This window comes from Luteococcus sp. H101, from assembly GCF_038433155.1.
In the GTDB taxonomy this organism is placed as follows: Bacteria; Actinomycetota; Actinomycetes; order Propionibacteriales; family Propionibacteriaceae; genus Luteococcus.
On sequence record NZ_JBCDMW010000026.1, the window covers coordinates 1 to 53,485 of the forward strand.

Consider the following 53,485-nt stretch of genomic DNA (forward strand, 5'->3'; position numbering starts at 1 on the left):
CCCCCCCCCCCCCCCCCCCCCCCCCCCCCTCCCCCCCCCCCCCCCCCCCCCCCCCCCCCCCCCCCCCCCCCCCCCCCCCCCCCCCCCCCTGTCAGTCGGGCAGCAGGCTGTACTTCGGGTTGTAGATGGTGGGGCGGCCCTCGAACAGGGTGATCACGCCCTCCACCTGGAGTTTGCGGCCGGCGTCGATCCCGCGCACCACCCGTCGTCCCATCCAGATCAGGGTGACCTCACCGCTGCCATCGCTGAGCACGCCCTCCAGCCACCTGTTGACCCCGCGCGGGTTGAGGGTCACGACGCTGATGCTGCCCCGCAGCTTGACTGGCCGACGCAGCGGCGCCTCCCCAATCGGCAGGCAGCCGGCGGCGGTGGACTCGGTGCGCAGGGTCTCGTCGCGCAGCTCCGCCTCGGAGGTGGTGAAGCGACGCAGCACACGGCCGAACAGCCCCCGCGGGGGGCGTCCGGCCGTGTGTGGGGTGGTGGGCGTCATCATTCGGCGACGGGCGGCTGGCCCTGGGCCTCCGCCTGCGCCTGCTGCAGCTCATCGGGAGCCTGTGCCAGCAACTCGGCGGGGATGGTCATCGGGATCAGGTCGCCGGGCACGCGCGGGCTGTCGTCGCGGCGCACCACCAGGTTGCAGAAGAACTCGTACAGCACGGCCGAGGGGCCGTCGACGCCCTCGGTCATGCCGGCCTCACCCATCAGCACGCCGCGCAGCAGCCAGCGCGGGCCCTGCGCGAACCAGGTGCGGGAGACGTGGTACATGGTCTCCCCCTCCTCGTTCTGCAGCGGGATCACGCGGCGGATCTCGGTGCCGAAGGGGCCCTCGGCCAGCTGCACGTCGCCGCCCTGCTGGGTGGTGACCTCCACCATGTCCCGCCGGATGTCGGCGGCCATCGAGGTGCTGGCGGGGGCACCGAAGACGGCAACCTCCAGCGCGGACTCGCCGTGCATCACCAGCGCCGCCTGCACCTGCTGGGTGTCCTCGTCCACCTGGAGCTGCAGGTTCATCTCGTCGAAGGGGGTCATGATCAGGGTGCCGAAGTCAAGCCGGTCCACCTCGTCGGCGTCCAGGTCCACCTCGTCGAAGTCGAAGGGCCCGTCCTCGCGCCAGTCCTGCTTCTCGTCCAGCTCCGCCCAGCGCGGGTCGTCGGGGTTGACGGTCTCCATCTGGACCTGCTCCTCGACCTGTTCGTTCTGGTCAACCGCGTCGTTCTCGCTCACGTGGAAAATCCCTCCAGCAGGCCACGACGGCTCTCGTCGCGGCAACCTGTTCGATCCTATCCTGCCCGCCAGTCGGCGACACCGCCGCTGGACCCGTGGCCACTGGCGCCCCGGGCGGTCTGGTCCAGGGCGTCGGCCTCCACCACGACGGGCAGTTCGACGGCCTGCACCACCAGCTGGGCGATCCGGTCCCCCCGGACCAGCCGCACGGGCCGGCTGGCATCGGTGTTCAGCAGGCAGACCTTCACCTCACCGCGGTAGCCGGCGTCCACCGTCCCGGGGGCGTTGACGATGGTCAGGCCGCTGCGGGCGGCCAGTCCAGAGCGGGGGTGGACGAAACCGGCATAGCCGGTGGGGATGGCGACGGCGATCCCCGTGCCCACCAGCGTCCGCTCCCCCGGTTCCAGCACCACGTCACTGCTGGCCATCAGGTCGATCCCCGCGTCGTCGGGGTGGGCGCGGGAGGGCAGCGGCAGCCCCGGGTCAAGGCGCTGCACCCGCAGCTCGGCCAGGCCGGTCACCGTCCCGGCTCCCCGGCCTCGGTCATCAGGTGCTGGCGGGCCACGGCTGCCAGCCGTTCCGGGTGCCGGGCGCTGACCAGCCAGAAGGGATGGGGATCGGCCGGGTCGTCCAGCGTGACCCGCACCGCGCCCTTCACATAGGGGCGGGTGAGGAACCAGCCGGAGGCCAGCGAGCCCGGGCCCATCGACTGGCGCACCTGCGCGGCATCCAGCACCTCGACGTCGGCAACCCAGGGCCACTCGATCCGGGAGCTGCCGGCCCGTAGCCCGGAGGCGTCGGCGGCCACCACCACGTGGCCATAGCTCCAGAAGGCGATCCCGATCACCAGCAGGCACAGGACGGCGACGGCCGCACCGAACTGCAGGTTGAGGTAGGCGCCCACGGCCACCACCAGGGTGCTGGCGAAGCCCAGGGTGAGCAACCACCAGCTGATCGGGATGGTCAGGCGTTCGTGGTAGCTGGTCTGGCTGGGGCCCTTGGACATGCCGCCCAACCTACCCGGGCGCTGCGCCAAGGGCGAAAGTGGTGCCGGACCGGGGCAATTGACCGGGCCGGCTGCCTACCATGGACGGCGTAGCCACCCACCGTGAGGAGAACCGATGGCCAGCACGAGCCAGAACATTGGTTTCAAGATCTATGCCGGCGTCCTGGGCGCGGTCACCACCGTCGTCACCCAGAAGCTGATCAGCGCCGCCTGGAAGGTCGCCACCGGCGACACCCCGCCCGACCCCAATGACCCCGACGTGCCGCCCACCCAGGCCGCGATCTGGGCGCTGGCCAGCGGGCTCGGCCTGGGCGTCTCCCAGCTGGCGCTGAACCGTTTCGTCGGCCGCCGGTTCGAGGAGGTCACCGGGGAGCACCTGGACAAGACCGGGAACCTCAAGATCAAGCTCTGAGGTCCCCCGGCCCCGGCCGGCACACCCAGACAGCACGAAGGGGCTGCATCCACGGATGGATGCAGCCCCTTCGACGTGCCGTGGGGTTCCGCTGGACTCAAACGCAGTCGACGCAGTAGTCGATGCCCTTGCGGGTCTCGGCACGCTGACTGGCGGCCTTCACCAGGAAGCAGGAGCCGCAAGTGAACTCGTCGGCCTGCCGGGGCAGGACGCGGACCGTGAGTTCCTCGTGGGAGAGATCGGCGCCGGGCAGCTCGAAGGCCTCCGCGGCCTCCACCTCGTCCTCGTCGACCTTGCCCGAGTTCTTGTCATTGCGACGAGTCTTGAGCTCCTCAATGGAGTCTTCGCTCATCTCCTCGTCGGTCTTGCGAGGGGCATCGTAATCGGTCGCCATGTCTTCCTTCCCTGAATGACCCTCGCGGGCCCTGCCATGTCTGCGATGTGCATCCCACAACGCCTCGAAAGGGCGACTTTGTTCCCGCGGGTGGGGTTGGGGCTGCTCAACGGCAGGCACATGTGTATCACACCGTCCGGTCCCGTGGGCGATGCGGGGGCCCTCAATCCTTCCCAGTGGTCAGAATCAGCCCGTCGGGGTGGTGTTGGCCGGCCGTCACAGCCGGTCCGGACGCTGCCAGTCGACGCCGTCCAGGTGGGTGGCGAGGAAGGCCTGCACGGTCTGGTACCAGACCACGGCGTGCTGTGGGGTGAGGATCCAGTGGTTCTCGTCGGGGAAGTAGAGGAATTTGTGCGGCAGGGTCTCGGGCGGGCCGGCGTGCCCGCTGACCAGCGCCCACCACAGCGCCAGGCCCTCCCCGATCGGCACCCGGTAGTCCTTGTCCCCATGGATCACCAGCATCGGCGTGGTGATCCGATCGGCGAACTGGTGCGGCGAATTGGCGGCCATCATCGCCGGGCTCATCTCCTGCTCCCAGAACCAGGGGGCGTCGGTGGTGGGGCCGAAGCTGGCCAGGTTCCACAGGCTGGCGTGGCTGACGATGCACCGGAAGCGGTTGGTGTGCCCGGCGATCCAGTTGGCCATGTAGCCGCCGAAGGAGCCGCCCATCATGGCGGTGCGGTCCTGGCGGATGTCCGGACGGGCCTCGACGGCATCGGTGATCGCCTCGACGTCGGTCAGGGTCGCCGGCCCCCAGTTGCCCCAGCCGCGCTGCACCATCTGGCGGCCGTAGCCGGTGCTCAACGCCGGGTCGGGCAGCAGCACGGCCCGGCCGGTGCTCACCAGCAACCACGGGCACCAGCGCCAGCTCCAGGCATTCCACGAGCTCACCGGCCCGCCGTGCACCCACAGCACCAGCGGCACCGGGCTGGCGGCGCTGGCCTCGTGCGGCAGGGCCAGCCAGGCACGGATCCGGGTGCCGTCGGGGGCGGTGGTCTCCACCCGCTCCAGCCGCCCGGGCAGCGCCAGCTCCGGCTGGGTGGTGTGCACGACGGTGCTGTCGCCGGTGGCCGGGTCGATCCGCACGATCACCGGCGGCTCGTCCCAGGCGGACCGCAGGGCGTACAAGGCGGACCCGTCGGGCGCCAACCGCACCTGGCTGTGGGCGCCGTGACCGGTCAGCCGCCGCACCTCACCCGTGGCCACCGCCACGGCGAAGACCGGGCACTCGCCGTCCTCGTCGGCGGTGACATAAAGGGTGGCGGCGTCCGGGCTGAAGGCCACCGGGCTTGCCCAGCGTGGCCAGTCCGCCGCCAGGTCCCGGTGGCTCCCGTCGGCCAGGTCAACCAGGTGCAGGACGTGGTGGAAGGTCTCCTCCGGGGTGCCGGGCACCCGCCGGATGCAGGCCAGCCAGCGTTCGTCGTCGCTGAGCACCGGGCTGTGGTGGTCCTCCTCCGGGCTGGTGACCAGCTCGGTCAGTTCCCCCGTCTCGACGTCGATCCGGGCCAGGTCTGCGCGACGCTGGCCGTGCGGCAGCCGTCGGTCCCGCTGCACCACCAGGAAGCCGCCGCCGGGCGCCAGCACGGACTGGCTGGTGAGCTCCGGCCCCAGATCGGCGGTGACCGGCCGCAGGTCGGCGTCGGTGAGGCTGGGCTCCTGGCCGGCGGGCAGCTCGGCGGCCAGGAAGCGGACGGTGTCGCTGGTCAGGTCATGGTCCCAGTGGCGCACGCCGCCGCCCTCGTGCAGGATCGCCGCCACCTTCGTCCTGCTGCGTCGGGTGCGCAGCTCCCGGTCCTGCGCGGCGTCCAGCCCCGCCCGCATCCCGACGGTGCACACCAGCCGGTCGGCGCGTCGGGCGGCCTGCACGGCCAGCCAGCCGCCCTCGCGACGGGCCAGCACATGCGCCTCGCCGCCCCGCGCCGGCAGGCACCACAGCGCCTTGTCCCGCTTGCCCGGGTCCTCCCGCTCGGCGTCGGCCCGGGGCAGGGTGCGGTCCGAGGTGAAGATCACCGAGCCGTCCCGCAGGATCGCCGCCGCGGTCTCCCCCTCCACCCCACGGGTCAACCGGTGCGGCGCTGCCAGCCCTGCCGGATCGATCCGCCACAGGGCCGTCACGAACGCGGTCCGGTCCTGGTTCAGGCTCTGGATTCCGGCCAACAGCCAGTCCCCGTCGGGACTGAGCTCCAAGCTCACCAGCCTGGGCTGGGCGATGTAGGCATCCAGGTCCTGCCAGGGCGATGCGGCGGCCTGCGACTTCTTGGTGCTCATCGTTGGGGGCTCCTTGTGGTCGGTCAGGCGATCGCGGGGGTGTCCGGGTCCTTGGCATTGGGGCAGCAGCCCTCGCCACCGCACCCCCGGTCACAGCCCAGCCTGCCACCATCGCTCCCGCGTCGGGCCTGAGCGGCACGCTCCAGCAGCCGGTCGGCCAGGGCGGCGACGAAGGCCGGGGCCACCCCGGCGGTGGCGGAGCGCACCAGCTGGATCCCGAGCTCCCGGCAGGTCTCCCGCGCCTGGGTGTCCAGGTCATAGACCACCTCCATGTGGTCGGAGATGAAGCCGATCGGGGCCAGCACCACCCGGTCGATCCCCCGGGCCCGCAGTTCCGCCAGGTGGTCGTTGACGTCGGGCTCCACCCAGGGCTGACCCGGCCGCCCCGAGCGGGAGCAGTAGACCAGGTCGAAGTCCTGGTCTCCCAGCTGCTGGGCGTCGAAGACGCGCTGCGCCACCTCCCGGTGCCAGCTGGTGTAGGCGCCCCGGCCCAGCACGTCATTGCCCGATTCCTGGTCCATCGCGGTGGGGATGGAGTGAGTCACGAAGACCACCCGGGCTCCGGGCAGCTCGGTCAGCGCGGCCCGCAGGGCCTGGGCATTGGCCGCGACGAAACCCTCGTCCAGCCCGTAGTTTCCGATCCGGTCCACCTGCAGCCCGTCGCCCTGCTCGGCCAGCGCCCCGGCCACGGCTTCCCGGTAGGAACGGCAGCCGGCGTAGGAGGGGTAGGCGCTGGTGGTGAGCATCAGCACCCGGCGGTGTTCCGCGGCCTTCAGCTCCTGCACCGCCTCGGTGATGAAGGGATGCCAGTTGCGGTTGCCCCAGTAGATCGGCACCCGCACGCCGCGGGCGGTCAGCTCGTCCGTCAGCGCCGCCATCAGCGCCTTGTTCTGGTCATTGATCGGGCTCTTGCCGCCAAAAAGGAAGTAGTGCTCCCCCACGGTCGCCAGCCGGGAACGCGGGATCCCGGAACCGGCGGTCACCACTTCCAGGAAGTCGACCACCTCGTCGGGCTTCTCCGGCCCACCGAAGGAGACCAGCAGGATGGCGTCATAGGGTTCGAGACTGGGGACGTCGACGATGTTGGAGGTCATGACGGCGATCCTTGCAGACCTGATCCATTGGCCCAAGTGGGCTCGCAGCTGCCAAGGGGTGCGGCATCAAGCCTTGCGGCACGGTAGATTGAAGAGTGCAGCATAGTTGCCATCAGCCCCTGGAGAAGACATGACAAGCGCCCTCACCCCTCGTGACATCCAGACCCGGATCCGGTCGGGAGCGTCGCTGGAGGACGTGGTGCGGGAGAGCGGCATGCCCGCCGAGCGGGTGGAGGCCTTCGCCGCGCCGGTCCTGGCCGAACGGGAACACGTCGCCGGCAGCGCATTGCAGTGCCCGGTGCGCCGCCGGGGTGAGACCGGATCGGTGCGCGCCATGCGGGCCGTCGTGGCGGAGAAGCTGGCCGCCGCCCACACCGACGTCGACGACGTGGAGTGGGACGCCTGGCGCAATGAGGACCGCAAGTGGACCGTGGTGGGCCGGTGGCAGGCCGACGGCCAGGGCCGAGAGGCCCGGTTCATCTTTGACCAGCGCGCCCGGTTCAGCGTCGCCGCGAATGACGCCGCGCGCGAGCTGATCGGCGAGGTCACCGCGGCCCCCGCGCCGCGGCCCGTCACCGCCCCCAGTGTCCGGATGGATCCGGCCGACGCCGAGCCGACCATCGACCTGCAGGACGAGCTCGCGGTGCTCCGCGCCGCGCAGGGCGAGGCGGCGGTCACCGCCCCCACCGTCACCGAGCCTGCATCCACCGTCACCGAGCCCACCCCCGAGCAGGGCCAACCCACACCGGCCGAGCCGGTCGCGATGCCTGAGCCCGTCGAGGACGACGACGAGGAGCCGCAGGACTACTCCCCGGCCGAGCTGGAGGAGGTGGATGGCGTCTATGACCTGGTGCCCCAGAACAGCAGCGAGATGGACGTGCTCTACGAGATGCTGAGCTCCTTCGCCGAGGACTCGGTCAACATCTACGCCGGGCTGGCCAATCCGGTGATTCCCGAGCCCACCGAGGACCTGACCAAGGACGTGACCCCGGCGGCCGAGCCCACCGACGAGCCCGAAGCCCCTGAGGAATCCCTGGACGTGCTCGGGAATGCCGACCGGCCCGAGGAAGCGACGGCAGCCGAGCCTGTCGGCGACGAAGCGACCACGGAGGCCGAGCCTGTCGAGGCCTCTGCCAGCATGGCGACCGAGCCCGTCGAGGCCTCGGAACCGGGAGAGGCGGAGGATGAGCAGGCCGAGCACTCGGCCTTGATCGCGCTGCCCGACCAGGCCCCGGTGGCGGTCCCCGCCGCCCCCGTGGTGGTGGAGGTGGCCCAGCCAGAGCCCGACGAGAACACCGTCGAGGTGCAGCTGCCGGCCGACGAGGCCCCCGCGGAGCCCGACGATTCCGTGGCCCCGGAAGAGCCCCTCGACAAGCTCGGGGACCGAGGCGTGCCTGCCGACGAGGACGCCGACCCGGCGGCGGAGCCGGTCGAGGCCCCCGCGGAACCCGAGCAGGACGCCCTGGTGGAGGCCCCGGAGCAGAGCGAGCCGGCCCCCAAGCCCAGGCCCAAGCCGCGCCCCCGCAAGAAGCGGGCCTCCATTCCCAGCTGGGACGAGATCATGTTCGGCGGGCCGGTGCCCCCGAAGAAGGATTGACGGGCTCTCCTACCGCGCCGCGAAGGCCAGTAGTTCGTCCACCGGCCAGGTGGTGATGATCCGTTCGGGGGAGATCCCCGCCGCTTCGGCGCGGGCACAACCCAGCGCCAGGAAGTCCAGCTGGCCGGGCGCATGCGCGTCGGTGTCGATGCTGAACCGGCACCCGATGTCCCGGGCCAGGGCCAGCAGGGGGTCCGGCGGATCCTGCCGCTCGGGCCGGGAATTGATCTCCACGGCGACGTCGAACTGGCGGCAGGCCTCGAAGACCACCTCCGCGTCGAAGTCCGACGGCGGACGGGTGCCCCGGGACCCCTCCACCAGCCGGCCGGTGCAGTGGCCCAGCACGGTGGTGTGTGGGTTGGCGACGGCGGCCACCAACCGTCGGGTCATGAAGTCCCGGTCCCCGCGCAGTTTGGAGTGCACGGAGGCAACCACGACGTCCAGCCCCGCCAGCATCTGCTCCGACTGGTCCAAGGAGCCGTCGTCCAAGATGTCCACCTCGATCCCCTTCAACAGCCGCAGGCGGCTGCCCCGCTCCGCCAGGGCGGCCTGAACCCGATCGATCTCCCGCCACTGGGCGGCCAGCCGCTCGGCGTCCAACCCGTGCGCCACCCTGAGCCGGGGCGAGTGGTCGGTGATCGCCAGATAGTCGTGCCCCAGCCGCTCGGCGGTGACGGCCATCTCGGCCAAAGGCGAACCGCCGTCGGACCAGGTGGTGTGGCAGTGCAGGTCTCCCCGGACCAGGTGGCGCAGGCCGGAGTCGGCCAGCGGGCGGGCCCCCGCGCGGCGCAGCTCCGCCAACCGCTGCGGCAGCCGGCCGGCCAGGGACTCCCGGATCACGGCGACGGTGCTGCGGCCCAGGCCCGGCACGTCCGCCCAGGCGTCAGCCTCCTGCAGGGCGGCCAGGTCCTCCGTGGGCAGGGCGTCCAGCGCGTCGGCCGCGCCGCGGTAGGCCTTGACCCGGTAGCTGTCGGCTCGTTCTCGTTCCAGCCAGAAGCCGATCTCGCGCAGCGCCTGGGCGGGGGCGGGTACGGTCGGGTCCACGGGATCGACGGGAGGGCTGGCCACGGGGCCACCCTAGCGGCCCCGGCCCGCGGTCCCGGGCCAGTAGGCTCTCCTGCACGGAAAGGACGACGATGCCACCTCGCAAGGCCACAGCCAGCCCAGACCCGGAGTCCGCGCCGAGCGCCGCCCCGGCGGCTCCCGCCCCGGGCACCGGCCGCGCCCTGGTGCCGTCGGACCGGGCACGCAAGGCGCTGGTCACCCGGCTGGCCGCCACGACGGGCAAGATGACCACGGCCACCCTGACCGCGATGGATGAGCGACATCCCTGGTTCGGGGAGCTGGACGCGGAACACCGCTCCTGGATCAGCGTGGTGGCCCGGGGCGGCATCGACGGCTTCGTGCAGTGGGTGGCCGATGATCCCGACGTCGCCTTCGACCCGGCCAATGTCTTCGCCGCCGCCCCGCGCGCCCTGACCCGCAACATCACCCTGCACCAGACGGTGGACCTGATGCGCACCACCATCACCGTCGTCGAGGAGCAGGTGCAGCACCTGGCCCCGCGCGGGGACCGGGCCATCCTGCAGACCGCAATCGTGCACTACTCCCGCGAGGTGGCCTTCGCCGCGGCCGAGGTCTACGCCCGGGCCGCGGAGGTGCGGGGCGCCTGGGATGCCCGGATGGAGGCCCTGGTGGTGGATGCCATCATCCGCGCCGAGGCCGACGAGGCAATGGTCTCCCGCGCCTCCACGCTGGGCTGGCACTCCGGCAACAAGGTCTTCGTGGCCGTCGGGCATGTGCACGAGCAGGGCGACGACGCCACCGCGGGCCTTCGTCGGCAGGCCATCAAGATGAAGCTCGACGTCCTCACCGCGGTGCAGGGCGACCGGCTGGTGATGGTGGCCAGCGGGGAGTCGATCACCGACGAGGCCAGTGCGATCGCCGTGGTGGAGGCCATGGGTGAGTTCTTCGGTGAGGGGCACGTGGTGATCGGTCCACTGGTGGATGACCTGGTGGACGCCCCCCGCTCTGCCCGGGCCGCGGTCAGCGGCCTGCGCGCCTCCGACGCCTGGCCGGAGGGAGCGCGTGCCCTGCCGTCGTCGGAGCTGCTGCCGGAAAGGGTGCTGGCGGGCGACGGCCACGCCCGTCGGGCCCTGGCCAAAGAGGTCTTCGAACCACTTGGCGCGGCCGGCGGGGACCTGCTGGAGACCTGCGTCAGCTTCCTGGACCATGCCTGCTCCGTGGAGGCCACCGCCCGGGACCTGTTCGTGCACGCCAACACCGTGCGTTACCGGATCAAGCGGATCCAGGACGTCACCGGCTACTCCCCCAACGACGCCCGCGACGCCTATGTGCTGCGGCTGGCCATCACGTTGGGACGACTGCAGGCCACCGCCCGCTGAGCCCATCTCAGCGGTGTGATTCAGCATCTTCCACAAGTCCGCGCGTCGGCAGTCGCGGGGATTCCCGCGGGGATTGTCGGAACCCCACAACGCCTCCCGGGGTGATTTCGTGGTGTCACCAGCCGCGCCGGGCCGTCGGACACGACACAGTGGAGACGTGCTTGCAATCGTCGCGCCGGGACAAGGCGCCCAGACCCCCGGATTCCTCGCCCCCTGGCTGGAGCTCGACAGTTTCGCGCAGCGCCTGGCCCATCTGGGCCAGGTGAGCGAACTCGACCTGGCCGGCCTCGGCACCACCGCCGACGCCGAGACCATCAAGGACACCGCCGTCGCGCAGCCCCTGCTGGTCGCCTCGGCAATCGCGACGGCCGCCGAACTGCTCGGCGATCAGGGCGAGGAAGCCCGCGTCGGTCTGGTGGCCGGGCACAGCGTCGGTGAGTTGGCGGCCGCAGCCATCGCCCGCGTGCTCTCCGAGGGCGATGCCATGCTGCTGGTGCGCGAGCGCGGCCGCGCCATGGCGAAGGCCTCTGCGGTCCGCCCCACGTCGATGACCGCCGTGCTCGGCGGCAAGGCCGACGAGGTGCTGGCCGCCATCGAGACCACCGGGCTCACCCCGGCCAACAACAACGGCTCCGGCCAGATCGTCGCCGCCGGCACCGTCGAGCAGCTGGCGGCCTTCGCCGAGAACCCGCCGGCCCGGGCCCGGCTCTTCCCGTTGAGCGTCGCGGGTGCCTTCCACACCGTGCACATGGAGCCCGCCGTCGAGACGCTGCGTGCCGTGGCCGCCGGCCTCCAGCCGAAGGACGCCGCCGTCGCCCTGCTCAGCAACCGTGACGGCCAGGCCGTCACCTCCGGCCGGGACTACCTGGACCGGCTGGTGGCCCAGGTGGCCAACCCGGTGCGCTGGGACCTGTGCCTGGAGACCATGGCCGCCCAGGGTGTGACCGGGCTGCTGGAGCTGACCCCGGCCGGCACGCTGACCGGGATCGCCAAGCGCAACCTCAAGGGCGTCGAGTTGTTCAACCTGAACACCCCGGACCAGCTGGACGAGGCCCGCGCCTTCGTCGACACCCATGCCCGCGCCGCGGCCAGTGAGCAGGGCAGCTGAGATGGCCACCATCCAGGTCTCCCACGGCGCGCACTACGCCCGCCTGATGAGCACCGGCGCCTTCCGCGGCTCCCGCGTGGTGGACAACGCCGAGATGTGCACCATGATCGACTCCTCCGACGAGTGGATCCAGCAGCGCACTGGGATCGCCCAGCGGCACTGGGCCACCGACGAGGAGACGCCGCGCTCGATGGCCGTCGCCGCCTGCCGGCAGGCGGTGGAGCGCAGCGGATTGGACATCACCCAGATCGACGCGCTGATCCTGGCGACGGTGAGCAATTCCCAGCAGATGCCCTCCCTGGCCTCCTATGTCGCCGCCGACCTGGGGTGCGCGTCCCCCGCCATCTTCGACATCTCCGCGGCCTGCGCCGGCTTCTGCTACGGCCTCACCCTGGCCGACTCGCTGATCCGCACCGGATCGGCCACCCACGTGCTGGTGGTGGGCGTGGAGAAGCTCAGCGAGACCCTGGACCACGCCGACCGCGGCACCGCCTTCCTGTTCAGCGACGGTGCCGGCGCTGTGGTGGTCGGCCCCTCCGACGAGCCGGCGATCGGCCCGACGGTGTGGGGCTCGGACCCGCAGCAGGCCGACGTGCTGACCATCGACAGCTGGCGCAGCCTGCCGGCCGACCAGCAACACCCCTTCATCCGGATGGACGGCACCAAGGTCTTCCGCTGGGCCACCACCTTCATTGCGGACAAGACCCGGGAGACCCTGCGGGCCGCGGGGCTGCAGGCCGAGGACCTGGAGGTCTTCATCCCGCACCAGGCCAACAACCGGATCACCGATTCCATGCTGCGCCACCTCAAGCTGCCGAAGGACATTGTCGTTGCGCGCGACATTGCCCAGATGGGCAACTCGTCGGCGGCCTCCGTGCCCCTGGCTCTGGACGCCGTCCTGCAGTCCGGCGAGGCCCACCGCGGCCAGACCGCGCTGCTGATCGGCTTCGGCGCGGGACTGACCTTTGCCGGCCAGGTTGTCCGCCTGCCCTGACCTGCCGGCCGGGACCACCCACAATCTCGGCGGCCGCCGCCCGGTGACCGTCGTACAGCACCGCAACACCCACACAGAAAAGGAGGCCATCATGGCCAGCACCGAAGAGATCCGCACCGACCTTGCCGAGATCGTCAACGACGTCGCCGGCGTCGGCGTCGAGGACGTCCAGCTCGACAAGTCCTTCACCGAGGACCTCGACGTCGACTCCCTGAGCATGGTGGAGATCATCTACGCCTGCGAGGAGAAGTTCGGCGTGTCCATCCCCGACGAGGACGCCAAGAACCTGAAGACCGTCGGCGACGCCGTGGCCTTCATCGAGCGCGCCCAGGCCTGAGCCCCAGTTCCTGAACTGAGTCTGAGCACGACGTGGAGGGCGCGGGCCGGCCAGCCGCCGGCCCGCCCCGTCCACCCTCACCCTGTCACCAGCACAATCCTTGGAGAATCCCATGACCACCGTTGTCGTCACCGGTTTCGGCGCCTACACCCCGCTCGGCGAGACCGCCCCCGCCACCTGGCAGGCGATGCTCGACGGGGTCAGCGGAGCCCACACCCTCACCCAGCCCTGGGCGGCCGAGCTGCCCGTCACCTTTGCCGCCGAGGCCGCCGGTGACCCGGCCAGCCACCTGGACCGGGTGCAGGCCCGTCGCCTGGACCGCTCCACCCAGATGGCGCTGGTCAGCGGCCGGGAGGCCTGGGAGGATGCCGGCTTCGTCTTCGGGGGCAAGAACGAGGGCCTGGACGAGGACCGGATCGGCGTCAGCGTCGCCTCCGGAATCGGCGGCCTGAACTCCCTGCTGGACCAGTGGGACATCCAGAAGGAGAAGGGGCTGCGTCGGGTCAGCCCGTTCACCATCCCGATGCTGATCAGCAATGCCCCGGCGGCCAACCTGGGCCTGAACGTGAATGCCCGCGCGGGTATCCACACCCCGGTCAGCGCCTGCGCTTCCTCCAATGAGGCGATCAGCCTGGCCATCGACATGATCCGCCTGGGCCGCGCCGACGTGGTGCTGGCCGGCGGCACCGAGGCCGTGATCCACCCGCTGCCGATCAACGCCTTCGCGCAGATGCAGGCGTTGAGCCGGCGCAATGACTCCCCGGAGACTGCTTCCCGCCCGTGGGACACCGGCCGCAATGGTTTCGTGATGGGCGAGGGTTCGGTCTGCATGGTGCTGGAGAGGCTGGAGCACGCCCAGGCCCGTGGCGCCACGATCTACGGCACCCTGGCCGGTGCCGGCATCAGCGCCGACAACCACGACATCGTGGAGCCCGACCCCGACGGCCGCGGCCAGGCCGCCGCCATGGTCCGCGCGCTCAAGGAGTCCGGCCTGCAGCCCAGCGACATCAAGCACGTCAATGCCCACGGCACGTCCACCCCCAAGGGTGACGTCACCGAGGCCAATTCCATCCGCACCGCCCTGGGCGAGGCCGCCGACGACGTGATCGTGACCTCCACCAAGTCGATGACCGGGCACCTGTTGGGTGGCGCCGGCGCCATCGAGACCTTCGCGACGGTGATGGCGCTCAACACCCGCACCGTCCCGGGCACCATCAACATCGAGAACCTGGAGCCGGGCCTGCCGGTGGAGATCGCCACCAGCACCCGCGAGCTGCCCGACGGTGACCTGGCCGCCCTGAACAATTCCTTCGGCTTCGGCGGCCACAATGTCGCCATCGCGGTGACCAACCAGAACCAGAGCCGCTGAGGGCCTCTACCCACCCCTGCCCAGGCCGCGTCCGGAGACTCTCCGGGCGCGGCCTGGGTGCGTTCAGCCAGGGGACGGCCTCGACAGGCTCGGCCATCGTGGTTACCTCCGCGCCCACGTCACCACGATCCCCGAGCATGTCGAGGGGTGTTCCGAGCGCTGACCGACAGTGACTGTGGCAGGTTGGTGGAATGAGCATTCCGCAGACCCAGCCGGATCGGATTCCCGACGACGTGCTAGTGCGCTCCTGGAACGGTCCGGCCCACGCCGTGTGGGTGAACGGGATCGGCGGTATCACCTGGGAGATCGGCGAGGGGGCAGACCGCGAGTTCGTGAAGCACGGCCCCACCCACCCGGACTTCGACGTGGTGGCCGAGGCCGCTCGGCTGGAGTGGGCGAAGCGCTGGCTGCCGGTGCCGACCGTCCTTGCCTACACCAGCACCGACGAGGAGTCGCTGCTGGCCACTGCCGCCCTGCCGGGCGAAACGGCGGTCAGCCCGCGCAATGTGGCCCGTCCCGAGGTGGTGGTGCCGGCGCTGGGGCGGGCGCTGCGCCGTTTCCACGATGCTCTTCCGGTGACCGAATGCCCCTTCAACTGGTCGGTGGCGCAGCGGCTCGCTGCCCTCGGGGATCGACGACTGGTGCAGATCCCCGCGGCAGACCGGGTGGTCTGCCACGGCGACGCCTGCAACCCGAACTTCCTGCTGGACGAGGCCGGGGAATGCTGCGGCTACGTGGATCTGGGGCAATTGGGAGTCGCTGACCGGCATGCCGATCTGGCACCAGCCATCCTCAGCCTGGGCTGGAACTTCGGCGAGGGCTGGGCCGAGGCCTTCCTCTCCGGCTACGGACTACCCGTCGACGAGGAGCGATTGGCCTTCTACACCTGGCTCTGGGAAGCCGAGCCACTGAGCGACAGCTGACTCGGGCCTCGACCAGCGCGGCCATCGTGGTGACGTCGGGCAGGAACCCAACCCCGATCCCCGAGCCTGTCGACGGGCCTCAACCGGCGCGGTGCAACCAGCGGACCGGGGCGTCCTCGCTGGCATGCCGGAAGACCTCCAGCTCGTCGTCCCACGGGGTGCCCAGCAGGTCGTCGAGCGCAATGCGCAACGGCTTGGCGCCGGTGGCGTCCTCGGCGATGGCCAGCTTGATCCGCTCCTCCGGCACGGTGATGTCACCGCTGACGGTGGTGGCGGCGTGGAAGATCCCCAGCGACGGGGTGTAGCTCCACCGGCTGCCCTCACCCGTCGGGCCGGCATCCTCGGTGACCTCGAAGCGGATCCGCTGCCAGGCCAGGAAGGCGCTGGCCAACCGGGCTCCGGTGCCGGCGGGGCCGCCCCAGGCGAGCTCGGCCCGCAGCGTGCCGGGCTGGGCGGGCTGGCGGGTCCAGTCGAAGTGCGCGGGCGCGCCAAGAACGCCCTCGACGGCCCATTCAATGTGCGGGCACAGCGCCGACGGCGTCGAGTGGACGAAGAGCAGCCCACGGGTGTTGCCGAGCATCACAGTCCTCCTGCCAAGGCCCCAGTCGTGCCTTCCCCTGCAGACTCGGAAACTGGCGGGTGGTGAATGCCTGCCCCGATTCTGCCCCACCGGCTCCCGCAAGCCAAGTGCTGCGCCCGGGTTGGCTAGGCTCGACCCATGACTTCGACGACGAATGCACCCTGCGGCAGCTGGCCCTCCCCCGTCACGATCGAGGCAATGCTGGCCTCCGGGTTGGGGCTCTCGGCGGTCGGCGTCGACGGGCAGGACGTCTACTGGCTGGAGTCGCGGCCCGAGGAGGACGGCCGCAGCACCCTGGTCCGCCACCGCGCGGCCGAGGATGGCGAGGCCGAGCGCACCGAGATCACCCCCGCACCGGGCAATGTGCGTGGCCGGGTGCAGGAGTACGGCGGCGGCACCTGGCAGGCGCGGGACGGAATCGTCGCCTGGACCAATGACGCGGACCGCGCGGTGCACGTCGTCGAGCATGGCACTGACCGGGCGATCACCCCGGCCGACCCCCGGGTCTGCTTCGGGGACCTGCGGGTGGCTCCCCAGCTGCGACGGGTGATTGCCGTGCGGGAGGACCACCGGGAGGAGACCCTGGACACCGAGGGTGAGCCGGAGACCACCATCGTCGCGCTGGACCTGGACTCCGGCAATGAGGACTTCGGCACCGTGCTGGTGCGCGGCGCCAACTTCTACGTCCATCCCGCGCTCGGCGCCGACGACCGGCTGGCCTGGGTGGAATGGGACCACCCCAACATGCCGTGGGACGGCTCCCGGCTGATGGTGGGCCAGTTGCAGGGCGACGCGGTGATGGAGGCCCAGCAGGTGGCCGGCGACGACGCCGTCAGCGCCGTCCACCCGGTCTGGTGCGGCGACGGCTGCCTGTACTTCCTCAGCGACCAGAGCGGCTTCTGGAATCCGTGGGCCTGGAATGGCGACAGCATCCGCCAGTTGCTGATCCGCGAGACCGACTTCTGCCGCCCGGTGTGGGTGCTGGGCAGCGACGAGTACGCCCTGCTGGACGGCCACACCCTGCTGCTGCGCGCCTACGTCGATGGCGCGGCCCAGCTGGGCGTGCTGGATGCCCGCACCGGCGACTACCGGGAATTGGGGGAACGGCTGGCCGACGTGGACGCCATCGCCGCCGGGCCAGCGGGGGCCTTCGCCGTCGTCCGGCATGCCGAACGGGAGTCGGAGGTGGTGCGGATCGATGTCGCCTCCGGAGCCCTGGAGACCGTCAAGCCCGCCGCGGACCGGGCGCCGGACCCGGCCTGGGTCTCGGTGCCACAGCCCCTCTGGTTCGACGGGAAGCACGGCCGCGCCCACACCTGGTACTACCCGCCCACCAACCCGGGACACCGGCCGATGGACGGCGAACTGCCCCCGGTGATCGTCAACACCCACGGCGGCCCGACGGCGATGGCGCCCGGCAACTACCGCACCGACTTCCAGTTCTGGACCTCCCGCGGTTTCGCCGTGCTGGACGTGAACTACTCCGGCTCGGCCGGCTTCGGCCGGGACTACCGCAACCGGCTGTACGGCAACTGGGGCGTGGCCGACGTCGACGACTGCGTCGACGCGGTGCGGGCCGTGGTGGCGCGTGGCCTGGCCGACCCGAAGCGGGTGATCATCCAGGGCGGATCGGCCGGCGGCTACACCACCCTGCAGGCCCTGGTCAGCTCCGACGTGTTCGCGGCCGGGGTCAGCCGCTATGGCATCGGTGACCTGGAGACCCTGGTGACCGACACCCACAAGTTCGAGTCCCGCTACCCCTTCCGGATCGTCGGCCCCTACCCGGAGGCCCGGGAGCTCTATCTGGAGCGCTCCCCCATCCACCACGTCGACCGGCTCTCCAGCCCGATGCTGATCCTGCAGGGTCTGGAGGACAAGGTGGTGCCGCCCAACCAGGCCGAGGCGATGGCGGATGCGGTCCGGGACAAGCAGCTGCCGGTGGCGCTGATCATGTTCGAGGGTGAGGGGCATGGCTTCCGCAAGCAGGCCACCCGACGCGCGGTGGTCCAGGCCCAGCTCAGCTTCTTCAGCCAGCTCTTCGGCTTCACCCCGGCCGACGAGGTGCCGAGGTTGGAGATCGAGAACCTCTGAGGTCCTCACCCGACCACGGCGCCCGAGCCTGTCGAGGGCTTGTCAGCTGACCGCATAATCCCGGGCGCCGAAGATGGCGGTGCCCACCCGCACGCAGGTGGAGCCGTGCTTGATGGCCAGGTCCAGGTCCTGGGACATGCCCATGCTGAGTTCGGCCCAGTCGGAGCCCAGCACCTCGTCGGAACGCAGCCGGTCCTGCAGCCGGACCAGCTCGTCGAAGCAGGCGGTGACCTGGTCCGGCGCCCCGTTCACCGCGACGGTCATCAGGCCGCGCAGCTCCAGCCGGGGGCACTGCTCCAGGGCGCGGGCCAGCTCGGGCACCTGCTCGGGCAGCACCCCATTCTTCTGCGGCTCGCGGGAGGTGTTCACCTGCAGCAGTACCGGCAGCCGTCGGTTCACCGCGGCCAGCCGCTTGTCCAGCTCCCGCGCCAGCCTCAGCGAGTCCAGCGCCTGGAACTCGTCGGCCAGCTCGGCCACCAGCTTGGCCTTGTTGGTCTGCAGGTGTCCGATCACGGAGAAGCCGAAGTCATCGGCCGGCTCCAGCTGGGCGGCCTTGGCCACCAGCTCCTGCACCTTGTTCTCCCCGAACAGCGGGTAGCCGCAGGCCGCGGCCTGGCGGATCAGCGGCATCGGATGGGTCTTGCTGACCGGCAGCAGCCGCACCGACGAGACGTCGCGGCCGGAGGCGGAACAGGCCTGGGCGATCCGGGACTCGACGGCGGCGATGTTCTCGGCGATCATTCCCATGCTTCGACCCTAACCAGTTGCCGATCCTGCAAACCCGTCGGGGTCACGGCCACCGGGCGCCCAGCGAGATGACCCCCAGGGCGGAGAGCACCGCGAACAACAGCGCCAGCCCGGCATACCTGTCGGTGACCTCGGTGTAGACCTTCTCATAACCGACGCTCTGGGCGATGGTCTTGTAGACCGCCTCCAGCTCGTCCTTGCTGGCCGCGGAGAACTTCTTGCCGCCCGACGCGCGGGCGACGGCCGCCAGCTCGGCATGGTTGACCGGCACCGGCTGGCGCTGGCCGCCCTCCATCACGTAGCCCGTGGCGGTGCCGTAGGCGATGGTGTAGACCGGCACATTCTGCTTCTTGGACTGCTCGGCCGCGGTCAGCGACGAGCGGCCGATGTTGGTGGCACCGTCGGAGAGCAGCACGATGGCGGCCGGGGCCACCTCCTTGGGGTGCTGCGGATCCGGTGGCACCAGCTTCAGGGCGTCCAGGGAGGCGTAGATCCCGTCGCCGATGGCCGTCGACGGGGCCACCTCCAGGTTCTGGATGGCCCGGTCCACCGCGCCCCGATCCGTGGTGGGCGGCACCACCATCTGGGTGGTGGCGGCAAAGGTGACCAGCGCCACGTTGAAGCGTTCCGGCAGCTGGCGGGTGAAGGCCTGGGCAGCGCTCTGGGCGGCGGCCAGCCGGTTGGGCTCGACGTCGGTGGCCACCATGGACCGCGAGACGTCGATGGTGATGATGATGGTGGCCCGGTCCCGGGGGACGTTGGTGTAGGCCTTCGGCATGGCCCAGGCCACGACGAGCGCCGCCAGGGAGGCCAGCGCCAGCGCCACTGCCCCGTGCCGCTTCCACGCGGCGTCCTTGGGGATCACCAGGTCAAGCCGGCTGTGACGACGCGCCGGGCTGGGCCGAAAGCGCCCGTTCAGCAGCAGGTATAGCAGGGCGATGGCCGGCACCAACAGCAGGAACCACAGCCGGTGCGGGCGCATGAACTGGGTCATCAGGAGCACGTCGTGCATCACGGCCACCTCGCAGCCATCGAGACCGCGCCCAGCGCGGCGATCGTCGCGAAGGCCAGGGCGTAGAGGGCGTACTGGGCGGTGCGCTCCTTGCGCACCTCCTCATAGCCCACCTGGCTCTTCACGTCCTTGTAGACGTCCTTCAGGTCATCGGCGCTGCCGGCGCTCCAGGACTTGCCGCCGGTGGCGCTGGAGATCTGCCTCAGCAGGGTGGGGTCCGGGGGGACCCGCTCCCGCTTGCCGTCCAGGTCCACATAGCCGGTGGCAGTGCCGTAGGCGATGGTGTGCACCGGCACCTTGGCGGAGCGGGCCTGGGCGGCGGCCCCGGCCACGTCCCCGCCAGTGGTGTTGGTGCCGTCGGACAGCAGCACCACCAGCCCGGGCGCGGGCTTCTTGTCCGGGCCGGGCGGGGCCTGCTTGATGGCGTTCAGGCTGGTGGTGAGGGAATCGCCGATGGCGGTGCCGTCCTGCAGCTGGATGCCGTCGATGGCCCGTTCGGTGGCGGAGCGGTCCACGCTGGGCGGCATCCGCACCGACGGGCTGCCGCTCAGCGCCACCACGGAGACGTTGAAGCCGTCGGGCAGCGTGGTGATGAAGGCCTTGGCCTCCTTCTTGGCCGCATCCAGCCGGTTGGGCTTCACGTCGGTGGCCATCATCGACTGTGACGCATCGATCACCACCACGACGGTGGCCCGCTCCCGCGGCACCCGCTCCAGACCCATCGGACGCGCCCAGGCCAGGCTCAGCGCAACAAGCGAGCACAGGCTCATCGCGACGGCCAGGTGGCGTCGCCACTGGGACTGCTTGGGCAGGATCGCGCCCAACACGCCGGTGTTGGTGTAGCGGATACCGGTGCGGCCCTTGAGCCGCAGCGCCAGCAGATAGGCGATCACCAGCAGCGGCAGGATCGCCAGGCTCCACAGCCGGCCCGGGTTCTTGAACTCCGGCCAGCTGAGCAGCAGGATCAGCACGGTGGGGCTCACTTGCTCACCCCCTGCGGTGGCTGGTGCAGCATCGACGCGGTGCGCCGGTAGGCCAGCACGAAGCGGGCGATGTCCTCCACCCAGTCCCGGTCCGTGCGCAGCTGGATGTGCCCGACGCCAGCCCGGCGCATGGCGATCTTGATCCGCTCCCGTTGCGCGGCTGAGGCGGCATTCATCCGTTCTCGCGCCGCCGGGTCGGAGGTGTTCACGTAGCGGGCGAAGTCGGTCTCCGGGTCCTTGATCAGCATCTCCCCCACGTCGGGGAAGTCGATCTCGTGGCTGTCCACCACCTCGATGCACAGCACCTGGTTGCGCACGGCCAGCCGCCGCAGCGCGCGCTCCCACTCGGGCTCCACATTGGGGTCCAGTTCGGCGTCGCCGGGGGTGAGGAAGTCGCTGACCACCACGCGCATGCCGCGGCGGCGCTGCGCGCGGGCCAGCTGCTCGATCCCCTTCGCCAGGGTCATGGAGCCCGGCGCGTGGTCGGGCACGATCGGCTCGTCCAACATCATGCGCAGCAGCCCGTACAGCGCGGTGCGGCCGGAGCTGGGCGGCAGCCGCTTCAGGCTGTCCTGGCGCATGATCATCCCGCCGAAACGGTCGCCCATCCGCTGGCTGAGGAAACCGATGGTGGCGATCGCCGCGATCCCCAGGTCACGCTTGGTGACCCCCTCGGTGCCCCAGTTCATCGACGGCGTGACATCCAGCAGGGACCACACCTCCAGTTCCCGGTCAGCCATGGTGTCGCGGACGTGCGGCACGGTGGTGCGGGCAGTCACCGCCCAGTCCATGGCGCGCACGTCGTCCTGACCGGGCTGGTAGACCCGGGCGTCGTTCACGTCGGAACCGGGCCCGGGCAACAGGCCCAGGTGGTCACCGTGCAGGAAACCCTCCAGCCGTCGCACGATGGTCAGTTCCAGCCGACGAAGCGCCGCCTCGGGGGCCAGCTTGCTCAGCGGCAGGGTGGCACCCGTCGGCGCCGCCAGCACGCTGCGGGCGGCCCCGACGTCGAGTTCCCCCCGGGACTGCGGGGGCGGCGCGAAGTGCGGAACAGAGGTCATGGATCAGTTCTGCGGGTTGAACGGGTTGGCGGGCGTCTGGGGCGTCTGGGGCGCATGGGGCGCGCCGGGCCGCGAGGCGCTGGCCTGGGAGGCAGCCTCGGGCGGGAGCTCCGGGCGCACCGAGTGCTGCTGGTGCTGCTGCTTGCGGGTCTGCTCATTCCACACCGGGGTGGGCGGCGGCACCATGGCCAGGATCCGCTCCACCACCTGGCCGGGCGCGATGTTGTCCGCGACGGCGTCGAAGCCGAGCACCAGGCGGTGGGCCATCACGTCGGGGGCGACGGCCTGCACGTCGGTGGGAAGAACGTAGTCCCGGCCGTGGATCAGCGCCAGCGCGCGGGCGGCGGCCACCAGGCCGAGCGTGGCGCGCGGGGAGCAACCGATCTGGATCACGCTGGTCAGGTCGGGCATGCCGAAGTCCGCCGGCGTGCGGGTGGCCAGCACCAGGCGCACGATGTATTCGGCGACGAGGTTGTGCACGAAGACATTGCTGGCCATGTCCTGCAGCTGCAGCACCGTGTCCGGGTTCAGCACATTGGTGGGCTCGGGCGGGGTGACCGACATCCGCCGCAGGATCTCGAACTCCTCATTGCCGCGCGGGTAGGGCACGTCCACCTTCAGCAGGAAGCGGTCGCGCTGGGCCTCGGGCAGCGGGTAGACACCCTCCGACTCGACGGGGTTCTGGGTGGCGATCACGATGAAGGGCTTCTTCGCCGGGTAGGTGTGGCCGGCGATGGAGACCTGCTTCTCCGCCATCAGCTCCAACATCGCGGACTGGACCTTGGCGGGGGCGCGGTTGATCTCGTCGGCCAGCACGAAGTTCACGAAGACCGGCCCCAGCTCGATGTCGAAGGACTCCTTGGAGGCGGAGTAGATCCGGGTGCCGACGATGTCGGAGGGCACCAGGTCCGGGGTGAACTGGACGCGGGCGAACTCGCCGCCGACGACGGTGGCGAAGCTGCGCACCGCCAGGGTCTTGGCGACGCCGGGCACGCCCTCCAGCAGGATGTGGCCCTTGGCCAGCAGCCCCACCATCAGCTGCTCCACCATGTGTTCCTGACCGACGATCACCCGCTGCACCTGGGCGATGGCCTCGCCCAGCAGCTCGGCGGCCTGCTTGTTGGTCATGCCGCCCGGGGTGGGCTGGTTGGTCGGGCCGCCGGGGGCGGCGTCGGGGGTGCTGCTCACGCGATGTCTCCTGGATGGGTGCGGCTTCGGGCACGTACCGGCCACGATACCTTGCGTCCAGAAGCGCAGGCGCGCCGTGACTTGGCCGGATGTGGTGAGATGGACCCGATGTCCGACGACCTGCCCCAGCCCGGCCCCGAGCAGCGGCCCGGCCCAGACCAGCAGCAGCCCCCGTCCGCACCGCCGGTGGCGGGCGCACCGGGGCCCTTCGCCGCGCCCCTGCTGCCGTCGGATCCGCCCAAGGTGGGCCCCTTCTGGCTGGATGCCCGGCTGGTGGCCGGTCCACCCGGCGTCGGGTACCTCGCCCACGGGGTGGATGCCAAGGGGGTGCACCGCCAGGTGATGCTCCTGATGCTGGCGCACGGCGCCGCCGAGGACGACGCCAGCCGGGAGCGGCTGGCGGGCGAGGTGAACAAGCTGCACATCGACACGGTGGTGGCCCGCGGCGGACGGGGCCAGGACGAGGGCCGGCTGGGTCACCGCTTCATCCCCGATTCCGACCATCCGACCGACCCGGGCGACCAGCCGCTGGCCCCGTGGGTGGCGCTGGCCTATGACGGCAGCGATGCCGCGGTGGCGGAGGTCGAGCGGCTGCTGCGCAGCGTCGACCTGTCCACCACCCGACACCTCGGTGACCCGGCCGGGCCGGACTACCGGCTGCACTGGATCGACGATTCCCAGCCGGGCACCTGGCGGGCCTGGCCGCTGCCCTGGCCGGGCCGCACCGACCGGGCGGGTTGGATGTCCCTGCTGGTCAGCTGGCTGTTGATGATCCTGCTCTCGGCGCTGGCGCTGCTGATTGCGGTGCTGCTCTTCCAGAACAAGCCGCCGGCTCCCCCGCCGCCGCCGATCCCGACCACTCCGCCGCCGAGCTCCTCGCAGAGCCCGCCGCCCTCCTCGGGGACCCCGCCGCCGTCCTCGGCGTCGCCGTCCCCGTCGTCCGGTTCCCCGTCGCCGTCGTCGGGATCGCCCTCGCCCTCGTCGGGTTCCCCGTCGCCCTCGTCGGGTTCCCCGTCGCCCTCGTCCGGCTCACCCAGCCCGAGCGACAGCGGCGAGCCCACCAAGCCGAGCGATTCTCCCTCGATGGAGTCGGCCAATCCCTCGGGCAGCGCGTCCGGTGAGGCCGGCACGCCGACGCCGAACCGGAGGTTGTGATGCGGCCCTCGCTGGTGGCCTCGGACCTGGACGGCACCTTCCTGGGCACCGACAAGCAGGTGAGCGCACGCAATGCCGCGGCGGTGCACCGGCTGGCCGAGCTGGGGATTCCCTTCGCGGTGGCCACCGGGCGTCCGGCCCGCTGGTTGCAGTGCCTGGAGCCGGTGCGCGACACCCGCCCGTTCGTGATCGCCAGCAATGGCGCCGTGGTCTATGACCTGGCCGCCGAACGGATCCTGGAATCCGATCCGGTGCCCACCCAGACCTGTCTGGACGTGGCCCACCGGATGCGGGAGCTGGCGCCGGAGATCCACTTCGCCGTCGAGTACGGGATCGGCTGGGGCCGCGAGCCGGGTTCACCCCTGCGCGGTGACCTGGTGGAGGCCGACGTGATCGGCCCGCTGGACGCGCTGGCCCAGCGCCCCTTCGTGAAGCTGCTGGTCACCTCCCAGGACCGGGACTGCGACGCGCTGGCCGAGCTGCTGTTGCCGGTCTGCGACGGGCAGCTCACCTGTACCTGGTCCATCGCCGGGCCGACGGCCCTGTTGGAGGTCTCCGCGCTGGGGGTCACCAAGGCCGCGACGCTGACCCGGTTGGCCGACGAACTGGGCGTCGACCTGGCCGACGCGGTGGCCTTCGGGGACATGCCCAATGACCTGGCGATGCTGCACGCCGTCGGCCACGGCTATGCGATGGCCGACGCCCATCCGCTGCTGCGCGCCGCCGGTTTCCCGACGGCTGGCGGGCACGACGACTCCGGCGTCGGCCGCACCCTGGAGGCCCTGCTCGCCGGAGACTGAGGGTCACCAGCCGATGGGCGTCACCAGCTGATGGTGATCTCCAGCTCGGACTCCTCGCCGGCCTCCAGCTCCACCTCCAGCGTCACCCGCTTGGGCACCGGCACCACCACCTCCCGGTCCCCGTGGCTCACCCGCAACTGGTTGTGCCGGGACAGGTCGTCGGCAATCTCGCGTAGCCGGGCGGCCGCCTCCTCCCGGGTCATGGTCTGTTCGGTCTCGTTCTCATAGAGTTCGTCACCCATGGCTCCATCCCATCAGACATTCGGGGCATGCGGGGTGTCAGTTTCGCGCGCCACGATGCGATGGCTCACCAACCCTGCGCCTGGTGGCTGAAGCTTCGCGCGCCCAGTGTCGGGATCGCGCGCCCTGCTGTCCTGGCGCGCGAAACTGCCGCCTCGTGGCGTGTCTGTGGTGCGGCGTGTGGGGCTCGAACCCACGACCCAGGGATTATGAGTCCCCTGCTCTGACCGGCTGAGCTAACGCCGCATGAAGAGGCAGCCTATCGCCTCGGGAGCAGCTCCCGGACTCGGTGGTCAGCAGTGGAGGCCCCGGCAACTCAGACGTAGTCCTCGTAGGCCACCAGGTCCAGCACCCCGTTGCCGGACAGGCCGAACAGGATCACCTCGCCGTCGGCCGCGGTCCGGGCGTACTTGATGGCCTCCGCGACGGCGTGGGTGGACTCCGGCGCCGGGATGATCCCCTCGGTGCGGGCAAACTGCAGGCCGGCGGCAAAGGCGTCGTCCTGCTCCACGGCGGTGGCCGCCATCAGGCCCAGGTTGACCGCGTGCGAGACCATCGGGGACATGCCGTGGTAGCGCAGGCCGCCGGAGTGGATGGCGGGCGGCACGAAGTCCGAGCCCAGGGTGTGCATCTTCAGCATCGGGGTCAGCCCGGCCACGTCGCCGTAGTCATAGCGGAACTCGCCCTGGGTGAGCGACGGGCAGGCGGCCGGCTCACAGGCCACGAAGCGGGTGGTGGTGCCCTCGCGCAGGTTCTGCCCGATCAGCGGGAAAGTCAGCCCGGCCAGGTTGGAGCCGCCACCGGCACAGGCGAAGACCACGTCGGCCTGCTTCTCCCCCGCCTGCGTGAGCTGCTCCAGCGCCTCGATCCCGATCACCGTCTGGTGCAGCATCACGTGGTTCAGCACGCTGCCCAGCGCGTAGTGCACGTCGTCGTGCTGCGCCGCCACCTCGACCGCCTCGCTGATCGCCATCCCCAGGCTGCCGGTGGTGTCCGGGTGGTCGGCCAGCATTGTGCGGCCGGCCTCGGTCAGCTCGCTGGGCGACGGGTGGCAGACACTGCCATAGACCTCCATCTGGGCCCGCCGATAGGGCTTGGAGTCATAGGAGGAACGCACCTGCCAGACCTCGCAGGTCATGTCGAACAGCGCGCAGGCCAGGCTCAGCGAGGCGCCCCACTGGCCGGCGCCGGTCTCGGTGGTGAGCTTGGTGATGCCCTCCTGCTTGTTGTACCAGGCCTGGGGAATGGCGGTGTTGGGCTTGTGGGAGCCGGCGGGGCTGACGCCCTCGTACTTGTAGTAGATCCGGGCCCCGGTCCCCAGGGCAGCCTCCAACCGGGTGGCGCGGATCAGCGGCGAGGGGCGCCACTTGGCATAGACCTCCCGCACGGGCTGCGGAATCTCGATCCACCGCTCGGTGGCCGCTTCCTGCTGGATCAGGGCCATCGGGAACAGCGGGGCCAGGTCCTGCGGGGCAAGCGGCTCCCGGGTGGCCGGGTTCAGCGCCGGGGCCATCGGCTCCGGGAAGTCCGCGGCCAGGTTGTACCAGTGGGTGGGAACCGTGCTGGGGACCTGTTCCCCGGTGCCGAGCTGCGCCTCCATCGTGACCTCCTCGTCCGATCCCGGGCGGCCTCTGCCTCCCCGTCGGGCCGAGACTAGCCAAGCCGGGACGCTCAGGAGGCCTTGTCCAGTGCCCGGATCAGCTCCTGCATCCAGGCCGCGATCCCTTCCGGGCCGCCGCACAACACGTCGGCCTGCTCCGCCACGGTGGGCTGCTCCACCGAGGCAGCCACCACGCACACCCCAGTGACGCCCTGCTCGCGCAGCTGCTTGATCCGGGCGAAGGCCGCCAGGTCACCCAGGTCATCGCCCATCATCACCAGCACCGCCGGGTGGAAGCGGGTGACCAGGGCGTCGATCCCGTCGCCCTTGGTGGTGCTGGAGGAACGCAGCTCAATCACATTGCGCCCGGGTTCCACCACCAGGCCGTGCTTCTCGGCGATCTTGGCGACGGGCTGCTCCAGCCAGGCCAGGGCGCCGGACGGATCGCTGGCCCGACGGGTGTGCACCCCGATGGCCCGGCCCTTGTCCTCCAGCACCACGCCGGACAGGTCCACCGGCGCGTCGGGGGCGGCCAGCAGCTCACCCAGTTCCTCCCGGGCCAGGGCGACGCCCTCCGGCACCGGCGGCATGGTCAGCTCGCCGCTGGCGGCGTCCCACTGCTCCTGGGAGTACTGGCCCAGCAGCACCAGCCGGGAGAACCCGTCGTGCTCGTCCAGCCGGCCCAGTTCCCGGGCGGCCGCCACCGGACGGCCGGTGACGATGGCGATCTGCCCCAGCCGTCCGCCCAGGGTGGCGAAGGCCTCCCGGGCGTCGGGATTGATCACGGCATCCTCGGGCCGGGGCACGATTCCGGACAGGGTGCCGTCGAAGTCACTGGCCAGCAGCGTGTTGCCGGGGTCCGCGACGATCGCCGCGATGGCCTGTTCGCCGTCCGGGGTGACCGGGAACCACTCGCCGGGGGCCGGAAAGTCGTCGGGCTGGATCAGGTTGCCGGATACATGGTGCGACATCGAACTCATGGCTCCAGCCTGCCACGAACCCGGCCAATTCCACCCAAAGGGTGGGGGCCGTTGAATTGGTGGAGGGATAGGGTCGAAGCGAACCATCTCAGGGATGTGAGGGAACAGATGAACACCGCAGACTTCGTCGTCGTCGCCAACCGCCTGCCCGTTGACCGCAAGACCGGGCCCGATGGGGAACCCATCTGGCGGACCTCCCCCGGGGGACTGGTCACCGCCCTGGAGCCGGTGATGAAGCGCAAGGGCGGCGCCTGGATCGGGTGGCACGGTGCCCCGGACGAGACCATCGACGGCTTCACCCATGAGGGCTACCAGATTGTCCCGGTGCCACTGAGCACGCACGACGTCGAGGACTTCTACGAGGGCTTCAGCAATGCCACGCTGTGGCCGCTCTACCATGACGTGGTCGCCCCACCGGAATTCCACCGCGAATGGTGGGACTGCTACCGCGAGGTCAACCGGCGCTTCGCGCAGGCCGCCGCCGACGTGGCCGCCCAGGGCGCCACCGTGTGGGTGCAGGACTATCAGCTGCACCTGGTGCCCACCATGCTGCGCGAGCTGCGCCCGGACCTGCGGATCGGCTTCTTCCTGCACATCCCCTTCCCGCCCAAGGAACTCTTCCAGCAGCTGCCCTGGCGCAAGGAGCTGGTGGAGGGCCTCCTGGGCGCCGACCTGATTGGCTTCCAGCTGCCCGGCGGGGCCGCCAACTTCGTCCGGTTGGCCAAGCGCCTGTCCGGGGTGCAGGTGAGCCGGGAGACCATCTCCATGCCCGACGGGCGCACGGTGCTGGCCAAGGCCTACCCCATCTCGATCGACGCCGACGGGTTCAAGGCGCTGGCCGAGGATCCTGACGTGGTGGCCGAGGCCCAGCAGCTGCGCGAGGACCTTGGCAACCCGAAGACCATCCTGCTGGGCGTCGACCGGCTGGACTACACCAAGGGGCTGCGGCAGCGGATCCGGGCCGTCGGGGAGCTCTTCCAGTCCGGCCAGCTGGATCCCGACGAGGTGCGCTTCCTGCAGGTGGCCACCCCGTCGCGGGAGCGGGTGGAGGAATACCGCAAGCTGCGCGACGACATCGACCTGCTGGTGGGCCGGATCAATTCCAAGGTGGGGCCGCTGGGCAGCCCGGCGATCGTCTACCGGCACGACTCCTACCCCCGCACCTCCATGGCGGCCATGTACTCCATTGCCGACATCATGGTGGTCACTCCCCTGCGCGACGGGATGAACCTGGTTGCCAAGGAGTACGTCGCCTGCCATGGCGACAACAACGGCGCCCTGGTGTTGAGCGAGTTCGCCGGCGCGGCGCGGGAGATGAAGCAGGCCTACCAGTGCAATCCGCACGACCTGAACGGGATGAAGCAGACCATCATGCGGGCGGTCAATGACACCCGCGCCAACCGCTCCCGTCGGATCCGGGCGCTGCGCAAGCAGGTCTTCTCCCACCAGATCGACGACTGGGCCAATGACTTCCTGACCGACCTGGCGGGCTGAGACCGCGGGGGCGCTCAGCCCAGCACCAGCAGGACGACCGGCAGCATCACCATCCCCACCAAGATGCTGACGCTGTTCATCAGGGTGCTCAACTGCACGTCACCCCGGATCTGGGCGGTGAAGCCGGGTGTCATGGAGGCCACGGGGGCGAACAGCACCATGGCCACCAGCACCCGGTATTCGCGCGGCACCGGCAGGAACCAGACCGCCGCGGCGCACAGCGCGCAGACCAGGTAGCGCACCCCCAGGTAGCGGCCGGCCTGCCGGAAGCGGTCGCCGTCCAACCCCACCTCCAGCCCCACACCGATCATCAGCATGGCCAGAAAGGTGTTGGCCGCGCCCACAGTGGAGGTGAAGGTGATCACGGCGTCGGGAAGCCGCACGTGCGCCAGGTTGAGCAGCAGCAGGGCGATGTAGACGTCGAAGACCACCGAGCTGAACATTGCCCGCAGGAAGCGGCCCACGGTGGTGCGGCGGCTCTCGTCCGCCAGGCCGGTGCCCCAGGCGTAGCCGATCCCGGCGGCCCCCAGGGCATTGCCGATGTCGAAGATGCTGGCCTGGACCACGGCGGCGGGTCCCATGAATCCGGCCAGGTAGGGCGTCGCGAAGGCGCCCATGTTGAAGCTGGGCAGGTTGATCACCGCGAAGGCCTGCGCCTGGCGGCCCCGGCGGCGCTCCATTGTCAGAGCGGTCACCTGCAGCACCAGGTTGACGGCCAGCCCCAGCCCGGCCAACCCGAGCAGGGGCAGCGGGATCTGGTGCTGGTTGAAGGAGGTGATCAGCGCGCAGGGCAGGGTGATCCGCAGCACGATCTTGGCGAACAGCTCGAAGTCGCTGGCCCGTACCCACCCGAGCCGTTTGATCCAGAAACCGACAGCGATGATCGCCACCAGGGACAGGGCCTTGACCAGGATGTCCATCAGGCGACCACCGCCGGCCTCACCCGGGGGCTCAAGCCCCCTGCTGCGGTTCCCGCAGGTGCCCGCCGTGACGCAGCATCGTCACCTCGAGCTCTTCCAGGTCCTGCTGCCGCACCGCCACCCGGACGGGCCCGCCGTCGTCGTGCAGCTCGACGTGCAGGTTCCGCTCGGTGGCGGTGGACACGGCCGCGCGGGCCTTCTCCACCGACGCGAATTCAAAGAACACCGGTTCAGACATGGGACCAGACTAGGGCGAATACTCTGCCCACGGCGAAATCACCTCACCCCAAAGGATGGAAAAGGCTGTTCTCGGTGGCTCTGGTGACACGGCCGGCCCTACAAAGGAAGCATGAGCAATCCCACGAAGAAGTCCCCCAACCAAGAGTCACCCACCAAGGAACAGGCTCGGCTGGAGGCCCAGCAGCTGGGCGAGACCGGCAAGCAGCAGGCGTCCGAGGTCAAGGACCAGGCCGTCGATGCCACGCGCCAGGTGACCGATCAGGCCAAGCAGCAGGCCGCCGACGTGGCCGGCGAGGCCAAGGACCAGATCCGCGGCCTGCTGGACACCACCGCCGGTGAACTGCGCGGCCGCGCCGGGGAGGGCCAGACTGCCCTGGCTGGCACCGTGCGAGCCCTCAGCGACGAGATGCGACAGCTGACCAGCGAGTCCTCTGCCAGTGGCCCAGTGGCCCAGCTGGCCGGCGACCTGGCTGGCCGGGGGCAGAATCTGGCCGGGTGGCTGGAACACCACGAACCGGATGATGTACTGCGCGAGGTGCGTCGTTTCGCCGCCCGCAAGCCCACCACCTTCCTGGCCCTGGCCGCCGGTGCCGGTCTGCTGGCCGGGCGCCTGGCCCGCGGCACCCGGGAGCTGGCCCAGGAAGACCAGGCTCCCCAGCTGGCCAACACCCAGTACCCGCAGCGCGTGGTGACCCACGAGGCCTACCCGCCGGTGGCGGCCGACCCTGCCCCGGTCAACCCCGCCCTGGCCAACCCGACCGTCACCGATCCCTACCTGGCCGACGGTGGTCTGCGATGAGCACTCCCCTGGCCCAACCGCCCGTCGGCGGCTCCCAGGATGACCGGTCGATCGGCGAGATCGTCGGCGATCTGAGCCAGAACTTCAGCACCCTGGTGCACCAGGAGTTGGAGCTGGCCAAGGCCGAGCTCAAGCAGGATGCCGGCCGCGCCGGCAAGGGCGCGGGCATGCTCGCCGGGGCCGGTATCACTGCCCACTTGGCTCTGCTGTTCGCCTCGCTCGGCCTGTGGTGGACCATTGCCATCCTGATCGGAAATCATGACCACCCCGCGTTGGGTTGGTCCGGGCTGATCCTGGCCGTGCTGTGGGGCGTCATCGCGACGGTCCTCGGCCTGACCGGAAAGAAGTCCCTGCAGGAGGTAAACGGCCTCCCCCAGACCACTGAGACCGCCAAGCAGATTCCCGATGCCCTGAAGGGGCACGAGGAGAGGAACCGATGAGCAATCCCGAGCAGATCCGGCATGACATTGAGCGCACGCGCGCCAACCTGAGCCAGGACGTCAACGCGCTGGCCGACAACGCCAACCCCAAGACCGTGGCCCAGAACCAGGTGGACAAGGCCAAGCAGGAGGTCGCCGGGAAGGTGACCCAGGTCAAGGAGAAGGTCTTCGGCAGCGAGGACGACTTCCGCGACGAGGGGCTGGCCGGCCAGGCCTCCGACGGCCTGCAGCAGGCCCGGGACCGGGCAGCCGGGGCGATGGACCAGGCCCAGCAGAACCTGGCCGGAACCCCCGCCACCGTGAAGCAGCGCACCCGCGGCAACCCGCTGGCCGCCGGCCTGATCGCCTTCGGTCTGGGCGCCCTGGTGGGCGGCATGCTGCCCGCCACCAAGGCCGAGAAGCGCTATGTCGAGCAGGCCAAGGAGCAGGCGGAGCCCCACCTGGAGCAGGCCAAGCAGGTGGCCCAGGACACCGTCCAGTCCCTGCAGGCGCCCGCCCAGGAGGCGGTGCAGTCGGTCAAGGAGACCGCCACCGACGCGGCCCAGACGGTCAAGCAGGAGGCCACCTCCGCCAAGGACGACGTCGCGGCCCAGGCCAAGCAGTCCACCGAGGACGTCAAGGACCAGGCCAAGCAGGCCAAGGATTCCGTGAAGGACCAGGCCCGGGACGACATCCAGAAGTGACCCGCGGACCTGTCCATCTGCTGTGGTGCCCGGCCGGATTCCGGCCGGGCACCATCGCGTCCTCCCCGGGTGAACCTGACAACGTGGCAGGGTGGGAGGCATGACTTCTCGGGGATCGAAGTTCTACATCGTCATGCTCGCCGCCGGACTGACTGGCCTGACCGCATGTTCGGGAGGCACGCCTGCCGGCCAGGAGTCCAGCCCCGGCGGGGCCCAGCCCAGCGGCTCGGCCTCCGCCACGGGAGCCGCCAGCAGCGCGCCCGCTACCTCCGGCACCCCGGTGCCGGCCACCACGCCGTCGGCCAAGGCCACCGCCGCCGTTCTGGCGCCGGCCGCTGCGGTGGCACCGCCCGCCTCCGCGTCGCCGTTGGGCGGTGGCCGGGCCGCGTCGCTGGTGCGGGTGCAGGTGAACAACTGCACCGCCATGGCGCAGGGCACGGGTTTCTTCGTCGCCCCGAACATGGTGCTCACGGCGGGGCACCTGTTCAACAGCGGATCCACCATCAGCGTGCACAGCTCCGCCGGTGTGGTCCGCGGTGAGCTGCTGGGGCGGGACGATGCCACCGACGTCGCACTGGTGCGGCTGCTGCCCACCCGCGACGGCGGCAAGCTGTCCGGGACACCGCTGGGCCTGGCAACCGCCGCTCCCGCCGCCGGCTCCCCGGTGACCATGATCGGCTTGCCCACCGGCCGCGACGCCCATTCCGCCGCCGGTCAGGTCAAGCAGGCCGGGCAGCAGGCCACCATCCTGGGCAAGCCCGTCTCCGGACTGGTCAGCCACACCGCCAATGCCCAGCCCGGCGTTTCCGGCGCTCCCCTGCTGGACGCCTCCGGCACGGTGGTGGCAATGGAGCTGGCCACCACCGCCGACGGCAAGGGCGACCATCACGCGGTCCCGATGGCCACGGTGGCCGCGACCGTGAAGCAGTGGCAGTCCGCCGGCAAGGCGCAGAAGCTGGCGGCCTGCAAGCAGGACGGCCCGCCGTCGATGACCTCCATCCACCCCGATGCGCCGGCCATCAAGACCGCGCTGCACCGCTACCTGGCGGGAATCACGTACGCCACCGACAAGGACGACACCGGGTTGCTGGGCAAGGACGTCGCCTGGCAGGGGCTGTCCGCCCGGCTGCAGCAGACCCACGGCAGCGCAGACAAGTTCCTCGCCACTTTCAAGGGCGCCAAGCCCACCGCCGCCAATGTGGACAATCTGGAGATCACCGACCAGTTCACCGACACGCTGATCTGGACCGTGCAGCTGGAAGGGCCAGGCAAGGCCTGTCAGGTGCGCAAGCAGAAGGTGCTGCTGAGCTCCCAGCCCGGCCGCTGGGTGATTGACCAGGTCAGCGACCTGGAAGCCCCCCGGAAGTGTTGAGCCGGCCCGATGACCATTGAACGGCCCGTCGGCGGGCCACACTTTCGCAAGCCCCGGGGCACTGCGCCCCGCGGCACCCTGCAGTACGAGGCCGCCAGCCTGGCCTGGTTGGGGCAGGTGCCCGACGGGGCGCCCGCGGTGGAGGTGCTGTCCGTCGACGACGACCTGCTGGTGGAGGTGGACCTGCCGGTGGCCGAGCCGACCACCGCAATGGCCGAGGACTTCGGCCGACGGCTGGCCCACACCCACCTGGCGGGTGCCGCCGGCTTCGGCGCGGCCCCCGACGGCTGGCGGGGTGATGGCTTCCTGGCTGGTCTCCCGCTACCCCTGCTGGACCCGCCGCAGACGTCGTGGGGACGCTTCCACGCGGCCGCCAGACTGCGGCCGGTGGTGCGTCAAGCGGTGGATCAGGCCGTGCTGGCGCCAGCCGGCGCCGCGGCGGTGGAGGCCGTGTGCCAGCGCCTGGAGGCCGGGGAGTTCGAGGACGGCCGGGCCGCGGACCGGATCCACGGCGACCTGTGGGCCGGCAATGTGGTCTTCACGCCCGACGGTGGGGTGCTGATCGACGCCGCGGCGCACGGCGGCCATGGGGAGACGGACCTGGCGATGCTGGACCTGTTCGGTGCCCCGCACCTGCCCCGGCTGCGCGCTGCCTGGGCCGAGGTCTACCAGCCGGCCTCCGGCTGGCGTGAGCGGACGGCGCTGCACCAGCTCCATCCGTTGCTGGTGCACGCCGTCCTGTTCGGTGGTGGCTACGGCCACCGCGCCGCCGAGCTGGCCCGTCGCTACGCGTGACGGACCGCCCGGCCGCTGGCCACCGGGGGTTCAGTCCTCGTAGGGGCTGGGGTGACGACGCAGGTTGATGATGGCGGCCACCAGGCCACCCCACACCAGGGCCAGCGAGAGCACCAGCATGACAAGGGCAATCGGGGTCATCGGGATTCCTCCCCGGCCAGTTCGGCCTGGTCGTCGTGGTGCTTGTGGTGGTGGTAGGGCCGGTGCTCCATCCCGTCGAGCCGGGCCGGGCGGAAGTGGTCAACCGAGGTGCGCCACGGCAGCAGGCTCAGCACCACCGACCCGACGATCAGCAGCGCCAGGGTGCCCCAGCCGAAGGCCATGGTGAACCAGCCCGGGTACTTGCCGTAGCCGTTCTGCGCCAGATCCACCAGGGTGAGCACCAGCATCACGGTCAGCATGATCGGGGTGAGGTAGCCGGCGAAGATCCGCCACCACCCACCCAGCGGGGAGGCGGAGTGCTCGCTGAGGTGGTGATGCAGCTCGGGCAGCCGCTTCACCACGAAGGTGATCAGGAAGACGGTCAGCACCGCGGACAGCACGATCCCGATGTTGTTGACGAAGTTGTCCACCACGTCCAGCATGTTCAGGCCATTGGAAGTGCTGTACAGGCCGATGGACAGGGCCGCCGAGAGCAGCCCGACCAGCACCGAGCTGCCGGTGCGGCTCATCCCGAACTTCTCCTGCACCGCGGCGGTGACCACCTGGATCAGGGAGACCAGTGACGTGATGCCGGCCAGGGCCAGCGAGCCGAAGAAGAGCACCCCGAAGAACTGCCCGCCGGGCATCATCGAGATCACCTGCGGGAAGGTCACGAAGCTCAGGATCGGGCCGGTGATGCCCTCCAGCTCGGAGACCTGGATGCCCTGCTTGCCCGCCATGTAGCCCAGGGTGGAGAACACCCCGATGCCGGCCAGGATCTCGAAGGAGGAGTTGGAGAAGGCCACCACGAAGCTGGTGGGGGCCAGGTTCGCCCGTCGAGGCAGGTAGGAGGCGTAGGTGATCATGATGCCGAACATCACCGAGAGGGAGAAGAAGATCTGGGCATAGGCCTGGATCCAGACGTGCGGATCCGCCAGCGCGGACCACTTCGGGGTGAAGAAGGAGTTCAGGCCGTCCACCGCCCCGGGCAGGGTCACGGCGCGCACCACCATCCCGACGAACATCACCACCAGCAGGGGCAGGAAGATCTTGTTCATCCGCTCCAGGCCGCCGGCGACGCCCATGGCCATGATCACCGTGACGAACAGCCAGACCAGTACCAGCGGCCACAACACGCCGGGCACGACGCCGCCGTCGATGTGGGCCTGGCTCTCCGGCAGCAGCCGCAGGAAGTCCTTGACGAAGAAGCCGGCCGGGTCATCTCCCCAGGCCCGGGTGAAGGAGTAGCCCACATAGCGCACGGACCAGGCAACGATCACCGCGTAGTAGGTGATGATGGCAAAGCACAGCCCAACCTGGAACCAGCCCAGCGGCTCGAACCTGGGGTGGATCCGACGGAAGATGGCCGGGGCGGAGCCGCGGTAACGGTGACCCAGCGCCCAGTCGAAGAGCAGATAGACCACGCCGGCGGTGAGCAGCGCCACCAGGTAGGGAATCAGGAAGGCGCCGCCACCATTGGTGTAGGCGACGCCCGGGAAGCGCCAGATGTTGCCCAGGCCAATGGCCGAGCCAACGGCGGCGAGGATGAATCCCATCTGGGACTGCCACTGCTCGCGCGGCGGGTGGGAGGACGGAGAGGACACGTGGGTCTCCTGATGACGGCGACGGACGGACGCCGCATCGTCGCGCGCGGCTTGGACGTCGCACAAGAGACCATCCCATCATTTGGGATGCCTGTCCGGTGGAGGTCAGCCGCGCGGGCTGACGTCCATCACCACCTCGAACTCCAGCAGGTTGGCGCCGCTGGCCACCGGCTTGCCGTGCTCGCCGGCGTGCGCGGCACGGCTGTCGCCGTCACGCCAGGCCTCATAGGAGGCGTCGTCGGCCCATTGGGTGACAACAAAGTAGCGGTTCTCCCCCGCCACCGGGCGCAGCAGCTGGAAGCCCAAAAAGCCGAGCGCCTGGTCCACCACGTGGGCACGCTCGGAGAAGCGTCGTTCCAGTTCGGGGCCGGCCTGCGGCGGGACGTCGATGGCATTGATCTTCACGACTGGCATGACGCCAGACTACCCACCCTTGACCCGCACTGAACAAGTGTTTAGTCTATTGAACGTGAGTTCAAACCCTGCCGACCTCCTGCCCCAGGCACGCATCCGACTGGCGGCCCTGGAGCTGTTCGGCGCCCAGGGCTTCGAGAAGACGACGATCCGCCAGATCGCCACACGTGCCGGCGTCTCCCCCGGCCTCGTGATTCACCATTTCGGCAGCAAGAACCAGCTGCACGAGCACTGCGACGCCTGGGCCCTCGAGACGATCCAGCAGGAGAAGGTGCTGCTGACCATCGGCCCGCAACCGGCCCTGAAGGAGTACCTGGCCGAGCATCCCGAATTGACCCCGATGATGGACTACCTGGTGATGTGCCTTCGGGAAGGCGGTGATACCGCCGACCAGATCTACGACCGCATGACACGGATCACCGAGGAGCTGATCGTCGTCGCCGAGGACAACGGCCTGGTCCGCCTCCCCGAGGACCGGGAGGGCGCCATCGCCTTCCTGGTGGCCAGTTCACTGGGCTTCATGATGATGGGGCGCCAGTTCGCCACCCGGCTCGGAGGCAAGGAACTCTCCGATCCCGCGATCGCTGCGCGCTACGGGCTGGTCGCCGCCGAGATGTTCACCCACGGTCTGTTCACGCAGGCCTACTTCGACGCTCTGAGGAGCGCAAACACCACAGTGGAGACGAACGGTGAAAGCCCCCAATCCCGGCGCTGAGTGCGCCATCGAGACCAGCAACCTGGTCAAGACCTTCGGCCGCACCCGCGCCCTCGACGGCCTCGATCTGGTGGTTCCCACCGGACAGGTGCACGGCTTCCTCGGCCCCAATGGCGCCGGCAAGTCCACCACCATCCGCGTCCTGCTCGGCCTGCTGCGCGCCGACTCCGGCACGGCCCGGTTGCTCGGCGGCGACCCGTGGAACCAGGCCCCGGAGCTGCACCGTCGGCTGGCCTACGTGCCCGGCGACGTGAACCTGTGGCCCAACCTGACCGGCGGGGAAGCCATCGACCTCCTCGGCCGCGCCCGCGGTGGCCTGGACAAGACCAAGCGCGCCGAACTGATCGACGCCTTCGACCTCGATCCCCGCAAGAAGGGCCGCAGCTATTCCAAGGGCAACCGGCAGAAGGTGGCGCTGGTGGCGGCGCTGGCCTCCAACGTCGACCTGCTGCTGCTCGACGAACCCACCAGCGGCCTCGACCCCCTGATGGAACGCGTCTTCACCGAGCACATCCGCGCCGAGCGCACGCAGGGACGCACTGTGCTGCTCAGCTCCCACATCCTCAGCGAGGTGGAGGCGCTGTGCGACCATGTCTCCATCATCAGGGCCGGCCGGATCGTGGAGAGCGGCACGCTCGACGAGCTGCGCCACCTGCACAGCCTGGCCGTGACGGCGGACCTAGAGACCATCCCCGACGGCCTGGACCGGATCGACGGGGTGCATGACCTGCAGGTGGAGGGGAGCAGGATCCGGGCCCACGTCGACGCCGATGCCCTGAATCCACTGCTCGGCCTGCTCAGCCGGCATGGGGTGCGGAACCTCACGTCTACGCCGCCCACCCTTGAGGAGCTCTTCCTGAGCCACTACGAGGCCTCCGACGAGGCGGCCGCGCGATGACGACGCTTGCCGGAACCGGCACCATGCTGCGGCTGACGCTGCGCCGCAACTGGCTCTTCTGGACGCTGTGGATCATTGGCCTGGCCTGCCTGATGCCGCTGACCGCCACCCAGTACGACACGATCATCCCGCCCGGCACCGACCCGCGGTTGACCATCGAGCCGCTGCGCAACAACCCGTCGATGCTGGCCCTGCTGGGCCCGGCCTTCGACGTCTACAGCAAGGCGGGCTTTGTCTTCTGGCGGGTGGGCGGGTTCGCCAGCATGTTTGCCGGGATGATGGGCGGTTTCGCCATCATCCGCGCCACCCGCGGTGAGGAGGAGGAAGGCCGCCTGGAGCTGCTGCGCTCCAGCGCCATCGGACGCCACGCACCGCTGGCCGGCGCCCTGGTGAGCTGCGTACTGGGGTGCCTGGTGCTGGGCATGGTCACGGCCGGCTGGTCGATGGCCGCGCACCTCCCGGCCGCAGGAGCGCTGGCCGCCGGCTCGGCGGTGGCCCTGGAGGGGCTGGTCTTCGTCGGCGTCGGTGCCGTGTGCGCCCAGGTCTTCGAGAATGCCCGCACCGCCCGCTACTGGACGGTGGGGCTGCTGTGGGGCGGGCTGTTCGTGCTGCGGATGATGGTCGACGGCGCGGGCCCGGACGCCAGCTACGCTTGGCTCAACTGGCTGAACCCGCTGGAATGGGGCATGTACCTGCGGCCCTGGTCAGACGAGCGATGGTGGGTGGTGCTGCTGCCGAAGCTGCTCTTCCTGGTCTCCATCCTGACGGCCTTCCGGCTTGAGTCCGCCCGGGACCACCTCGCGGGGCTGCGGCCGGATCGCCCCGGCCGCGGCACGGCGCCGGGCTGGCTGTCCGGCACATGGGGGCTGGCCTGGCGCCTGCAGCGTGGCACCCTGATCGGTTGGAGCGTGGCCCTCGTGCTGTGCTCTGTCGGGATGGGCTCGATCATGAGCCAGATGGACAAGTCGCTGGCCGCGAACCCGCAGATGGGCGAGATGCTGCAGAAGATGGGCGGAAGCAGCAACCTGCAGACCGCCTTCTATGTGGCGATGATCGGGATCATGGGCACGGTGGCGGCGATCATGGCGGGCGTGGTGCTGAACCGGCTGCGCGCCGAGGAGGGGCGCGGCCATGCCGAGATGCTGCTGGCCACCGCCACCAGTCGCTGGAGGTTCGCGGTGAGCCACCTGGCCTTCGCCGTCGCGGTGCCGTGCCTGGCCTACCTGGCGGTGGGCGCGGGTATGCCGTTGGTCCAGGCCGGGCAGACCGGCGACTGGAGCCCGGTGGGCCAGTACCTGCGCACCGCGGCCGGCCTGCTCCCGGGGCTGGTGCTGGTGGTGGGAATCGCCATGATGTTGATCGGCTGGCTGCCGCGCTTCTCCGGCCTGGTCTGGGCCGTGCTGGGCTGGACGATGTTCTGCACCTGGTTCGCGGTGCTGTTCGACCTGCCCGAGTGGCTGCTCAAGCTGCAGCCGTGGGGCTACCTGGCGCACCTGCCGCGCGACCCAATGGACTGGACGGCCTTCGCCGTGGAGACCGCGTTGGCCCTGGCCCTGCTGGGATTGGGTCTGGTGGGCTATCGACGGCGCAACCTCCCGGCGTGACCCTCAGCGCGTCCTGGCCCCTCAGCGGCCGGACTTGAAACCGGCGGTGAGCCGCTCGATCTCGCGTCGGTCCTTCTTGGTGGGCCGGCCCGCGCCCCGATCCCGTCGGGCCACCGGGCCGGCCATCAGGTACTCCGGCTTGGGCGGCGACTGGTCGACGTAGCAGGTGCGGGCCACCGGGGCTCCCACCCGCTTGCTGATGGTCTGGGTCACCTGGTAGCGACGGTCCCAGCCCGGCTCGCGCACCGTCACCACATCCCCCGGCACCACCACGTGCGCCGGCTTCACCGGCGCGTCGTTCAGCCGGATGTGTCCGCCCGCGACGGCCTTGTTGGCGGCCGAGCGGGTCTTGAACAGCCGTACCGACCACAGCCACACGTCGAGTCGAGTCGTCATGCAGGGCAGCCTAACCCGGCCACGACCTGACAGAATGCTCGGCGTGTCCGAACGCATGATCGCCCCCTTTCGCACCCACAACCAGATCGTCTGGGATGGCGAGGTGGTGCGCTGCGCCACCCAGCCCAACCACGCCAATGTGGGTGGCGGCATCCACGGCGGCCTGATCTCCGCCATGCTGGACGCCGTGATGGGCGGCAACGTGATCCTCCAGCTGCCCGCCGACAAGGCCGCGGTCACCTCGTCGATGACCGTCAACTACCTGCGCGCCGGCCGGATCGGCGACACCCTGGTGGCCTCCGCCGTCGTCCGCAAGGTGGGCCGCACCCTGGCCTATGTCGACGGCACCTGCACCAAGGAGGGCGACCCGACCCCGCTGGCCACCGCCAGCGGCGTGTTCGCCATCGTGCGCCGTCCCACCGAGCGGCCCCTGGTGCGCTACTGACCCAGGTTTCGGGCCGTGGGCTGCCCCGTCAGGCCGCCCCGAGCTCCTTCAACACGGCCCGACGAATCAGCTCGGACTCCGAGACCCCCAGCTCCGTCGCCCGGGCCCGCAACCGCGCGGCATCACCGGGAGTGAACCGGACGGCACGTTGCACGCTCGCCCGCTCCTGGGGGTCCTTGGGTGGGCGGCCGCCCAACAACCCATAGCGACGGCTGATCTCCCGCCCCAGCTCTTCTGCCCGTGCCTCGGTGAGCCGCTCCCCCTCGAAATAGATGACCTCCTGATCCAGGTCAACATCACTGACCGTGACCTCAACCAGCTCTCCGCCGAGTCGAATCTTCACTGAATCCTCCTGAACCACCTGGGCATGGCATGCACGATCAACACAGCGTCCGGTCTGATCCGGATACCGATGATCTCCAGTTCGAGTCCCCGATCGTCGACTCCAGCCCACACCAGTTCTGGTTCACCCGAAGGCCGCTCGGCGACTGTGGGCTCCACTTGCTCGAGCACATGGAGCACATGTGCCCGCCCAATGCGGTGTTTCCGGGCACTCTGGGCGAACCTGACATCCACCATGTCACCCCGAATCAGCCTTTTTGTCAATGAAGAACCCCCCAATTCAGAGGTCGCGATCCCGACTGGTTCTTCAGCCCCAGATCGGTTCGTAGTCCCGGTGGTAACCGAAGGGGCGCCCGAAGCCGACGGCATCGGCCCACGCGGTGCTGATCTCATAGGCCTGGTCCGGGTCCGGCTCCTCCCGCAGGCGTCGGTGCAACTCGTGACGGCGCACCACATCGCCGACCAGCCCGCGCTTGCGCACCTCGGCGGTCACCGATTCGAACATTGGCCCCTGCGGGAAGCAGACCGCCAGATCGTGGGCGAACTCCACCAGCTCGGGGCTCTCCAACCCCTCGATCCCGCTCCGGACGATCTTGTTGATCGGAGCCGGCGGATCATCCAGACAGACCGTTGCCCGCCAGTCATAGCCCGGCTCGGCACAGACCTTCGCCAGGGTGGGCATGACCCGGTCCAGCGGACAGTGCCGCTGGCCCGGCGGCAGCAACTTGCGCGCCCGCTGCTCGACGGACTTGATGGTGCGCCCCAGGGCCAGGGCGATCTCCCCGGTGCTGGCGCCCTCGCGCAGCATCCCCAGCAAGGTGTCGTGGTCTTCGTCGGTGTAGGTGAGCCCCATGCGCGGGGCGGTGCTCGTCGTCATGGATCAAGCCTCCGCCGCCCCGAAGCCCGACTCAATGGCTGGGTGTTGTCCGGTTGTTGTCCAAATGTTGTCCGGGCCGATCCCCCAAAACCCTACCCTGACGTTAGGGTAGGGTTGTACCTGTCAGAGCGACACGCATTCGGGGGGACGCGTGAACATCAACCGGGACCAACAGCACGCCGAACAGCCAGACAGCGAGCGCACGCCCGCCCAGAAGTGGTGGGTCGAGCGCTTGGCCCGCCGCTATCCGATCGTCGACGTGATCCGGGAGGACCGCCAGATCAACGCCGGACTGCTGCGCCCCGGCACCCAGACCCTGGTCTTCCACCGGCTGGCCAACTGGCGTCGGGAAAGCAACGCCTCACGAATGGCCGCACCGGCCGGCGTGATCGGCCGGGCGGGGCTGTGGTTCTGCCGCAATTTCTACGGGATAGAGGTCTCTCCCGAGACCACCATCGGCCGACGGGTCCGGCTCTCCCACCAGCACGGCATAGTGATCCACAAGCAGGCGGTGATCGCCGACGAGGTGCTGATCCGGCAGGGGGTGACCATCGGCCTGCGCGGTGACGTGGAGGGGGACCAGGCGGACCACGTTCCCCATATCCTCAAGGGCGCCCAGCTCGGCGCGGGAGCCGTGGTGGTTGGTCCGGTGACGGTCGGCGAGGACTCGGTGGTGGGTGCCAATGCCGTCGTCACCCATGACGTCCCGGCCGGGGGACGCGCCCTCGCCCCGAAGACGCAGATCCTCCCGGCGCAGCAGTCCACTCAGCCGCGGGTCGCCTGAACCGTCGAGGACGCCTCCACGGCACGACGCAACCGGTCCTGCAACTCCTGCCCGGTGGCCAGTCGTTCCCGCAGCTGGTTGATGGCCTCGGCCACCCGGTCGTTGGCCTGGGCCAGCAGTTCCGCCGCCTCGGCGGAATCCGATCCTGTCTCGGTGGCCCGACAGGCGTCGATGATGGGGCGCATCTCCTCCAGGCCAAGACCGGCGAGCTTGAGGCTCATCACCAGGCGCAGCCGCTCCACCGCCTCCCGGTCATAGACCCGGAAGCCACCCACCGTGCGGGAGGTGGGCTGCGCCAGGCCCAGCTCCTCGTAGTGCCGGATGGAGCGCAGGCTCAGGCCGGTCAGGCTCGCCACGTCACCGATGTGCAAGGGGCCATCGGGAATCGGCGCGGACGACGGAATGGTGAGCAAGGACAACCTCCTGACAGGCAATTGCGCCAAGCATAGTGGGCATCTCGCCGGCTGCGACACCCGTCGTCAGCAGCCCTTGCCCAGCCCTTCCCAGGACTTCAACGCCGCATCCCTCTCCGCCCCCGTGAGCAGCTGGGGCAGGCCGTTGGTGACGCGCGCCGGGTTAAAGGTCATCCGCCCCGCGCCCTGCCCCGCGGGAATCGTCACCGTCAGCACGCCGGTGGGCCGCGTCTGGGGGCCGCCGCTGCCGAAGACAAAGTTGCCCATGCCGTATGCGATCGCGGTGTTCCCCTGTGTGGCCGTGGGCTGCAGGATGTGGGCGTGGCTGCCGATCACGACGTCGGCCCCCGCGGCGGCCAAGTCCTTCATGGTCTGCTGCTGGCGCGGCGTGGGGCACTTCACCAGTTCGGTGCCGGAGTGCAGGTAGACCACCACGACGTCATCCGGGCTGGCGGCACGGGCCTTTTTCACCCCGTCGAGCAGCTTGGTGAAACCCTCGTCGTCCTTCACCTTGGCCAGCCCCGGCTTGTTGGGGCCCGCCTTCCAGTCCAGATGCTCGTCCAGCACGTCGGTGGCTCCGAAGACCACCACCTTCCGACCCTTCACCTCGGTGGTCCACGGCGCCCAGGCCTCGGCGTCGTCCTTGCCCAGACCCACCATCGGCACCGGGGACGTGGCCTTGACCGCCAGCATCCGCTTCATCCCCTCGTCGCCAAAGTCCATGGTGTGATTGTTGGCCGCGGTGACCACGTCGACGCCCTCCTTCTTGAGGGAGTCCAGGATTTTGGGGCCGGTGGCAAAGGTGAACGGCTTGGGTTGCGGCTTGAGCCCGGTGCGGTCCTCCGCGACGACGGTTTCCAGGTTCAGCATGGCAAGGTCCGCCTTGGCCAGGATCTTGCCCGTCTCCCCCAGCCCGACGTCATTGATCCGGCCGGCGCTGTTGTGCGCCTGGACGTCGCCCGCGAAGGCCAGCGTGATTTCCGGCGCCTTGCCGGAGCGTTCCCAGACCGTGGGGCCCTGCTGCACCTCGGGCCGGTTCTCGTCGTGGGTCACCAGGTTGGTCACGGCGACACCGCAACTGGTGATGCCAACCAGTGCCAGCACCGCCCCACCGAAGACAATCCTCCGACGCCGGCGATAGACCGGGCTGTTGTCCCACTTCATCGTGACCTCTGCAGCTCTCCCCGGGCCGGACTGCCCGACCCCGGGGTCAGGCTATGGCCTCGCGACGCGGCAGGCACGCTGGCACGCGGCACTTCCTGACGATTTCCCAAAGCGACGACCTCATGGCGGCCAGATACCCCCTGGGGGGATTTCGGATGAGCCGGGTGCACCGGGGCGGATGGGTAGGCTCGTAAGTATGCCGCAGCGACTCGAGGCCTGGTTTGATTCTGGCGCATGGAATCCGATGGCCTGGGATGCCCCCTTCCCGGTGGTGGCGGCCGCCCTGTTCGTGATCGTCCTGCTGCGCGCCGGTCTCACCTACCTGCTGGGAAGACTGGCCGCGGCGGGCGGCCGACACACCCGCGCGGCCCGGGTGATGGAGCGCCCCGGCTTCATGCAGGCGGTGGAGCGGATCAACCAACTGGGCGCCCCGGTGGTGACGCTGTCCTTCCTCACCGTCGGGGTGCAGACCGTGGTCAACTTCTCGGCGGGCTTCCTGCGGATGCCACTGTGGCGCTACCTGCCCGCGTTGGCGGCGGGTGCTGTCATCTGGGCGATGGTCTACGCCTCGGTCGGCTTCGTCGGGCTCGGGGCCTTCGCGCTGGCCTGGCGCCAGCACCCGGCCCTGGCCATCGGGCTGGTGCTGGGCGCCGCGGCGCTGCTGGCCTTCCTGGTCACCCGACGCCGGGGCACCTCCTCGGGCGGCTGACCGCCCCGTCAGCTGTTGCGGCGGGCGATGCTGGCGGTCAGCAGCGTGGCGAAGCTGCACCAGGCCGCGTAGGGCGCCAGTTCGGCACCCTTGCCCTCACTCGCCCGTTCGGCTCGCCGCGCCAGGTCGATGGAGCTGGCCGCGAGCAGCGCGGCATTGGCAGTGGCCAGGCCCAGCCGGTGGGACCTGAAGAAGGTCCAGCTCCAACCCTGGTTCAGCACCAGGTTTGCGACGAAGGCGCGTCGGAAGCCGGTGGCCTCCTGCTGGCGGTCCGATTCGTCGAGCTCCGTCAGGACCCTCCCCGTGGTCGCGGCCAGACCCGAGTACAGGGCGGTCCAGACGAACGGGAACACAACTCCCGGCGGCTGCCAGGCGGGCTTGTCGATCGACTTGTACCAACGCGACCTGGTGTCCGTGGCGACGCTGCCCGAGACCGCACACAGGGCGGTCCCGACGACGGCCATGGCCCACGGGTTGCGGGTGCCGGCAGATGCCAGCTCGCTGAGGGTGGTCATGATGGGCATTCCCTTCGTGCTGTCGTTGCCACTACTTCCGTCGACGATACGCGATCCTCCAGCACCACGGACCCACCCTTCTGGGGCCAAGGGTGACGACGGCTATTGGGGTGTTCTGGCGTCGGTGATGTCGAGTCCGGCGGTTCGGTAGCTGAGGCCCCGTGGGTCGGGAACCGCGCAGAGCAGGGCGGCCAGCGCCAGCACCGGGGCGCCCAGTGCCCAGGGCAAGCCGAGGTAGAGCATCGTGGGCACGGCGGCTTGGACAATGGCCGCACGTAACAGGCAGCGTGGCCGCGATCTACCGGGCCCGTCGGGGCGCAGGTAGACGGTCCGTTGGCCCAGGGATGCTCCGGTGCTAACCAGTGCGGGAACCAAGGCCACGATTAGCGTGCCCGCCCATGCACTGGTGAGGATCGCGCGTTCAAGGGCGAACATCTGGGTCTCGGTCAGCACCCCCTGCCCCCGACGGGCCACCGTGTACCCGACCGATCCGATGGTCCCACCGGCGAGAGCGGCCGTGAGCAGGTACCAGAAGTCCAATGCCATGCCCAGAAGCCGTCGCATGGGGGTGACGGGCCGGGCACTGTCGCGCTGCGCCAACAGGTGTCGCTTCGTTGACAGCAGGCGCGGGGTCAAGGTCTCCAGCCCGATGCCGATCCCTGTGCCGATGGTATTGGTGAACAGGTCGGTGGTGTCGGCATAGCGGTACGGGCACGGGGCCAGGAACCAGTTGCCGGTCATCTGGGTCAGCTCAATCAGGATGGAGGTGCTCAGGCCTGCGGCCAAGACAGTCCGGCGGGGCCATTCCAGGACGCGGCGAACCATCAGCCCGAAAGGAATGAACAGCACCATGTTCATCGCGAACTCCCACACCAGGAAGTCCCCTGCCAATGCGACGGGCCCCTTGTCACGCAGGATGTCCAGCGCGGCTCGGGGGAAGCGCAGTGGGTCCCAGACTGGTTGCGTGGCGCTGGCGACACAGAAATCCCCCGAGAAGTCCGGAAGCGGGAAGATCGTGAAGGCAACCAGCCCCGCGGCGTACACGAACCCCGCGGCGGTCCAGGCGATCCGCAGTGGGTCGAAGCGGCCGAAACGCCGGTACTGCCACACCACCAGCGGCAGGAACATCACCGCCGCCACGGCCAGCCCCACAGCGATCGATGCAACGATCTGAGCCTTCATCGCGCACTCCCGCGCAGCGCAGCATGCGTGGGCATCAGAAGATGAGGCCCTTGATGTACTCGATCACGTCGTGCAGCTCCTGATAGTCGCGCACGGCGGGATCTGCAATGAGCACGTTCCACAACGTCGCCACGCCCGCGAGCAGCGCGAAGACCACCACTGCGGTGATGAGGCCCGCAGTCGCGATGCCCGTGCGGTGCGGACTGCGGCACAGGGCGCGGAAGGCGATGACCGCGCCGGCCCCGGCGATGATCGCCGGAGCGAACCCGATGTACGGGATGAGCAGCAGGAACGGGGCGGCGGCCAGCGCGACGGCGGTGCAGACCAGGGCGATGATCCCACTGATGGTCGCCGAGCGCTGGTCGGTCTGCGGAGCGCCCGTCGGGATGCGCCGAGTAGCGGGCTGTGGCTGGTGGTCGTGGGAGTTGGCCATGACAGGGATGTCCTTTCATGAGGAGGAGTTGAAGGGCGATCGGGCAGGTCAAGCACGGGTGTCGGAGCGGTTCAGGATCCAGGTGGTGACGGCGACGATCAGTACCGTCATCACGAACGTCGCCACAAGGACGAAGCCGACGCTGGACACGCTGAGGTCCGAGGCGTTGAAGGTGGTCTTCTGGCCGGACACGAGGATCGTGCCGAGCTGGGTGGTGTGGGTCAGCAGTCCGTAGGGAATCGCCGTCACCACCGCCAGCTTCAGCTGCAGCAGCACCGTCGAGATGCCCGCCATGACCAGCGCGATCATCACCGGGACGGCGAAGGAGCGCAGGAAGGCCGACAGCGCCGATTGCAGGGCCGCCAGCGGGATGCAGGCCACCATGATCAGCACACTGCCCAGGAAGTACTTGGCGGGCAGCATGCCCGGCAGGCCGAAGGTCTTGCCCACGACGACGACGGTCGCGACGAGCACTGCCTGCATTGCCGCCGACAGCGCGGAAATGGCCGCGATCTTGCCCAGCACCACCTCGGCCGTGGGCACGGGCCGGCTCATCAGCGCGTTCCAGTTGCCGTTCTTGTGCTCGACGCGCCAGACCAGCGAAGCCAGGATCGCGATGACGACCGGCAGGATTGCCATCCCGTAGAAGCCGACCGAGCGGATCCACAGGGTGTGCCATCCGTCTTCGAACGATCCCTGACCGAGGATGGTGCTCACCGAGCCGGAGATGACCATGATGATCGGGACCACGAAGACCACGGACCAGCTCATGGAGTGCTTGAGTTTGAGGAACTCGGAGTAGACGGATCCCATGGTCAGGCCTCCTGGGTGTCGAAGCGGGCGGTGATGAACGCGAACACTGCGGTTCCCACCACCGCCAGGGCGGCGATGCTCGGATAGGGCAGCTCGAAGTAGCGCAGGTCGGTGCCGACATAGTCGGCCGGAGTGGTCATCGAGTAGTAGCTCCAGGGCGTCAGGTGCGCCACCCAGGTCGGCAGGATCACGCCGAAGATCGCCAGGAAGATCCCCACGATGCCGACGCCGAGGGCGACCAGCTGGTTCTCCACATGGGCAGACAGCAAGATCTGGAAGGCGAGCACCGCGAGGCTGATGACCATGATCGAGGCCGTGTAGCCGAGCCAGTGCGAGGCTGGGAACGGCGAGGTGGCTCCCAGCAGGAGACCGAAGCCGGCGACCAGCAGTGACTGCAGCGCGATCGCCACGACGGTGATGGCTCCGAGCACGAGGAACTTGGCGCGGCACAACCGGCCGGGCGTCACCCCGCTGGTGGCCGACAGCAGCCAGCCGTTGCCGGTGTGCTCCATCTCCACCTGACGACTGGCCAACACGGCCAGAAGCACGGGCGAGATCATGGCCAGCGCCATCGACATCCCGCTGAGCAGGATCTTCCACGGTGCGCCGTCCGGATCGGCCAAGTGCTTGGTGATGCTCGAGCCGAAGGACTGGAAGCACGCGATGCCCGAGACAGCCAGCACGTACAGCCCCGCAACCAGCCCGATGCGCAGGTGGCGCATCTTGGCGATCTCATTGGCGATGACGGTGCTCACAGTCCGCCTCCCGCGGTGAGGTTCATGAAGACGTCCTCGAGGCTCTGTTCATCGCGCCGGACCCCGTAGATGTCGATCCGGTCGGCCACCAGTGTGGCGACGGTGCGGGCGGTGGCGTGGTCGTCCAGGCCCGCCAGCGCCACGTCCCCGTCGTCGGTGATCCGCGCGCCCAGCGACGTCACACAGTCCAGTGCGCGCTGTGGATCGGAGCAGGTGATCAGCACCTCCGGCGCCGAGGCCGCCATCAGCTCGGCGCGACTGCCCTGGAAGATCATCCGCCCCTGGGCGAGGATGCCCAGCACGGTGGCGGTCTTGTCGATCTCCCCGAGCAGGTGCGACGAGACCATCACCGTCACCCCTTCGGCGGCCAGTCGGCGCAGCAGGCCGCGCATCTCCTCGATGCCGGCAGGGTCCAGGCCGTTGGTCGGCTCGTCGAGGATGAGCAGGCGGGGCTGGCGGGCCAGCGCCATCGCGATGCCCAGTCGCTGCTTCATGCCCAGCGAGTAGTCACGCACCTTCTTGTCCATCTGGCGCTCGAGATGCACCGCTTGCACTGCCTGCTCGATCTGCACCTTCTCCAGGTGGAGCAGGCGCTGGACCAGTTGCATGTTCTCCGCGCCGGTCAGATGCGCGTAACCCGGAGGCGCCTCGATGAGCGACCCGATCTGCCCCAAGAGGGACCGCCGCGTCGCGCGGGTCATCGGCTGGCCCAGGATCTCGACTCGGCCGTCGCTGGGCTGGATCAGCGACAGCAGCATCTTCATCGTCGTTGACTTGCCGGCCCCGTTGGGGCCGAGGAAGCCGTAAACGCACCCCTGCGGGATACGCAGGGACAGGTCGTCGACGACCACGCGATCGCCATAGCGCTTGGTCAGGTGGTCTGTGGTCACTGCGAAGGACATAGCTCTACGCTGTCGCAGTTCACGGCCGCAATCGCCTCGCCACAGGCATATCTTCGCCCTACGACTTCAGGCATAGATCCGGGGCGCTGACTGCGCTGTGGACCGGGTTCTTCAGGCACTGCCGGGGGCGATCAGACCCGTCTCGTAGGCCAACACCACAGCCTGCACCCGGTCCCGCAGGTCCAGCTTGGTCAACACATGCCCGACGTGGACCTTCACCGTTCCCTCGCTCAGCACCAGCTCCTCGGCGATCTCCCGGTTGGACATGCCCCGCGCCACCAGACCCAGCACATCCCGCTCCCGTGGAGTCAGCGACTCCAGCGCCTCTGCGGTGCGACGAGTGTCCCCCAGCACCGGATGCGTCGCGGCCCGGGTGAAGTGCCCCAGCAGACGTCGCGTCGTGGACGGAGCCACCACCGCATCCCCGTGGTGAACGTGACGGATCGCCGCGGCCAGCTCCTGCAGTGGCGTGTCCTTGAGCAGGAAGCCCGACGCCCCGGCCCGCAGCGCCTCGTAGGCATACTCGTCCAGGTCGAAGGTGGTCAGCACCAACACGTGCGGTGGATCCGTCAGCGAAGACACCTGCCGGGTGGCATCGATGCCGTCCATCCGCGGCATCCGCACGTCCATCAGCACCACGTCGGCCGGGTGCGCCCCCAGCGCGTCGAGGACCTCGTCTCCGTCGGATGCCTCCCCAACCACCTCGATGCCCTCGGCGGTGCCCAGCACCATCCGGAATCCCATCCGGATCATCTCCTGGTCGTCAACCAGCAACACGCGAATACTCATCACTCATCTCCCGTCGGGATCGTGGCGACGACCTCGAAGCCGCCCGCGGGGCGCCGCCCGACGCTCAGCTCACCATGATGCGCGGCGACGCGCTCGCGCATGCCAATCAGGCCGTGCCCCGCGTGTTGACCATCGGCAGGGTCCGGACCTGCGCCGTCGTCGGACACGTCCACCGTGATCACCTCGTCGCTGTGAGTCAGGGTGACCCGCACCTCCCGGACGCCCGGGCCGGCGTGTTTGCGGACATTGGTCAAGGCCTCCTGGACGATCCGGTAGGCCGTCAGGTCGACACTCGCTGGAACCGGACGCCGCTCCCCCACCTCCACCAGGTGCACTGGCAGCCCGGCCGCTCGCGACTCCGCCACCAGTCCGGGCAGTTGCGCGATCCCCGGCTGTGGCGCATGCGAGCCCGGTTCGTCGTCACGCAACACGCCGAGCATGCGACGCATGTCAGCCAGCGCCGTGCGCCCGGTGTCCCGGACCGTCAACATCGCCTCCCTCGCCTGCTGCGGATTGCCCTCGACGGCCGCGGCAGCGCCGTCGGACAGGACCGCCACCACGCTCAGGGAGTGGGACACCACGTCGTGGATCTCACGCGCAATCCGCGTGCGCTCCCCGGATGCTGCCAGCTCTGCCTCGACCGCCTTCTCGCGTTCCAGCTGTGCCGCACGCTCCTGCAGGGAGGCGACATAGCGACGGCGGGTCTGCACCAGGCGCCCCCAGGTCCAGGCCCACAGGAGCAGTGCCACGATCACCCCGACATCACCAATGCTCATGTCCCCGCGCGCCAGCATCGGCAGGCAGCTCAGCACCGTCCATGCCGTGGTCACCACGGCGACCCCGCTCGAGAGTTGCCAGCGCTTCCGGGATGCGATGGTGTAGACCGCCAGCAGCAGCATTACGTCGGCGGGGATCAGCGAAATCCCCAGTACGCTCTGGAGGACCGCAATCGCTTGGATGGCCAGATAGCTGGCGACCGGGCGCTGACGACGGACCAACCCCGGCAGGCACAGCCCCAACGAGACCAGCAGACCGACACCGGGCCACAGGCGCTCGGGCACCGCACCGAACAGGATCGGCAGGTTGTAGGTGAACACCGCCAGCACCACCAACAGATCCAGGAGCCGGGGATGGTCGCGAAACCAGCCGCCAGATCCCGACGGCACTCGACCTGGACGGTGATCCTCATCGCCGCGACGCTGGCCCATGGCTCCCGACTCTACCGGGGGCCGTCGAGCCCTCTCCCGCCTCGCACAACCTGCCCAGATCACCCCACTCGGCCTCGCTCGCGTTCTGGTGGAAATGCTCCTGCGCCGTGCTCCAACTGTGCAGCAACTGGGCAACCGAAACAAGAAGCCCGTCCCACCAGTGTTTCCACTGGTCAGACGGGCTTTCACATGGCTCCCCGGACTGGACTCGAACCAGTAACCCTCTGATTAACAGTCAGATGCTCTGCCAATTGAGCTACCAGGGATCAGCGCCTTGCGCGAGATGAAACATTACACAAACTTCGTCAGAAGTCATAATCGGCGCGCAACCGGGCCAAGGCCTCGTCGGCAAGGGACTTCACGACGGGGTTGTCCATCCGGGCGCCCCGTACCGCCGTCGCCGACCACACAAGCTCCGGGCTTCCCGCGGACAGGTCGCGTCGGGCCGAGATCAGCACCGCTCCCCCGCCCGGGACGTCGAACTGGTCCTGCACCGCGATGGTGGCCTGCACGCGTTCCCGGAAGACCGTCGGCAGGCTGCGGGGTTCGGTCAGCTGGACGGCCTCCTTGCTGCCGTCGGTCAGCCGCCAGTGCAGCTCTGCCCGCTCCGCATTCCAGCCGCCGGTCTGCACCTGGTGCCAACCGATCGCACGCCAGGGCTCGTCGGCCACCCGCACGGCCATCCGATCCGCGAAGGCCAGCAACTCCGCCCGTGGGCCGCTACCGGTGGCCAGGACACGCGCGTCGTGCCCGGTCTGGCGGCGGTAGTCCGCCACCACACGGGAGTCGGGCCGGTTCTTGCGGGAGAGAAGGGACATGCCCACCATTGTGCCGACCCGCCCCGGCAAGCCGGCAAGTCAGGCCGCCTGCCCGACCGATTGTGCCCCGGTCAGCAGATCCCGGGCCTGGTCCAGCCCGCGACGCTCCAACCGTCGCACCGTGCTGACCGAGACCCCCAACTGGTCCGCGACCTGGCGGTAGTCACACCGCTGGTGCTCGCCCAGCCCGTACAGCAGCCCAATGACCGTCGCCTCCTGACTGCCCAACCGGTCAAGCCAGTCCGGCTCTGCCTCCTCACAGGCGGCGAGTTCACGGGCGGCCCGTGGGCAGCTGATCACCTCCGAGAACTCCACCAGCTCCAACGGAACCCGGCTGCCTGCGCTCAACGTCGCCCGAACCCAGTCCTGGTCATGTCCAAATTCGGCGGCCAGCACGCGGACCGCCTCGCGACGGCCCAGCTCCCCCTCCAGCTCGGCCAGCCGGCTCCGCAGCCGGTGGGCCTGCCGATTCCGCCACACCGGCCCCTCCAGCTGCCCACCCCGGGTCACGGCGTGCTGCAGCACTGCATTGCGAACCCAGGGCTGCCCATAGGTGGAGAACTTCACCCCCTGGCGGTGGTCGAATCGCTCCAAGGCGCTGGCCAGCCCCACACAACCCTCCTGGAAGAGCTCGTCAAAGCTCACCTCCGTGCGTCGGGAGGCCCTGGCGGCGTGGTGGATCACCAGCCGAAGGTTGGCCAGGAGGAAGTGTTCCCAGGCCTGTTCCCCCAACCCCACCAGGGCACGCAGCTCCGTCTCCGTCGCCCCGGCTGGCCACGGCTCACGCCCGTCCAGCACGGCGGCGGCCAGCACACCGGCCTCAATCCGGTCCCCCAACTGCACCTCCTGATCAGCGGTCAGCAGTTCGGGCAGATACGTGGTGTCCATCGCGTGGCAGCTCATGCCCCGAGCCTGTCCCACAGCCCGCACGAAACCGAGGGCAAAGGGGCCATTGTGGAGTCCGCATTCGGGCAACACTCAGGCGGTTAATACACTTCTCCCATGACGAACACCCGAGCGGCAATCTACTGTCGAATCTCCCTTGATCGCAGCGGCGAGTCACTGGGCGTGCAGCGACAGGAGGAGGCATGCCGCGAACTCTGCCAACAGCGCGGATGGGACGTGGCCCGGGTCTACCTTGACAATGACATCTCGGCAACGAAGGGGCGGCGACGCCCTGGGTTTGAAGACCTACTAGCCACAGTTGGGTCCTTTGACGTGATCGTCGTCTGGCACACAGACCGACTGGTGCG

At 69.8% G+C, this 53,485-nt stretch carries 61 protein-coding genes and 2 tRNA genes (1 of these 63 cut by a window edge); 24 read left to right on the plus strand and 39 right to left on the minus strand.

What is annotated here, in order from left to right; genetic code table 11:
* Positions 1 to 91: 91 nt before the first annotated feature.
* The 4 genes from AAEX60_RS10920 to AAEX60_RS10935 form a co-directional block, all read right to left on the minus strand.
* Positions 92 to 493, minus strand: a complete 402-nt coding sequence (locus tag AAEX60_RS10920; RefSeq protein ID WP_342103446.1) for an OB-fold nucleic acid binding domain-containing protein — start codon at positions 491 to 493, stop codon at positions 92 to 94.
* A complete protein-coding gene (locus AAEX60_RS10925; protein ID WP_342103580.1) occupies positions 490 to 1,170 on the minus strand; it encodes a DUF3710 domain-containing protein in 681 nt (226 codons plus the stop codon). Before AAEX60_RS10925 ends, AAEX60_RS10920 begins: the two co-directional genes overlap by 4 nt.
* 110 nt (positions 1,171 to 1,280) lie before the next feature.
* On the minus strand, positions 1,281 to 1,745 hold the full coding sequence (dut, locus tag AAEX60_RS10930) for a dUTP diphosphatase (RefSeq protein ID WP_446721311.1): 465 nt from the start codon (positions 1,743 to 1,745) through the stop codon (positions 1,281 to 1,283).
* Complete coding sequence (locus AAEX60_RS10935; protein ID WP_342103448.1) at positions 1,742 to 2,230, minus strand: DUF3093 domain-containing protein; 489 nt, start codon at positions 2,228 to 2,230, stop codon at positions 1,742 to 1,744. The genes dut and AAEX60_RS10935 overlap by 4 nt, the downstream gene beginning before the upstream one ends.
* 115 nt (positions 2,231 to 2,345) lie before the next feature.
* On the opposite strand from AAEX60_RS10935, the gene AAEX60_RS10940 reads away from it, so the two are divergent.
* Positions 2,346 to 2,642, plus strand: coding sequence for a DUF4235 domain-containing protein (locus AAEX60_RS10940; protein ID WP_342103450.1), 297 nt, complete (start codon positions 2,346 to 2,348; stop codon positions 2,640 to 2,642).
* A gap of 97 nt (positions 2,643 to 2,739) precedes the next feature.
* Here the strand turns inward: AAEX60_RS10940 and AAEX60_RS10945 are convergent, their stop codons facing one another.
* From AAEX60_RS10945 to AAEX60_RS10955, 3 genes are all read right to left on the minus strand, one after another.
* Positions 2,740 to 3,036 carry a DUF4193 domain-containing protein gene (locus tag AAEX60_RS10945; RefSeq protein WP_342091483.1) on the minus strand — a complete coding sequence of 99 codons (297 nt, stop codon included), beginning with the start codon at positions 3,034 to 3,036 and terminating at the stop codon, positions 2,740 to 2,742.
* Between the two features lie 216 nt (positions 3,037 to 3,252).
* The gene (locus tag AAEX60_RS10950) at positions 3,253 to 5,304 is read right to left on the minus strand and encodes a prolyl oligopeptidase family serine peptidase (protein WP_342103451.1); all 2,052 of its coding nucleotides are present in this window, start codon (positions 5,302 to 5,304) and stop codon (positions 3,253 to 3,255) included.
* 23 nt (positions 5,305 to 5,327) lie between these two features.
* Positions 5,328 to 6,398, minus strand: coding sequence for a ferrochelatase (locus AAEX60_RS10955; protein ID WP_342103453.1), 1,071 nt, complete (start codon positions 6,396 to 6,398; stop codon positions 5,328 to 5,330).
* Positions 6,399 to 6,528: 130 nt separating this feature from the next.
* On the opposite strand from AAEX60_RS10955, the gene sepH reads away from it, so the two are divergent.
* Entirely contained in the window at positions 6,529 to 7,995 is a 1,467-nt protein-coding gene (gene sepH, locus AAEX60_RS10960; protein ID WP_342103454.1) for a septation protein SepH, read from the plus strand.
* Between the two features lie 9 nt (positions 7,996 to 8,004).
* On the opposite strand, the gene AAEX60_RS10965 is transcribed toward sepH, so the two are convergent.
* A complete protein-coding gene (locus AAEX60_RS10965; RefSeq protein WP_342103455.1) occupies positions 8,005 to 9,063 on the minus strand; it encodes a PHP domain-containing protein in 1,059 nt (352 codons plus the stop codon).
* 221 nt (positions 9,064 to 9,284) lie between these two features.
* Here AAEX60_RS10965 and AAEX60_RS10970 point away from each other — a divergent pair, with 221 nt between their 5' ends.
* From AAEX60_RS10970 to AAEX60_RS10995, 6 genes are all read left to right on the plus strand, one after another.
* Positions 9,285 to 10,400 carry a PucR family transcriptional regulator gene (locus AAEX60_RS10970; RefSeq protein ID WP_342103582.1) on the plus strand — a complete coding sequence of 372 codons (1,116 nt, stop codon included), beginning with the start codon at positions 9,285 to 9,287 and terminating at the stop codon, positions 10,398 to 10,400.
* 157 nt (positions 10,401 to 10,557) lie between these two features.
* On the plus strand, positions 10,558 to 11,508 hold the full coding sequence (locus AAEX60_RS10975; protein WP_342103457.1) for an ACP S-malonyltransferase: 951 nt from the start codon (positions 10,558 to 10,560) through the stop codon (positions 11,506 to 11,508).
* A 1-nt stretch (position 11,509) separates the two neighbouring features.
* The gene (locus AAEX60_RS10980; protein ID WP_342103458.1) at positions 11,510 to 12,502 is read left to right on the plus strand and encodes a beta-ketoacyl-ACP synthase III; all 993 of its coding nucleotides are present in this window, start codon (positions 11,510 to 11,512) and stop codon (positions 12,500 to 12,502) included.
* Positions 12,503 to 12,593: 91 nt separating this feature from the next.
* Entirely contained in the window at positions 12,594 to 12,839 is a 246-nt protein-coding gene (locus AAEX60_RS10985) for an acyl carrier protein (RefSeq protein ID WP_446721312.1), read from the plus strand.
* A 112-nt stretch (positions 12,840 to 12,951) separates the two neighbouring features.
* On the plus strand, positions 12,952 to 14,208 hold the full coding sequence (locus tag AAEX60_RS10990; RefSeq protein WP_342103460.1) for a beta-ketoacyl-[acyl-carrier-protein] synthase family protein: 1,257 nt from the start codon (positions 12,952 to 12,954) through the stop codon (positions 14,206 to 14,208).
* Between the two features lie 191 nt (positions 14,209 to 14,399).
* Entirely contained in the window at positions 14,400 to 15,131 is a 732-nt protein-coding gene (locus AAEX60_RS10995; protein ID WP_342103462.1) for an aminoglycoside 3'-phosphotransferase, read from the plus strand.
* Positions 15,132 to 15,210: 79 nt separating this feature from the next.
* Here the strand turns inward: AAEX60_RS10995 and AAEX60_RS11000 are convergent, their stop codons facing one another.
* Positions 15,211 to 15,711 carry a DUF3145 domain-containing protein gene (locus tag AAEX60_RS11000; RefSeq protein ID WP_342103464.1) on the minus strand — a complete coding sequence of 167 codons (501 nt, stop codon included), beginning with the start codon at positions 15,709 to 15,711 and terminating at the stop codon, positions 15,211 to 15,213.
* A gap of 138 nt (positions 15,712 to 15,849) precedes the next feature.
* Between AAEX60_RS11000 and AAEX60_RS11005 the strand changes: the two genes are divergently transcribed.
* Positions 15,850 to 17,802 (plus strand): alpha/beta hydrolase family protein, encoded by a 1,953-nt coding sequence (locus tag AAEX60_RS11005; protein WP_342103465.1) that lies wholly within the window; start codon positions 15,850 to 15,852, stop codon positions 17,800 to 17,802.
* Positions 17,803 to 17,844: 42 nt separating this feature from the next.
* Here the strand turns inward: AAEX60_RS11005 and AAEX60_RS11010 are convergent, their stop codons facing one another.
* The 5 genes from AAEX60_RS11010 to AAEX60_RS11030 are packed head-to-tail and all read right to left on the minus strand — an operon-like array spanning position 17,845 to position 22,733.
* A complete protein-coding gene (locus tag AAEX60_RS11010; protein ID WP_342103466.1) occupies positions 17,845 to 18,549 on the minus strand; it encodes a YggS family pyridoxal phosphate-dependent enzyme in 705 nt (234 codons plus the stop codon).
* Between the two features lie 43 nt (positions 18,550 to 18,592).
* Entirely contained in the window at positions 18,593 to 19,561 is a 969-nt protein-coding gene (locus tag AAEX60_RS11015; protein WP_446721313.1) for a VWA domain-containing protein, read from the minus strand.
* Positions 19,561 to 20,532, minus strand: a complete 972-nt coding sequence (locus tag AAEX60_RS11020) for a VWA domain-containing protein (RefSeq protein ID WP_446721315.1) — start codon at positions 20,530 to 20,532, stop codon at positions 19,561 to 19,563. Before AAEX60_RS11020 ends, AAEX60_RS11015 begins: the two co-directional genes overlap by 1 nt.
* An 8-nt stretch (positions 20,533 to 20,540) precedes the next feature.
* Positions 20,541 to 21,605: a DUF58 domain-containing protein gene (locus AAEX60_RS11025; RefSeq protein ID WP_342103469.1), complete on the minus strand. Its 1,065-nt coding sequence runs from the start codon at positions 21,603 to 21,605 to the stop codon at positions 20,541 to 20,543.
* Positions 21,606 to 21,608: 3 nt separating this feature from the next.
* Positions 21,609 to 22,733: an AAA family ATPase gene (locus AAEX60_RS11030; protein ID WP_342103586.1), complete on the minus strand. Its 1,125-nt coding sequence runs from the start codon at positions 22,731 to 22,733 to the stop codon at positions 21,609 to 21,611.
* Positions 22,734 to 23,135: 402 nt separating this feature from the next.
* Here AAEX60_RS11030 and AAEX60_RS11035 point away from each other — a divergent pair, with 402 nt between their 5' ends.
* Positions 23,136 to 23,948, plus strand: a complete 813-nt coding sequence (locus tag AAEX60_RS11035; RefSeq protein WP_342103588.1) for a hypothetical protein — start codon at positions 23,136 to 23,138, stop codon at positions 23,946 to 23,948.
* Positions 23,948 to 24,748 (plus strand): HAD family hydrolase, encoded by an 801-nt coding sequence (locus AAEX60_RS11040; RefSeq protein ID WP_342103470.1) that lies wholly within the window; start codon positions 23,948 to 23,950, stop codon positions 24,746 to 24,748. Before AAEX60_RS11035 ends, AAEX60_RS11040 begins: the two co-directional genes overlap by 1 nt.
* 20 nt (positions 24,749 to 24,768) lie before the next feature.
* Here AAEX60_RS11040 and AAEX60_RS11045 read toward each other — a convergent pair whose 3' ends face one another.
* The 4 genes from AAEX60_RS11045 to otsB form a co-directional block, all read right to left on the minus strand.
* The gene (locus tag AAEX60_RS11045) at positions 24,769 to 24,990 is read right to left on the minus strand and encodes an amphi-Trp domain-containing protein (RefSeq protein ID WP_342103472.1); all 222 of its coding nucleotides are present in this window, start codon (positions 24,988 to 24,990) and stop codon (positions 24,769 to 24,771) included.
* A gap of 167 nt (positions 24,991 to 25,157) precedes the next feature.
* Positions 25,158 to 25,234 (minus strand) — tRNA-Ile (locus AAEX60_RS11050).
* Between the two features lie 70 nt (positions 25,235 to 25,304).
* Positions 25,305 to 26,588 (minus strand): TrpB-like pyridoxal phosphate-dependent enzyme, encoded by a 1,284-nt coding sequence (locus tag AAEX60_RS11055; protein ID WP_342103474.1) that lies wholly within the window; start codon positions 26,586 to 26,588, stop codon positions 25,305 to 25,307.
* A gap of 71 nt (positions 26,589 to 26,659) precedes the next feature.
* A complete protein-coding gene (gene otsB, locus AAEX60_RS11060; protein ID WP_342103475.1) occupies positions 26,660 to 27,568 on the minus strand; it encodes a trehalose-phosphatase in 909 nt (302 codons plus the stop codon).
* 108 nt (positions 27,569 to 27,676) lie between these two features.
* Here otsB and AAEX60_RS11065 point away from each other — a divergent pair, with 108 nt between their 5' ends.
* On the plus strand, positions 27,677 to 29,062 hold the full coding sequence (locus tag AAEX60_RS11065) for an alpha,alpha-trehalose-phosphate synthase (UDP-forming) (protein ID WP_342103477.1): 1,386 nt from the start codon (positions 27,677 to 27,679) through the stop codon (positions 29,060 to 29,062).
* A gap of 14 nt (positions 29,063 to 29,076) precedes the next feature.
* Here the strand turns inward: AAEX60_RS11065 and AAEX60_RS11070 are convergent, their stop codons facing one another.
* Together AAEX60_RS11070 and AAEX60_RS11075 are read right to left on the minus strand one after the other, a co-directional pair.
* Positions 29,077 to 29,982 carry an AEC family transporter gene (locus AAEX60_RS11070; protein WP_342103478.1) on the minus strand — a complete coding sequence of 302 codons (906 nt, stop codon included), beginning with the start codon at positions 29,980 to 29,982 and terminating at the stop codon, positions 29,077 to 29,079.
* A 31-nt stretch (positions 29,983 to 30,013) separates the two neighbouring features.
* Positions 30,014 to 30,220, minus strand: coding sequence for a hypothetical protein (locus tag AAEX60_RS11075; protein ID WP_342103479.1), 207 nt, complete (start codon positions 30,218 to 30,220; stop codon positions 30,014 to 30,016).
* Between the two features lie 111 nt (positions 30,221 to 30,331).
* On the opposite strand from AAEX60_RS11075, the gene AAEX60_RS11080 reads away from it, so the two are divergent.
* The 5 genes from AAEX60_RS11080 (at position 30,332) to AAEX60_RS11100 (ending at position 34,311) form a co-directional block, all read left to right on the plus strand.
* The gene (locus tag AAEX60_RS11080; RefSeq protein ID WP_342103480.1) at positions 30,332 to 31,021 is read left to right on the plus strand and encodes a hypothetical protein; all 690 of its coding nucleotides are present in this window, start codon (positions 30,332 to 30,334) and stop codon (positions 31,019 to 31,021) included.
* A complete protein-coding gene (locus tag AAEX60_RS11085) occupies positions 31,018 to 31,461 on the plus strand; it encodes a phage holin family protein (RefSeq protein WP_342103481.1) in 444 nt (147 codons plus the stop codon). Before AAEX60_RS11080 ends, AAEX60_RS11085 begins: the two co-directional genes overlap by 4 nt.
* Positions 31,458 to 32,144, plus strand: coding sequence for a DUF3618 domain-containing protein (locus AAEX60_RS11090; RefSeq protein ID WP_342103483.1), 687 nt, complete (start codon positions 31,458 to 31,460; stop codon positions 32,142 to 32,144). Before AAEX60_RS11085 ends, AAEX60_RS11090 begins: the two co-directional genes overlap by 4 nt.
* 100 nt (positions 32,145 to 32,244) lie before the next feature.
* Positions 32,245 to 33,516, plus strand: coding sequence for a S1 family peptidase (locus tag AAEX60_RS11095; RefSeq protein WP_342103485.1), 1,272 nt, complete (start codon positions 32,245 to 32,247; stop codon positions 33,514 to 33,516).
* A 9-nt stretch (positions 33,517 to 33,525) separates the two neighbouring features.
* Complete coding sequence (locus AAEX60_RS11100) at positions 33,526 to 34,311, plus strand: fructosamine kinase family protein (RefSeq protein WP_342103486.1); 786 nt, start codon at positions 33,526 to 33,528, stop codon at positions 34,309 to 34,311.
* Positions 34,312 to 34,341: 30 nt separating this feature from the next.
* On the opposite strand, the gene AAEX60_RS11105 is transcribed toward AAEX60_RS11100, so the two are convergent.
* The 3 genes from AAEX60_RS11105 to AAEX60_RS11115 all read right to left on the minus strand — a co-directional run bounded on the left by AAEX60_RS11105 (position 34,342) and on the right by AAEX60_RS11115 (position 36,470).
* The gene (locus AAEX60_RS11105) at positions 34,342 to 34,452 is read right to left on the minus strand and encodes a methionine/alanine import family NSS transporter small subunit (protein ID WP_342103487.1); all 111 of its coding nucleotides are present in this window, start codon (positions 34,450 to 34,452) and stop codon (positions 34,342 to 34,344) included.
* Positions 34,449 to 36,056 (minus strand): sodium-dependent transporter, encoded by a 1,608-nt coding sequence (locus AAEX60_RS11110; RefSeq protein WP_342103488.1) that lies wholly within the window; start codon positions 36,054 to 36,056, stop codon positions 34,449 to 34,451. The genes AAEX60_RS11105 and AAEX60_RS11110 overlap by 4 nt, the downstream gene beginning before the upstream one ends.
* 105 nt (positions 36,057 to 36,161) lie before the next feature.
* Positions 36,162 to 36,470, minus strand: coding sequence for an antibiotic biosynthesis monooxygenase family protein (locus tag AAEX60_RS11115; protein WP_342103490.1), 309 nt, complete (start codon positions 36,468 to 36,470; stop codon positions 36,162 to 36,164).
* Between the two features lie 19 nt (positions 36,471 to 36,489).
* On the opposite strand from AAEX60_RS11115, the gene AAEX60_RS11120 reads away from it, so the two are divergent.
* From AAEX60_RS11120 to AAEX60_RS11130, 3 genes are read left to right on the plus strand one after another with little or no spacing between them, the layout of a single operon-like run.
* Positions 36,490 to 37,185 (plus strand): TetR/AcrR family transcriptional regulator, encoded by a 696-nt coding sequence (locus AAEX60_RS11120; RefSeq protein WP_342103491.1) that lies wholly within the window; start codon positions 36,490 to 36,492, stop codon positions 37,183 to 37,185.
* Positions 37,160 to 38,083, plus strand: a complete 924-nt coding sequence (locus AAEX60_RS11125; RefSeq protein ID WP_342103492.1) for an ABC transporter ATP-binding protein — start codon at positions 37,160 to 37,162, stop codon at positions 38,081 to 38,083. The genes AAEX60_RS11120 and AAEX60_RS11125 overlap by 26 nt, the downstream gene beginning before the upstream one ends.
* Positions 38,080 to 39,687: an ABC transporter permease gene (locus AAEX60_RS11130; protein ID WP_342103493.1), complete on the plus strand. Its 1,608-nt coding sequence runs from the start codon at positions 38,080 to 38,082 to the stop codon at positions 39,685 to 39,687. Before AAEX60_RS11125 ends, AAEX60_RS11130 begins: the two co-directional genes overlap by 4 nt.
* Positions 39,688 to 39,708: 21 nt before the next feature.
* On the opposite strand, the gene AAEX60_RS11135 is transcribed toward AAEX60_RS11130, so the two are convergent.
* Positions 39,709 to 40,083: an RNA-binding S4 domain-containing protein gene (locus AAEX60_RS11135; RefSeq protein WP_342103494.1), complete on the minus strand. Its 375-nt coding sequence runs from the start codon at positions 40,081 to 40,083 to the stop codon at positions 39,709 to 39,711.
* Between the two features lie 43 nt (positions 40,084 to 40,126).
* Here AAEX60_RS11135 and AAEX60_RS11140 point away from each other — a divergent pair, with 43 nt between their 5' ends.
* Entirely contained in the window at positions 40,127 to 40,528 is a 402-nt protein-coding gene (locus AAEX60_RS11140; RefSeq protein WP_342103495.1) for a PaaI family thioesterase, read from the plus strand.
* A gap of 28 nt (positions 40,529 to 40,556) precedes the next feature.
* Here AAEX60_RS11140 and AAEX60_RS11145 read toward each other — a convergent pair whose 3' ends face one another.
* Both AAEX60_RS11145 and AAEX60_RS11150 read right to left on the minus strand, forming a co-directional pair.
* Positions 40,557 to 40,871, minus strand: coding sequence for a hypothetical protein (locus tag AAEX60_RS11145; protein WP_342103496.1), 315 nt, complete (start codon positions 40,869 to 40,871; stop codon positions 40,557 to 40,559).
* Positions 40,872 to 41,177: 306 nt separating this feature from the next.
* A complete protein-coding gene (locus AAEX60_RS11150; RefSeq protein ID WP_342103498.1) occupies positions 41,178 to 41,747 on the minus strand; it encodes a hypothetical protein in 570 nt (189 codons plus the stop codon).
* Positions 41,748 to 41,898: 151 nt separating this feature from the next.
* Between AAEX60_RS11150 and AAEX60_RS11155 the strand changes: the two genes are divergently transcribed.
* Complete coding sequence (locus tag AAEX60_RS11155; protein WP_342103499.1) at positions 41,899 to 42,531, plus strand: serine O-acetyltransferase; 633 nt, start codon at positions 41,899 to 41,901, stop codon at positions 42,529 to 42,531.
* On the opposite strand, the gene AAEX60_RS11160 is transcribed toward AAEX60_RS11155, so the two are convergent.
* Complete coding sequence (locus AAEX60_RS11160; RefSeq protein ID WP_342103501.1) at positions 42,513 to 42,944, minus strand: helix-turn-helix domain-containing protein; 432 nt, start codon at positions 42,942 to 42,944, stop codon at positions 42,513 to 42,515. The two genes, AAEX60_RS11155 and AAEX60_RS11160, sit on opposite strands and share 19 nt — an antisense overlap.
* 66 nt (positions 42,945 to 43,010) lie before the next feature.
* Positions 43,011 to 44,108, minus strand: a complete 1,098-nt coding sequence (locus AAEX60_RS11165; protein WP_342103503.1) for a CapA family protein — start codon at positions 44,106 to 44,108, stop codon at positions 43,011 to 43,013.
* Positions 44,109 to 44,304: 196 nt separating this feature from the next.
* On the opposite strand from AAEX60_RS11165, the gene AAEX60_RS11170 reads away from it, so the two are divergent.
* Positions 44,305 to 44,817 (plus strand): DedA family protein, encoded by a 513-nt coding sequence (locus AAEX60_RS11170; protein WP_342103505.1) that lies wholly within the window; start codon positions 44,305 to 44,307, stop codon positions 44,815 to 44,817.
* Between the two features lie 8 nt (positions 44,818 to 44,825).
* Here the strand turns inward: AAEX60_RS11170 and AAEX60_RS11175 are convergent, their stop codons facing one another.
* The 11 genes from AAEX60_RS11175 to AAEX60_RS11225 form a co-directional block, all read right to left on the minus strand.
* Complete coding sequence (locus tag AAEX60_RS11175; protein ID WP_342103507.1) at positions 44,826 to 45,332, minus strand: TspO/MBR family protein; 507 nt, start codon at positions 45,330 to 45,332, stop codon at positions 44,826 to 44,828.
* A 102-nt stretch (positions 45,333 to 45,434) separates the two neighbouring features.
* The gene (locus AAEX60_RS11180) at positions 45,435 to 46,514 is read right to left on the minus strand and encodes a VanZ family protein (RefSeq protein WP_342103509.1); all 1,080 of its coding nucleotides are present in this window, start codon (positions 46,512 to 46,514) and stop codon (positions 45,435 to 45,437) included.
* A 34-nt stretch (positions 46,515 to 46,548) separates the two neighbouring features.
* Complete coding sequence (locus AAEX60_RS11185; RefSeq protein ID WP_342103511.1) at positions 46,549 to 46,947, minus strand: hypothetical protein; 399 nt, start codon at positions 46,945 to 46,947, stop codon at positions 46,549 to 46,551.
* 48 nt (positions 46,948 to 46,995) lie between these two features.
* Positions 46,996 to 47,760, minus strand: coding sequence for an ABC transporter permease (locus tag AAEX60_RS11190; RefSeq protein WP_342103513.1), 765 nt, complete (start codon positions 47,758 to 47,760; stop codon positions 46,996 to 46,998).
* 2 nt (positions 47,761 to 47,762) lie between these two features.
* Positions 47,763 to 48,515 (minus strand): ABC transporter permease, encoded by a 753-nt coding sequence (locus AAEX60_RS11195; protein WP_342103514.1) that lies wholly within the window; start codon positions 48,513 to 48,515, stop codon positions 47,763 to 47,765.
* A complete protein-coding gene (locus tag AAEX60_RS11200; RefSeq protein ID WP_342103516.1) occupies positions 48,512 to 49,417 on the minus strand; it encodes an ABC transporter ATP-binding protein in 906 nt (301 codons plus the stop codon). Before AAEX60_RS11200 ends, AAEX60_RS11195 begins: the two co-directional genes overlap by 4 nt.
* 111 nt (positions 49,418 to 49,528) lie before the next feature.
* Positions 49,529 to 50,206 carry a response regulator transcription factor gene (locus AAEX60_RS11205; protein WP_342103518.1) on the minus strand — a complete coding sequence of 226 codons (678 nt, stop codon included), beginning with the start codon at positions 50,204 to 50,206 and terminating at the stop codon, positions 49,529 to 49,531.
* A complete protein-coding gene (locus tag AAEX60_RS11210; protein WP_342103520.1) occupies positions 50,206 to 51,414 on the minus strand; it encodes a sensor histidine kinase in 1,209 nt (402 codons plus the stop codon). The genes AAEX60_RS11205 and AAEX60_RS11210 overlap by 1 nt, the downstream gene beginning before the upstream one ends.
* A gap of 190 nt (positions 51,415 to 51,604) precedes the next feature.
* Positions 51,605 to 51,680 (minus strand) — tRNA-Asn (locus AAEX60_RS11215).
* Between the two features lie 39 nt (positions 51,681 to 51,719).
* Positions 51,720 to 52,232: a hypothetical protein gene (locus tag AAEX60_RS11220; protein WP_342103522.1), complete on the minus strand. Its 513-nt coding sequence runs from the start codon at positions 52,230 to 52,232 to the stop codon at positions 51,720 to 51,722.
* Between the two features lie 39 nt (positions 52,233 to 52,271).
* Positions 52,272 to 53,135 (minus strand): sigma-70 family RNA polymerase sigma factor, encoded by an 864-nt coding sequence (locus AAEX60_RS11225; RefSeq protein WP_342103524.1) that lies wholly within the window; start codon positions 53,133 to 53,135, stop codon positions 52,272 to 52,274.
* Positions 53,136 to 53,234: 99 nt separating this feature from the next.
* Here AAEX60_RS11225 and AAEX60_RS11230 point away from each other — a divergent pair, with 99 nt between their 5' ends.
* Positions 53,235 to 53,485, plus strand: the 5' portion of a protein-coding gene (locus tag AAEX60_RS11230) for a recombinase family protein (protein ID WP_342103526.1). Its footprint extends 1,213 nt past the window's final position; only the first 251 of its 1,464 coding nucleotides appear in the window; its start codon is at positions 53,235 to 53,237; its stop codon lies beyond the right edge, outside the window.

Bases quoted from the DNA above. Each gene is read 5' to 3' on its own strand.
- AAEX60_RS11040 (WP_342103470.1), top strand. From the start codon at position 23,948: ATGCGGCCCTCGCTGGTGGCCTCGGACCTGGACGGCACCTTCCTGGGC.
- AAEX60_RS10925 (WP_342103580.1), bottom strand. From the start codon at position 1,170: ATGGAGACCGTCAACCCCGACGACCCGCGCTGGGCGGAGCTGGACGAG.
- AAEX60_RS11205 (WP_342103518.1), bottom strand. From the start codon at position 50,206: ATGAGTATTCGCGTGTTGCTGGTTGACGACCAGGAGATGATCCGGATG.
- AAEX60_RS10955 (WP_342103453.1), bottom strand. From the start codon at position 6,398: ATGACCTCCAACATCGTCGACGTCCCCAGTCTCGAACCCTATGACGCC.
- AAEX60_RS11190 (WP_342103513.1), bottom strand. From the start codon at position 47,760: ATGGGATCCGTCTACTCCGAGTTCCTCAAACTCAAGCACTCCATGAGC.
- AAEX60_RS11085 (WP_342103481.1), top strand. From the start codon at position 31,018: ATGAGCACTCCCCTGGCCCAACCGCCCGTCGGCGGCTCCCAGGATGAC.
- AAEX60_RS10990 (WP_342103460.1), top strand. From the start codon at position 12,952: ATGACCACCGTTGTCGTCACCGGTTTCGGCGCCTACACCCCGCTCGGC.
- AAEX60_RS11210 (WP_342103520.1), bottom strand. From the start codon at position 51,414: ATGGGCCAGCGTCGCGGCGATGAGGATCACCGTCCAGGTCGAGTGCCG.
- AAEX60_RS11030 (WP_342103586.1), bottom strand. From the start codon at position 22,733: ATGACCAACAAGCAGGCCGCCGAGCTGCTGGGCGAGGCCATCGCCCAG.
- AAEX60_RS10980 (WP_342103458.1), top strand. From the start codon at position 11,510: ATGGCCACCATCCAGGTCTCCCACGGCGCGCACTACGCCCGCCTGATG.
- AAEX60_RS11095 (WP_342103485.1), top strand. From the start codon at position 32,245: ATGACTTCTCGGGGATCGAAGTTCTACATCGTCATGCTCGCCGCCGGA.
- AAEX60_RS11075 (WP_342103479.1), bottom strand. From the start codon at position 30,220: ATGTCTGAACCGGTGTTCTTTGAATTCGCGTCGGTGGAGAAGGCCCGC.
- AAEX60_RS11035 (WP_342103588.1), top strand. From the start codon at position 23,136: ATGCTCCTGATGCTGGCGCACGGCGCCGCCGAGGACGACGCCAGCCGG.
- AAEX60_RS11000 (WP_342103464.1), bottom strand. From the start codon at position 15,711: ATGCTCGGCAACACCCGTGGGCTGCTCTTCGTCCACTCGACGCCGTCG.
- AAEX60_RS11115 (WP_342103490.1), bottom strand. From the start codon at position 36,470: ATGCCAGTCGTGAAGATCAATGCCATCGACGTCCCGCCGCAGGCCGGC.
- otsB (WP_342103475.1), bottom strand. From the start codon at position 27,568: ATGAGTTCGATGTCGCACCATGTATCCGGCAACCTGATCCAGCCCGAC.
- AAEX60_RS11220 (WP_342103522.1), bottom strand. From the start codon at position 52,232: ATGTCCCTTCTCTCCCGCAAGAACCGGCCCGACTCCCGTGTGGTGGCG.
- AAEX60_RS11090 (WP_342103483.1), top strand. From the start codon at position 31,458: ATGAGCAATCCCGAGCAGATCCGGCATGACATTGAGCGCACGCGCGCC.
- AAEX60_RS11080 (WP_342103480.1), top strand. From the start codon at position 30,332: ATGAGCAATCCCACGAAGAAGTCCCCCAACCAAGAGTCACCCACCAAG.
- AAEX60_RS11135 (WP_342103494.1), bottom strand. From the start codon at position 40,083: ATGACGACTCGACTCGACGTGTGGCTGTGGTCGGTACGGCTGTTCAAG.
- AAEX60_RS10985 (WP_446721312.1), top strand. From the start codon at position 12,594: ATGGCCAGCACCGAAGAGATCCGCACCGACCTTGCCGAGATCGTCAAC.
- AAEX60_RS11165 (WP_342103503.1), bottom strand. From the start codon at position 44,108: ATGAAGTGGGACAACAGCCCGGTCTATCGCCGGCGTCGGAGGATTGTC.
- AAEX60_RS11070 (WP_342103478.1), bottom strand. From the start codon at position 29,982: ATGGACATCCTGGTCAAGGCCCTGTCCCTGGTGGCGATCATCGCTGTC.
- AAEX60_RS10995 (WP_342103462.1), top strand. From the start codon at position 14,400: ATGAGCATTCCGCAGACCCAGCCGGATCGGATTCCCGACGACGTGCTA.
- AAEX60_RS10950 (WP_342103451.1), bottom strand. From the start codon at position 5,304: ATGAGCACCAAGAAGTCGCAGGCCGCCGCATCGCCCTGGCAGGACCTG.
- AAEX60_RS11025 (WP_342103469.1), bottom strand. From the start codon at position 21,605: ATGACCTCTGTTCCGCACTTCGCGCCGCCCCCGCAGTCCCGGGGGGAA.
- AAEX60_RS11045 (WP_342103472.1), bottom strand. From the start codon at position 24,990: ATGGGTGACGAACTCTATGAGAACGAGACCGAACAGACCATGACCCGG.
- AAEX60_RS11150 (WP_342103498.1), bottom strand. From the start codon at position 41,747: ATGACGACGAGCACCGCCCCGCGCATGGGGCTCACCTACACCGACGAA.
- AAEX60_RS10945 (WP_342091483.1), bottom strand. From the start codon at position 3,036: ATGGCGACCGATTACGATGCCCCTCGCAAGACCGACGAGGAGATGAGC.
- AAEX60_RS10970 (WP_342103582.1), top strand. From the start codon at position 9,285: ATGACCACGGCCACCCTGACCGCGATGGATGAGCGACATCCCTGGTTC.
- AAEX60_RS10935 (WP_342103448.1), bottom strand. From the start codon at position 2,230: ATGTCCAAGGGCCCCAGCCAGACCAGCTACCACGAACGCCTGACCATC.
- AAEX60_RS10940 (WP_342103450.1), top strand. From the start codon at position 2,346: ATGGCCAGCACGAGCCAGAACATTGGTTTCAAGATCTATGCCGGCGTC.
- AAEX60_RS11005 (WP_342103465.1), top strand. From the start codon at position 15,850: ATGACTTCGACGACGAATGCACCCTGCGGCAGCTGGCCCTCCCCCGTC.
- AAEX60_RS11170 (WP_342103505.1), top strand. From the start codon at position 44,305: ATGCCGCAGCGACTCGAGGCCTGGTTTGATTCTGGCGCATGGAATCCG.
- AAEX60_RS11100 (WP_342103486.1), top strand. From the start codon at position 33,526: ATGACCATTGAACGGCCCGTCGGCGGGCCACACTTTCGCAAGCCCCGG.
- AAEX60_RS10920 (WP_342103446.1), bottom strand. From the start codon at position 493: ATGATGACGCCCACCACCCCACACACGGCCGGACGCCCCCCGCGGGGG.
- AAEX60_RS11185 (WP_342103511.1), bottom strand. From the start codon at position 46,947: ATGGCCAACTCCCACGACCACCAGCCACAGCCCGCTACTCGGCGCATC.
- AAEX60_RS11225 (WP_342103524.1), bottom strand. From the start codon at position 53,135: ATGAGCTGCCACGCGATGGACACCACGTATCTGCCCGAACTGCTGACC.
- AAEX60_RS11065 (WP_342103477.1), top strand. From the start codon at position 27,677: ATGAACACCGCAGACTTCGTCGTCGTCGCCAACCGCCTGCCCGTTGAC.
- AAEX60_RS11010 (WP_342103466.1), bottom strand. From the start codon at position 18,549: ATGGGAATGATCGCCGAGAACATCGCCGCCGTCGAGTCCCGGATCGCC.
- sepH (WP_342103454.1), top strand. From the start codon at position 6,529: ATGACAAGCGCCCTCACCCCTCGTGACATCCAGACCCGGATCCGGTCG.
- AAEX60_RS11180 (WP_342103509.1), bottom strand. From the start codon at position 46,514: ATGAAGGCTCAGATCGTTGCATCGATCGCTGTGGGGCTGGCCGTGGCG.
- AAEX60_RS11175 (WP_342103507.1), bottom strand. From the start codon at position 45,332: ATGACCACCCTCAGCGAGCTGGCATCTGCCGGCACCCGCAACCCGTGG.
- AAEX60_RS11015 (WP_446721313.1), bottom strand. From the start codon at position 19,561: ATGCACGACGTGCTCCTGATGACCCAGTTCATGCGCCCGCACCGGCTG.
- AAEX60_RS11130 (WP_342103493.1), top strand. From the start codon at position 38,080: ATGACGACGCTTGCCGGAACCGGCACCATGCTGCGGCTGACGCTGCGC.
- AAEX60_RS11055 (WP_342103474.1), bottom strand. From the start codon at position 26,588: ATGGAGGCGCAGCTCGGCACCGGGGAACAGGTCCCCAGCACGGTTCCC.
- AAEX60_RS11105 (WP_342103487.1), bottom strand. From the start codon at position 34,452: ATGACCCCGATTGCCCTTGTCATGCTGGTGCTCTCGCTGGCCCTGGTG.
- AAEX60_RS11200 (WP_342103516.1), bottom strand. From the start codon at position 49,417: ATGTCCTTCGCAGTGACCACAGACCACCTGACCAAGCGCTATGGCGAT.